This is a genomic window from Streptomyces sp. NPDC020884, from assembly GCF_044333935.1.
GTDB lineage: Bacteria > Actinomycetota > Actinomycetes > Streptomycetales > Streptomycetaceae > Streptomyces.
Map to the genome: position 1 here is coordinate 113658 of NZ_JBIRRY010000005.1, position 57671 is coordinate 171328.

The 57671-nt window shown below is 70.5% G+C and carries 51 protein-coding genes, 1 tRNA gene and 3 pseudogenes (2 of these 55 cut by a window edge); 38 read left to right on the forward strand and 17 right to left on the reverse strand.

Translation table 11 applies throughout. The annotated features are described in order from the left end of the window. Window positions 1–25, reverse strand: partial view of a precorrin-4 C(11)-methyltransferase gene (cobM, locus tag ACH4UK_RS17350; RefSeq protein WP_398357168.1) — the start only. The gene continues 725 nt to the left of window position 1, outside the view; only the first 25 of its 750 coding nucleotides appear in the window; the start codon lies at window positions 23–25; the stop codon falls past the left edge of the window. After that, window positions 22–1293, reverse strand: coding sequence for a precorrin-6y C5,15-methyltransferase (decarboxylating) subunit CbiE (gene cbiE, locus ACH4UK_RS17355; RefSeq protein WP_398357170.1), 1272 nt, complete (start codon window positions 1291–1293; stop codon window positions 22–24). Before cbiE ends, cobM begins: the two co-directional genes overlap by 4 nt. Before the next feature lie 230 nt (window positions 1294–1523). Between cbiE and ACH4UK_RS17360 the strand changes: the two genes are divergently transcribed. The 9 genes from ACH4UK_RS17360 to ACH4UK_RS17400 all read left to right on the forward strand — a co-directional run bounded on the left by ACH4UK_RS17360 (window position 1524) and on the right by ACH4UK_RS17400 (window position 10098). Then, window positions 1524–1934 carry a YciI family protein gene (locus ACH4UK_RS17360; RefSeq protein WP_398357171.1) on the forward strand — a complete coding sequence of 137 codons (411 nt, stop codon included), beginning with the start codon at window positions 1524–1526 and terminating at the stop codon, window positions 1932–1934. Between the two features lie 19 nt (window positions 1935–1953). Next, on the forward strand, window positions 1954–3207 hold the full coding sequence (locus tag ACH4UK_RS17365; protein ID WP_398357173.1) for an RNA polymerase sigma factor: 1254 nt from the start codon (window positions 1954–1956) through the stop codon (window positions 3205–3207). 28 nt (window positions 3208–3235) lie between these two features. Further along, window positions 3236–4246: an AraC family transcriptional regulator gene (locus ACH4UK_RS17370; protein WP_398357749.1), complete on the forward strand. Its 1011-nt coding sequence runs from the start codon at window positions 3236–3238 to the stop codon at window positions 4244–4246. 75 nt (window positions 4247–4321) lie between these two features. Then, entirely contained in the window at window positions 4322–5449 is a 1128-nt protein-coding gene (locus ACH4UK_RS17375) for a hypothetical protein (RefSeq protein ID WP_398357175.1), read from the forward strand. After that, the gene (locus tag ACH4UK_RS17380; RefSeq protein ID WP_398357177.1) at window positions 5446–6291 is read left to right on the forward strand and encodes an SDR family oxidoreductase; all 846 of its coding nucleotides are present in this window, start codon (window positions 5446–5448) and stop codon (window positions 6289–6291) included. Before ACH4UK_RS17375 ends, ACH4UK_RS17380 begins: the two co-directional genes overlap by 4 nt. 144 nt (window positions 6292–6435) lie before the next feature. Continuing rightward, the gene (locus ACH4UK_RS17385) at window positions 6436–7071 is read left to right on the forward strand and encodes an HhH-GPD-type base excision DNA repair protein (RefSeq protein ID WP_398357178.1); all 636 of its coding nucleotides are present in this window, start codon (window positions 6436–6438) and stop codon (window positions 7069–7071) included. Between the two features lie 172 nt (window positions 7072–7243). After that, entirely contained in the window at window positions 7244–8773 is a 1530-nt protein-coding gene (locus tag ACH4UK_RS17390) for a M28 family metallopeptidase (RefSeq protein WP_398357180.1), read from the forward strand. A gap of 233 nt (window positions 8774–9006) precedes the next feature. Further along, a complete protein-coding gene (locus tag ACH4UK_RS17395) occupies window positions 9007–9303 on the forward strand; it encodes a type II toxin-antitoxin system VapB family antitoxin (protein ID WP_007446323.1) in 297 nt (98 codons plus the stop codon). 195 nt (window positions 9304–9498) lie between these two features. Beyond that, window positions 9499–10098 (forward strand): LytR C-terminal domain-containing protein, encoded by a 600-nt coding sequence (locus ACH4UK_RS17400; protein WP_398357751.1) that lies wholly within the window; start codon window positions 9499–9501, stop codon window positions 10096–10098. 208 nt (window positions 10099–10306) lie between these two features. On the opposite strand, the gene upp is transcribed toward ACH4UK_RS17400, so the two are convergent. Next, a complete protein-coding gene (upp, locus tag ACH4UK_RS17405) occupies window positions 10307–10942 on the reverse strand; it encodes a uracil phosphoribosyltransferase (RefSeq protein WP_398357182.1) in 636 nt (211 codons plus the stop codon). A 102-nt stretch (window positions 10943–11044) separates the two neighbouring features. On the opposite strand from upp, the gene ACH4UK_RS17410 reads away from it, so the two are divergent. The 4 genes from ACH4UK_RS17410 (at window position 11045) to ACH4UK_RS17425 (ending at window position 12777) form a co-directional block, all read left to right on the forward strand. Beyond that, a complete protein-coding gene (locus tag ACH4UK_RS17410; RefSeq protein WP_398357184.1) occupies window positions 11045–11287 on the forward strand; it encodes a hypothetical protein in 243 nt (80 codons plus the stop codon). A gap of 218 nt (window positions 11288–11505) precedes the next feature. Next, window positions 11506–12057 carry a hypothetical protein gene (locus tag ACH4UK_RS17415; RefSeq protein ID WP_398357753.1) on the forward strand — a complete coding sequence of 184 codons (552 nt, stop codon included), beginning with the start codon at window positions 11506–11508 and terminating at the stop codon, window positions 12055–12057. A 136-nt stretch (window positions 12058–12193) separates the two neighbouring features. Further along, entirely contained in the window at window positions 12194–12622 is a 429-nt protein-coding gene (gene tadA, locus ACH4UK_RS17420; RefSeq protein WP_398357755.1) for a tRNA adenosine(34) deaminase TadA, read from the forward strand. A gap of 67 nt (window positions 12623–12689) precedes the next feature. After that, window positions 12690–12777: transfer RNA gene (locus ACH4UK_RS17425), tRNA-Ser, on the forward strand. Between the two features lie 68 nt (window positions 12778–12845). Here the strand turns inward: ACH4UK_RS17425 and xerC are convergent. After that, a pseudogene (gene xerC, locus ACH4UK_RS17430) lies at window positions 12846–13929 on the reverse strand (tyrosine recombinase XerC); the annotation flags it as partial. Window positions 13930–14128: 199 nt separating this feature from the next. On the opposite strand from xerC, the gene ACH4UK_RS17435 reads away from it, so the two are divergent. Further along, window positions 14129–16510 carry a P-loop ATPase, Sll1717 family gene (locus ACH4UK_RS17435; RefSeq protein ID WP_398357186.1) on the forward strand — a complete coding sequence of 794 codons (2382 nt, stop codon included), beginning with the start codon at window positions 14129–14131 and terminating at the stop codon, window positions 16508–16510. A gap of 907 nt (window positions 16511–17417) precedes the next feature. After that, a complete protein-coding gene (locus tag ACH4UK_RS17440) occupies window positions 17418–18329 on the forward strand; it encodes a transposase family protein (RefSeq protein ID WP_398357187.1) in 912 nt (303 codons plus the stop codon). Between the two features lie 99 nt (window positions 18330–18428). Here ACH4UK_RS17440 and ACH4UK_RS17445 read toward each other — a convergent pair whose 3' ends face one another. Continuing rightward, window positions 18429–18698 (reverse strand): hypothetical protein, encoded by a 270-nt coding sequence (locus ACH4UK_RS17445; protein ID WP_398357189.1) that lies wholly within the window; start codon window positions 18696–18698, stop codon window positions 18429–18431. Window positions 18699–18759: 61 nt separating this feature from the next. On the opposite strand from ACH4UK_RS17445, the pseudogene ACH4UK_RS17450 reads away from it, so the two are divergent. Then, window positions 18760–19504: pseudogene (locus ACH4UK_RS17450) on the forward strand (transposase). Between the two features lie 620 nt (window positions 19505–20124). Here ACH4UK_RS17450 and ACH4UK_RS17455 read toward each other — a convergent pair. Beyond that, window positions 20125–21228, reverse strand: a complete 1104-nt coding sequence (locus ACH4UK_RS17455; RefSeq protein WP_398357191.1) for a methyltransferase domain-containing protein — start codon at window positions 21226–21228, stop codon at window positions 20125–20127. Then, window positions 21225–21356: a hypothetical protein gene (locus tag ACH4UK_RS17460; RefSeq protein WP_398357192.1), complete on the reverse strand. Its 132-nt coding sequence runs from the start codon at window positions 21354–21356 to the stop codon at window positions 21225–21227. Before ACH4UK_RS17460 ends, ACH4UK_RS17455 begins: the two co-directional genes overlap by 4 nt. Window positions 21357–22328: 972 nt before the next feature. On the opposite strand from ACH4UK_RS17460, the gene ACH4UK_RS17465 reads away from it, so the two are divergent. From ACH4UK_RS17465 to ACH4UK_RS17505, 9 genes and pseudogenes are all read left to right on the forward strand, one after another. Continuing rightward, window positions 22329–23573, forward strand: coding sequence for a Twin-arginine translocation pathway signal (locus ACH4UK_RS17465; RefSeq protein WP_398357194.1), 1245 nt, complete (start codon window positions 22329–22331; stop codon window positions 23571–23573). A 2-nt stretch (window positions 23574–23575) separates the two neighbouring features. Continuing rightward, window positions 23576–23890: a 4a-hydroxytetrahydrobiopterin dehydratase gene (locus ACH4UK_RS17470; RefSeq protein WP_398357196.1), complete on the forward strand. Its 315-nt coding sequence runs from the start codon at window positions 23576–23578 to the stop codon at window positions 23888–23890. 45 nt (window positions 23891–23935) lie between these two features. Further along, a pseudogene (locus tag ACH4UK_RS17475) lies at window positions 23936–24100 on the forward strand (HD domain-containing protein); the annotation flags it as partial. A gap of 392 nt (window positions 24101–24492) precedes the next feature. Continuing rightward, window positions 24493–25560 (forward strand): MarR family transcriptional regulator, encoded by a 1068-nt coding sequence (locus ACH4UK_RS17480; protein WP_398357198.1) that lies wholly within the window; start codon window positions 24493–24495, stop codon window positions 25558–25560. A 404-nt stretch (window positions 25561–25964) separates the two neighbouring features. Then, a complete protein-coding gene (locus ACH4UK_RS17485; RefSeq protein WP_398357784.1) occupies window positions 25965–26213 on the forward strand; it encodes a hypothetical protein in 249 nt (82 codons plus the stop codon). A gap of 10 nt (window positions 26214–26223) precedes the next feature. Then, the gene (locus tag ACH4UK_RS17490; RefSeq protein ID WP_398357200.1) at window positions 26224–26517 is read left to right on the forward strand and encodes a Dabb family protein; all 294 of its coding nucleotides are present in this window, start codon (window positions 26224–26226) and stop codon (window positions 26515–26517) included. Between the two features lie 199 nt (window positions 26518–26716). Beyond that, complete coding sequence (locus ACH4UK_RS17495) at window positions 26717–27595, forward strand: RNA polymerase sigma factor SigF (RefSeq protein ID WP_398357202.1); 879 nt, start codon at window positions 26717–26719, stop codon at window positions 27593–27595. Between the two features lie 234 nt (window positions 27596–27829). Next, window positions 27830–28696: an RNA polymerase sigma factor SigF gene (locus ACH4UK_RS17500; protein WP_018958648.1), complete on the forward strand. Its 867-nt coding sequence runs from the start codon at window positions 27830–27832 to the stop codon at window positions 28694–28696. A gap of 83 nt (window positions 28697–28779) precedes the next feature. After that, on the forward strand, window positions 28780–29628 hold the full coding sequence (locus ACH4UK_RS17505) for a hypothetical protein (RefSeq protein ID WP_398357204.1): 849 nt from the start codon (window positions 28780–28782) through the stop codon (window positions 29626–29628). A gap of 200 nt (window positions 29629–29828) precedes the next feature. Here the strand turns inward: ACH4UK_RS17505 and ACH4UK_RS17510 are convergent, their stop codons facing one another. Further along, window positions 29829–30044, reverse strand: coding sequence for a hypothetical protein (locus ACH4UK_RS17510; protein WP_398357205.1), 216 nt, complete (start codon window positions 30042–30044; stop codon window positions 29829–29831). Window positions 30045–30269: 225 nt separating this feature from the next. On the opposite strand from ACH4UK_RS17510, the gene ACH4UK_RS17515 reads away from it, so the two are divergent. From ACH4UK_RS17515 to ACH4UK_RS17535, 5 genes are all read left to right on the forward strand, one after another. Beyond that, a complete protein-coding gene (locus ACH4UK_RS17515) occupies window positions 30270–30782 on the forward strand; it encodes a MarR family winged helix-turn-helix transcriptional regulator (RefSeq protein WP_398357207.1) in 513 nt (170 codons plus the stop codon). Window positions 30783–30813: 31 nt separating this feature from the next. After that, window positions 30814–33351: an MFS transporter gene (locus ACH4UK_RS17520; protein ID WP_398357209.1), complete on the forward strand. Its 2538-nt coding sequence runs from the start codon at window positions 30814–30816 to the stop codon at window positions 33349–33351. A 218-nt stretch (window positions 33352–33569) separates the two neighbouring features. Then, entirely contained in the window at window positions 33570–34385 is an 816-nt protein-coding gene (locus ACH4UK_RS17525) for a YceI family protein (RefSeq protein WP_398357211.1), read from the forward strand. Between the two features lie 193 nt (window positions 34386–34578). Further along, window positions 34579–35049 (forward strand): PPOX class F420-dependent oxidoreductase, encoded by a 471-nt coding sequence (locus tag ACH4UK_RS17530; RefSeq protein WP_398357213.1) that lies wholly within the window; start codon window positions 34579–34581, stop codon window positions 35047–35049. Window positions 35050–35254: 205 nt separating this feature from the next. Then, window positions 35255–36238 carry an NAD(P)-dependent oxidoreductase gene (locus tag ACH4UK_RS17535; RefSeq protein WP_398357757.1) on the forward strand — a complete coding sequence of 328 codons (984 nt, stop codon included), beginning with the start codon at window positions 35255–35257 and terminating at the stop codon, window positions 36236–36238. Window positions 36239–36287: 49 nt separating this feature from the next. Here the strand turns inward: ACH4UK_RS17535 and ACH4UK_RS17540 are convergent, their stop codons facing one another. Together ACH4UK_RS17540 and ACH4UK_RS17545 are read right to left on the reverse strand one after the other, a co-directional pair. Continuing rightward, window positions 36288–37019: a TetR/AcrR family transcriptional regulator gene (locus tag ACH4UK_RS17540; RefSeq protein WP_398357759.1), complete on the reverse strand. Its 732-nt coding sequence runs from the start codon at window positions 37017–37019 to the stop codon at window positions 36288–36290. 391 nt (window positions 37020–37410) lie between these two features. After that, window positions 37411–39045: an MFS transporter gene (locus ACH4UK_RS17545; protein ID WP_398357214.1), complete on the reverse strand. Its 1635-nt coding sequence runs from the start codon at window positions 39043–39045 to the stop codon at window positions 37411–37413. A 284-nt stretch (window positions 39046–39329) separates the two neighbouring features. Between ACH4UK_RS17545 and ACH4UK_RS17550 the strand changes: the two genes are divergently transcribed. Both ACH4UK_RS17550 and ACH4UK_RS17555 read left to right on the forward strand, forming a co-directional pair. Beyond that, window positions 39330–40214, forward strand: a complete 885-nt coding sequence (locus ACH4UK_RS17550; protein WP_398357216.1) for an endonuclease/exonuclease/phosphatase family protein — start codon at window positions 39330–39332, stop codon at window positions 40212–40214. 236 nt (window positions 40215–40450) lie between these two features. Next, the gene (locus ACH4UK_RS17555; protein WP_398357218.1) at window positions 40451–41644 is read left to right on the forward strand and encodes a serine hydrolase domain-containing protein; all 1194 of its coding nucleotides are present in this window, start codon (window positions 40451–40453) and stop codon (window positions 41642–41644) included. A gap of 23 nt (window positions 41645–41667) precedes the next feature. Here ACH4UK_RS17555 and ACH4UK_RS17560 read toward each other — a convergent pair whose 3' ends face one another. The 7 genes from ACH4UK_RS17560 to ACH4UK_RS17590 form a co-directional block, all read right to left on the reverse strand. After that, on the reverse strand, window positions 41668–43833 hold the full coding sequence (locus ACH4UK_RS17560) for a glycosyltransferase family 39 protein (RefSeq protein ID WP_398357220.1): 2166 nt from the start codon (window positions 43831–43833) through the stop codon (window positions 41668–41670). Continuing rightward, complete coding sequence (locus tag ACH4UK_RS17565; protein ID WP_398357221.1) at window positions 43830–45317, reverse strand: glycosyltransferase; 1488 nt, start codon at window positions 45315–45317, stop codon at window positions 43830–43832. The genes ACH4UK_RS17560 and ACH4UK_RS17565 overlap by 4 nt, the downstream gene beginning before the upstream one ends. Window positions 45318–45342: 25 nt before the next feature. Beyond that, window positions 45343–47004 (reverse strand): ATP-binding protein, encoded by a 1662-nt coding sequence (locus tag ACH4UK_RS17570; RefSeq protein WP_398357223.1) that lies wholly within the window; start codon window positions 47002–47004, stop codon window positions 45343–45345. Window positions 47005–47020: 16 nt separating this feature from the next. Beyond that, the gene (locus tag ACH4UK_RS17575) at window positions 47021–47767 is read right to left on the reverse strand and encodes a response regulator transcription factor (protein ID WP_398357225.1); all 747 of its coding nucleotides are present in this window, start codon (window positions 47765–47767) and stop codon (window positions 47021–47023) included. A 153-nt stretch (window positions 47768–47920) separates the two neighbouring features. Then, window positions 47921–48802: an amidohydrolase family protein gene (locus ACH4UK_RS17580; protein ID WP_398357227.1), complete on the reverse strand. Its 882-nt coding sequence runs from the start codon at window positions 48800–48802 to the stop codon at window positions 47921–47923. A gap of 23 nt (window positions 48803–48825) precedes the next feature. Next, complete coding sequence (locus ACH4UK_RS17585) at window positions 48826–49773, reverse strand: DUF2797 domain-containing protein (RefSeq protein WP_398357229.1); 948 nt, start codon at window positions 49771–49773, stop codon at window positions 48826–48828. Between the two features lie 54 nt (window positions 49774–49827). After that, on the reverse strand, window positions 49828–52275 hold the full coding sequence (locus tag ACH4UK_RS17590) for a helix-turn-helix domain-containing protein (protein WP_398357231.1): 2448 nt from the start codon (window positions 52273–52275) through the stop codon (window positions 49828–49830). A gap of 151 nt (window positions 52276–52426) precedes the next feature. Here ACH4UK_RS17590 and ACH4UK_RS17595 point away from each other — a divergent pair, with 151 nt between their 5' ends. The 6 genes from ACH4UK_RS17595 to ACH4UK_RS17620 form a co-directional block, all read left to right on the forward strand. Continuing rightward, on the forward strand, window positions 52427–52654 hold the full coding sequence (locus ACH4UK_RS17595; RefSeq protein WP_398357232.1) for a hypothetical protein: 228 nt from the start codon (window positions 52427–52429) through the stop codon (window positions 52652–52654). Window positions 52655–52709: 55 nt separating this feature from the next. Next, window positions 52710–53603, forward strand: a complete 894-nt coding sequence (locus ACH4UK_RS17600) for a hypothetical protein (protein ID WP_398357234.1) — start codon at window positions 52710–52712, stop codon at window positions 53601–53603. A 71-nt stretch (window positions 53604–53674) separates the two neighbouring features. After that, window positions 53675–54796 (forward strand): alpha/beta hydrolase, encoded by a 1122-nt coding sequence (locus ACH4UK_RS17605; protein WP_398357236.1) that lies wholly within the window; start codon window positions 53675–53677, stop codon window positions 54794–54796. A gap of 268 nt (window positions 54797–55064) precedes the next feature. Continuing rightward, on the forward strand, window positions 55065–56009 hold the full coding sequence (gene sigJ, locus ACH4UK_RS17610; protein ID WP_398357238.1) for an RNA polymerase sigma factor SigJ: 945 nt from the start codon (window positions 55065–55067) through the stop codon (window positions 56007–56009). A 93-nt stretch (window positions 56010–56102) separates the two neighbouring features. Next, the gene (locus ACH4UK_RS17615; RefSeq protein WP_398357240.1) at window positions 56103–57320 is read left to right on the forward strand and encodes an NAD(P)/FAD-dependent oxidoreductase; all 1218 of its coding nucleotides are present in this window, start codon (window positions 56103–56105) and stop codon (window positions 57318–57320) included. A gap of 122 nt (window positions 57321–57442) precedes the next feature. After that, window positions 57443–57671: the 5' portion of a hypothetical protein gene (locus ACH4UK_RS17620; RefSeq protein WP_398357242.1), read on the forward strand. It continues 17 nt past the right edge of the window; the window shows 229 of its 246 coding nt (coding positions 1–229); the start codon lies at window positions 57443–57445; the stop codon falls past the right edge of the window.

The window sequence follows — 57671 nt, forward strand, 5'->3', positions numbered from 1 at the left end:
CCGCGCCGATGAAGTACACCGTCATGATCCATCTCCCTTGTACGAACGTGCCCCGGAACTCGAGGGCTTGGTCACCGACCACTGCGTCACCGGCATCGCCTGACGCCATCCGGTGAAACCGCCGACCGGGACGGCGTGCGCCACCGCCAGGCGCACCAGCTCGCCGCCGTGCGCCTTGTGCCGTTCGGCCAGCAGCGCCTCCGACTCCAGCGTCACCGTGTTCGCGACCAGCCGGCCCCCCGGCCGCAGCGCCTCCCAGCACGCGTCCAGCAGGCCCGGCGCGGTCAGGCCGCCGCCGATGAACACCGCGTCCGGGACCGGGAGTCCGGCCAGGGCCGACGGGGCCGGGCCGGTGACGACCCGCAGGCCGGGGACGCCGAGGCGCTCCGCGTTACGGGTGATCCGCTCGGCCCGCACCGGGTCCCGCTCCACGCTCAGTGCCCGGCAGGACGGGTGCGCCCGCAGCCACTCGATCGCGATCGAGCCCGAGCCGCCGCCCACGTCCCACAGCAGTTCCCCGGGCCCGGGGGCCAGGGCCCCGAGCGTGGCGGCCCGGATGTGCCGCTTGGTGAGCTGGCCGTCGTGCTCGTACGCCTCGTCCGGCAGCCCCGGGACCGTGCCGAGCCGCAGCGCGTCCGCCGACGCCCGGCACTCGATCGCGATGACGTTCAGCCGGTCCCCCGGCGCGTGCGCCCACTGCCGCGCGAGGCCCTCGGCGCAGCTCTCGTCCGGGCCGCCCAGCTGTTCCAGCACCCGCAGCCGGCTCGGGCCGAAGCCGTGGGACGTCAGGAGCGCGGCGACCGTGGCGGGCGTGCTCGCGTCCGCGCTCAGGACCAGCAGCCGACGGCCCTCGTACAGCGAAGCGGCCAGCCGTGCCGCCGGACGGCCCACCAGCGTCACGACCTCCGTGTCCTCCTGTGGCCAGCCGAGGCGGGCGCAGGCGTACGCGACGGACGACGGGTGCGGCAGCACGTGCAGCCCGGCCGGCCCCAGCTCCTCCGCGAGCGCCCGCCCGATCCCGTAGAACATCGGGTCCCCGCTCGCCAGCACCGCGATCCGGCGCCCCCGGTGCTCGGCGAGCAGCCGCGGGACGGCCGGCCTCAGCGGGGACGGCCAGCCCACCCGGGCACCGGCGCACTCCGGCGGGAGCAGCTCCAGCTGACGCGCCCCGCCGATCAGCACCTCCGCCGCGCACAGCGCCTCCCGTGCCGTACCGGACAGGCCGGAGAAGCCGTCGGCGCCGATCCCCACGACGGAGACCGGGTGGGGAAGCGGGTCTGGAGAGGGAGACACGGGCCGGGACCTCGTCGTTCGGAGCGGGTGGGAAACGGGCGCGACGAGCGGAGACGAGGCGCAGCCGAACTTTACTGAACGCCCCGTTCCGCCCACTCCGGCGGGTGAACGCCCCTCCAGCGGGTGAATCCGAAAGAACTTCGCGCGTGGTGTCGAGAACCCCGCACCGGCGCCGACGTCCCCTGTGTAAGCGGAAAGAACAACCGGGAACGACCACGGAGGCGACGGTCATGAAGTATCTGGTGATGGTCCAGGGCAGCCAGGCGGACTACGAGGCGCAGACCGGCAAGGGGAACCCCGACAGCCCGGCCTGGGACGAGAAGGCCATGCAGGAGATGTTCGCCTACATGGGCAGCATCAACGACGACCTCGCCGAGTCGGGCGAGCTGGTCACCGGCTACGGGCTGCGGGAGCCCGCCTCGGGCCGGGCCGTCAGCCTCGACGGCGAGGGCCGTCCGGTGGTCTCGGACGGGCCGTACAGCGAGACGAAGGAGCTGCTCGCCGGGTTCTGGGTGCTCGACTGCGAGAGCCTGGAAAGGGTGACCGAGATCGCCGCCCGCGTGGCACGCTGTCCGCAGCCGGCCGGGGCGCCGGACTACCCGGTGCTCATCCGGCCCGTCGACGGCGGGATCGACGACTGACAGAAGCCGAAAGGTCCAGGTGGACCGCACGACCGACGACATCGAGGACCTGCTGCGCCGCCACGCGCCGCAGGTCCTCGGCGCGCTCGTGCGCCGGTACGGTCACTTCGACCCGGCCGAGGACTCCGTGCAGGAGGCCCTGATCGCGGCCGCCGGACAGTGGCCCGCGGACGGGGTCCCCGACAACCCGCGCGGCTGGCTGATCCGGGTCGCCTCCCGCCGCCTCACCGACCGGCTGCGCAGCGACGAGGCCCGTCGCCGACGCGAGGAGTCGGCGGCGGCCCTCACCCCCGCCGACGCGTTCGTCGCGCCGCCGCCCGGCGAGGGCCGGGCCCCCTCCGAGGACGACACGCTCACCCTGCTCTTCCTCTGCTGCCATCCCGCGCTCTCCCCGGCCGCCCAGATCGCGCTGACCCTCCGCGCGGTCGGCGGCCTGACCACGGCGGAGATCGCCCGCGCCCATCTGGTGCCGGAGGCGACGATGGCGCAGCGGATCAGCCGGGCCAAGCGGACGGTGCGCGGTGCGCAGTTCCGGCAGCCGGACGCCCGGGACCGCGACCAGCGGCTCGCCGCCGCGCTCCAGGTCCTCTACCTGATCTTCAACGAGGGCTACACCGCCACCGCGGGCCCCGACCTCCACCGCACCGACCTGGCGCGCGAGGCGATCCGGCTGACCCGCGCCGTCCGCCGGCTGCTGCCCCGCGAAGGACGGGTGACCGGGCTGCTGGCCCTGATGGTCCTCACCGAGGCGCGCACCGAGGCGCGCACCGGGCCCGACGGTGAGCTGATCCCGCTCGACGAACAGGACCGCGCCCGCTGGGACCGTACGGCGATCGCGGAGGGCACCGCGCTGGCCGAGGAGGCGCTCGCCCAGGGGCCGGCCGGGGACTACCAGCTCCAGGCCGCCGTCGCCGCCCTGCACGACGAGGCGGAGCGCGCCGAGGACACCGACTGGCCGCAGATCCTCGCCCTGTACGACCTCCTCGTCCGGCGCACCCCCGACCCCGCCGCCGCGCTGGGCCGGGCGGTCGCCGTGGCCATGGTGCACGGGCCCCGGGCGGGACTGGCGGCGGTCGACGCCCTGGCGGGGACGGTGGAGCCTCCCTACCGCCTCGATGCCGTACGCGCTCATCTCCTGGAGCGGGCCGGGGAACCGGAAGCCGCCCGCACCGCCTACCGCGCGGCCGCCGACGCCACGCTCAGCGAGCCCGAGACCCGCTATCTGCGCATGCGCGCGGACCGGCTGGGGGCGGACACCGGGCCGACTCCGTAACCGCGGTTAGCATCGCCCCGTGGGGGCGATGATCCGAGGGACCAGCCTGCGCGGGTTCGCCCGCCTCGTCGAAGAGCTCGGCGGCGACCCCGGAGACTTCATGGGACGGTTCGCGATCCCTCCGGAAGCGCTCACCTCCGATGAGGGGCTCGTCCCGATCACCCGCCACGACCTGATGCTCGACGCGGTCGCCCGTGACCTTCGGTGCCCCGATTTCGGCCTCCGCCTGGCCTCCGGCCAGGATCTCGGCATCCTCGGCCGGCTGGCGCTGGCCATCCAGGCGTCATCGACGGTGGCGGAGGCGCTGGAGTGCGCGTCACGGTTCATGTTCGTCCACAGCCCGGCGCTGAGCATCGGCGTGGAACCCGATCCTCGGGGACGGCGTGAGGTGGTCGCGCTGACGTACCGCAAGGACCTGCGCGAGTCGCCGTACTCCCCGCAGGCCATCGAGCTCGGGCTCGGCCTCTTCCATCAGGTGGCGCTGGCGCTGGTCGGCAGCCTGGCCGGGCTCCGGTCGGTGGAGCTGCCGCACCAGCCCCTCTCCCCGGTGTCGCGGTACACCGGGTTCTTCGGCGCGGACGTGAAGTTCGGGTGCCGGTTCGCCGCGCTGCGGGTGGAACGAAGACTGCTCGACCAGGAGTTCCGCAGCGCGGACGCGGAGATCCGGCGGCTCGCCGTCGCGTACCTGGCCGGCCATCACACCGACCCGGAGCGCCTGGTCTCCACGCAGGTCCGGCGGGCGCTGGCCGGAAGCATCGGCACCACCCCCGCGGCGATGGCCCGCACCGCGCGGCTCCTGGCGATGCATCCCCGCACGCTGCAACGGCGGCTCGCGGCGGAATCGACCGGCTTCGAGGAGATCCTCGACGACGTACGACGGGATCTCGCGCTGCGCTACATCACCACCACCGACCTGCCCCTCGGGCAGGTGGCCGCGATGGCGGGGTTCGCCGACCAGTCCGCTCTCAGTCACGCCGTACGGCGGTGGGAGGACGCCACGCCGAGCGAGGTGCGCCGCCGGGTGCTGGGCACCTTCTGAGATTGTCGCGCTGAAACAAATCCCGCCTCGACCGGGAGGGCATTCTGCTGCCCCGACGAGAGCGAGGAGTGGCCCATGGCACCCCCCGGAACCGACCACCTGAGCGGGATCGGTGCGCGGCCGATACCCGAGTTCGCCGGCGTCCACGACGTCTGGCCGCGCGGCGAACGGCTGCGGGCGGTCCGCGAGGCCGCCGCGGCGTACAAGGAGCGCTTCAAGGCCCAGGGCCGGGTGCGCGCCGTGAAGTCGGTCGATATCGCCGCGGCCCCGTATCCGGTGAAGTACGCCTTCCACGACGCCGTCTCGGTCCCCACACTCCCGCTGATCTCGATGATCAACCGCATGATCGTGGTGCAGTACGACGACTTCGACGGCCGGGCGCGCACGCTGGTCTTCGAGCCGACGGTGCCGGACGGCTCCGCGGAGGCGCCGTTCTACCGCAATCTGCGGAAGCTGACGGACAGGGTGCCCGGCGGCAAGCTGCTGGAGCGCATGGTCCTGAGGTACTACGCGGAGCCCGGCGAGGTCCTGCGCCGGCTGGGACTCACCCCGGACGACATCGACTTCTGCACCTTCGACCACCTCCACGTCCAGGACCCACGGATGATCCTGGGCTCCACCGAGGTCATCGAGGGCGAGGGGACGCCGCGGAAGCCGCTCTTCGGCGGGGCGCGGATGCTCGTGCACAGCCGTGAGCTGGCGACTCTGCGGTCCCTGCACCCGATGCAGTGGGCGTGGTACGTCGACGGCGGACTGGGCGGCGTCGACCCTTCGATGTTCGTCACCTTCGACGAGGACATCGAGCTCGGTCCCGGTGTCGCGCTGCTGTGGACCCCCGGGCACACCGACGGCAACCACTCGCTGGCGCTCAACACCCCCGACGGCGTGTGGGTGTCCTCGGAGAACGGCATCTCGCTGGACAACTGGCAGCCCGAACTGTCCAGGATCCCCGGCGTGCGCCGCTACCACGAGGACTTCGGCCGCGAGATCTGCCCCAACGCCAACACGCTGGAGGACTCCCTCGACCAGTACGACTCGATGGTCAAGGAGAAGACCCTCGCCGACCGCTGCAAGGCGGACCCGCGCTGGCTGCAGATACTGCCCTCGACCGAACTCGCCCCCTGGAAGCGGTTCTGGCCCGTGGTGCCCACCTACGTCCACGGCGGGATCGCCTACGGCGAGATCGAGGGGGGCCGGCGATGAACAGCCCGCCGGCGGGCGCGGTGGTCACGGGGGCGGGCCGCGGCCTCGGCAGGCTGATCGCCGCGGCTCTGGTCGAGCGTGGCCACCGGGTGCTGGTCACCGACGTCGACGGGGACGCGGCACGCGCCACGGCGGCCGAGCTCGGGCCCGACGTCCTGTGGGCCTGCGTCGACGTGCGCGACGAGGCCCAGACCGCCACGGCCCGGGACCTCGTGGTGGCAGAGGCCGGCCGCCTGGACGTCTGGGTCAACAACGCCGGTGTGCTCGTGACCGGGCCGGCCTGGGAGCAGCCGCCCGCCGTACGCCGACTGATGCTGGAGGTCAACGCGCTGGGCACGGTCAACGGCACCGTCGCCGCGATCGAGGCCATGCGCGGCACGGGCGGACACATCGTCAACATCGTGTCGCTGGCCGGGCTCACCGCGGTGGCGGGCGAGGCGGTGTACGCCGCGTCCAAGCACGCCGCGATCGGCTTCAGCCTGAGCACACTCGCCGACCTGCGCCTCGCCGGGATCCAGGAGATCGACATCTCCTGCATCTGCCCCGACGGCATCTGGACCCCGATGCTCCACGACAAACTCGACGACCCCGCATCGGCACTGTCCTTCTCCGGCCGACTGCTCGAACCCGAGGAGGTGGTCGACGCGGTGCGCAAGGTCCTGGACCGCCCGCGCCCGGTCACCGCGATACCGGGCCTGCGAGGGCTGCAGGCGCGTCTGGCGGACGTCTTCCCCTCGCTCGGACTGCGTGCCGGCCCTCTGGCGGTCGCGCGAGGCAGGCGGGTGCAGCGGAAGATGCTGGCCGGGCGACGATCGGGGCAGCCGAAGCCTCCTCCCCACTGAGGCCCCCTGAGGCCCCCACTCCCCCCGACTCCGCTACTCCCCTGCCCCCCTTGGCTCCCTCCTTACTCCCTTCGGCCGACAGAGAAGAGGCCATCGGCGCAGTCCCGGTCGCCGTCCCCCGCCGTGCTCGCGATGATCGGCGGCATGACCACGAGCGACAGCGGCAAGAACATCACCCTGCGGATCGCCCAGAATCCGGAGGCCGACGAGCTCCTCGGCCGCAGCCCGCTGGCCGCCCTGGTCGGCATGCTGCTGGACCAACAGGTGCCGATGGAGTGGGCGTTCACGGGCCCGTACACCCTCGCGGAACGGATGGGCTCGGACGACCTGGACGCGGGGCGGATCGCCGCCTACGACCCGGACGCCTTCACCGAGCTGTTCACCGCCAAACCGGCCCTGCACCGCTACCCCGGCTCCATGGCCCAGCGGGTGCAGCAGCTGTGCCAGTTCCTGGTGGCGGAGTACGGCGGCGACGCGAGCGCGGTATGGCGGGACGCCGCGAGCGGCGACGACCTGCTGGCCCGGCTCAACGCACTGCCCGGCTTCGGCGCCCAGAAGGCCCGGATCTTCCTGGCGCTGCTCGGCAAGCAGTTCGGCGTACGGCCGACGGGGTGGCGGGAGGCGGCGGGTCCGTACGGGGAGGCCGGATCGCACCGGTCGGTCGCCGACATCACGGGCCCGGAGTCGCTCGTCGAGGTCCGCGCGTACAAACAGGAGGCCAAGGCGGCGGCGAAAGCGGCAAAAGCGGCGAAGAAGCCCGGTACCTCACGGAAGAAGTGACGCGCCCCTGCGCCGGAACAGGACGATGCACCGGTCCCACCGATCAAAATCGGCCACACAGGTTCCCAGGCGGCACCCCACTCGCTAGCTTCGCAGCACATTCGTTCAGCCGTTCAGAGATCCAGTCGTTCAGACCGGAAGGACCCCTGTGCACGCAACACGTCGCAGAGCCATGGCTGTCGTGGCCGCCACCGCCCTGGCCACCCCGCTCCTCCTGGCCGCGTCCCCGCACCCCGGACGCCCCGGGCCGCACGACCCCGCGAAGGAAGCGGCGAAACTGTCCCGGGAGTTGGTGAGGAAGGCGTCCGCACGCGACGCCCACCGTCACCTCGAGCAGTTCCAGGCGATAGCCGACTCCACCGACGGTCACCGCGCCGCGGGATCGCTGGGCCACGACGCCTCGGCTGCCTACGTCTACCGCCAGCTCCAGCGGGCGGGGTACAAAGTCTCGTACGAGAGCTTCCGCTTCACCTACACGGAGACGCTGGCCGAAAAGCTCTCCGTGGTGACGCCGACGCCCCGCGACATCACGATCAAGGCCATGACGTACACGCCGTCGACGAAGACCGGCGGGCTGACGGCAGGACTCCTCGGCGTCCCCGACGACGAGACGCCGGGCTGCGAGGCGGCGGACTACGCCTCCGCGAACTTCACCGGCAAGATCGCCCTGATCAAGCGCGGCGGCTGCTCCTTCGCCGAGAAGCAGGCGGCCGCGGCCGACGCCGGGGCGGCCGGAGCGGTCATCTACAACAACGTCGAGGGCGCCCTGTCCGGCACGCTCGGCGAGGTCGCCGCCGGGAAGATCCCGACCGGCGGCCTCACCCAGGAGGAGGGCGAGAAGCTCGTCGCCGACCTCGCGGGCGGCGAGGTCACGGTCTCCTTCGAGATCCGCGAGCTCCAGGAGGACCGCCCCACCCGCAACGTCATCGCCGAGACGCCCGGCGGCAGCGCGGCGCGGACCGTGATGCTCGGCGCGCACCTCGACTCGGTGACCGAGGGCCCCGGCATCAACGACAACGGCTCCGGATCCGCCGGGCTGCTCGAAGTGGCCCTGGAACTGGCGAAGTCGAAGAGCAACCCCGCCAACAAGGTGCGGTTCGCCTGGTGGTCGGCGGAGGAGAACGGCCTGATCGGCTCGGAGAAGTACGTCGCGGCGCTCTCCGAGAAGCAGCGTGAGCAGATCGCGCTCTATCTGAACTTCGACATGATCGCCTCGCCGAACGGCGTCCAGTTCGTCTTCGACGGCGACGACTCCGACCAGGTCGGCGAGGGCCCCGGCCCGGAGGGCTCGGCCCAACTGGAGCGCGACATCAACGCGTTCCTCGACGGCAAGGGCAAGCCGCACGAGGGCACGGACTTCACCGGCCGCTCGGACTACGGGCCGTTCATCGAGGTCGGCATCCCCTCCGGCGGTACGGACACCGGGGCGGAGGGCATCAAGACGGCGGCCCAGGCCGAGGTGTTCGGCGGCGAGGCGGGAATCGCCTACGACCCCTGCTACCACGCGGCCTGCGACGATCTGGACAACATCGACATGGGCCACTTCGACACCAACATCGACGTGATCGCCAACGCCGTCGGAACGTACGCCCACGACCTGCGCTCCCTGACCCGCCCGGTCACCCCCGAAACCGGCACCGGCACCGGCGTGCCCGGAAGCGGCGGCGGCCTGCGTGAGGGCCACGGCCGGGTCTCGGAGTAGCACCCGGCCCCGGAGCCCGCAGAGACCGGCCCAGGAGCCGGCAGGAGACCGGCCCAGACACCCGTAGGAGAACCGCGAGTGGGCCCGGTTCGGACCCCGTACCGGACCCACTCGCCTCCACGCTCACCCTGTCCGGGTATCACGCTCTATTCGGCGCTATACGACCTTTGCACCGGCATCGTGGTGAGCTTCCCTGGCTGCGCCCGGTGGCCCTTGCCCGGTAGGCTTTCCGTGTGATCTTCAAGCGCATCGGAAATGGGAAGCCATACCCCGACCACGGCCGGGAAAGCACCCGCCAGTGGGCGGATGTCGCGCCGCGTCCGGTTCGCCTGGACCAGCTCGTGACCACCAAGGGCCAGCTCGACCTGGAAACCCTCCTCGCCGAGGACTCCACGTTCTACGGCGACCTGTTCGCGCACGTCGTGAAGTGGCAGGGCGACCTCTATCTGGAGGACGGGCTGCACCGGGCGGTCCGGGCCGCGCTCCAGCAGCGCCAGGTGCTGCACGCCCGCGTCCTCGACATGGGCTGACACCCGCCCCGGCGTCCGCGCACCCCACCGCGAGGCACCCCGCACACCCCACCGGGGTTCCGCACCCCACCGAGACCCGATTCGGGCCTTTCGGGTGCTTTCACGCTCATCCGGGTGCCATACGTTGATCATTTAGTACGCATCATCCCCAGGTCGCACTACGCTGCCTCCATGAGCATGCTCACTCCCCCCGGCATGGGCGGAAAGTACCGCATCACGGGCGACGCCTACCCCCGCATGCGCCGACCCCGGCACCGCCGCAGGCTGGTCCTCGCGGGCATCGGAGCCGTCGTGGCCCTCGGCCTGGCCGGCTGGGGCACGCTGCAGCTCATCGACGTCTTCACCGGCGGCGACAAGAGCGCCACCGCGGCCGACCACAAGCGGGACTGCCCCACCGCGAAGCCGTCGGCGGCCCCCGCCGGGGCACTGCCGAAACCGGCCGCCATCAAGGTCAACGTCTACAACGCGACGCCGCGCAGCGGGCTGGCCAAGTCCGCCGCCGAGGAACTCAAGAAACGCGGATTCGCCATCGGCGAGGTGGGCAACGCGTCGAAGGAGTACGACAAGAAGGTGCCCGGCACGGGCGTCCTGCTCGGCGCACCGGCCGCGACGAAGGGCAGCTTCACCGTGCTCGGCACCCAGCTGGCGGGCGCGGTGCAGAAGACCGACACCCGCAGGACGGGCGAGGTCGACCTGATCCTCGGGACGAAGTTCAAGGCGTTCAGCACTCCGAAGGAGGCCACCGCCGCGATGGCGGCCCTGACGAAGCCGGCCCCGGCCCCGTCCTCCTGCTGACCCCCGTCCTCCTGCGGACCCCGGGCGCCTGCGGGTCCTCGGGGCACCCGCAGGCACAGCAGGGCAAGGCAAGCACGGCAGGCACGGCAGGGCAGGCAGCCACCCGCAGGCCGAACAGAAGCGCCCCGTTCCGGCGGCGTACGGTCTCGTACGCTGCTGGAACGGGGCGCGAAGTCGTGCCTGCCGTCGTGCCTGCCGTGGCTCGGGGCTAGTCCGCCGTGCCGTACATCCGGTCGCCCGCGTCACCGAGGCCCGGCACGATGTAGCCGTGCTCGTTGAGCCGCTCGTCGACCGAGGCGGTGACGACGGTGACCGGGGTCCCGGCCAGCTCGCGCTCCATCACCTCGACGCCCTCGGGCGCCGCGAGGAGGACGACGGCGGTGACATCGTCGGCGCCGCGCCTGATCAGCTCGCGGATGGCCGCCACGAGGGTGCCGCCGGTGGCCAGCATCGGGTCCAGGACGTAGACCTGGCGGCCGGAGAGGTCCTCGGGCATCCGGGTCGCGTACGTCTCCGCCTGGAGCGTCTCCTCGTTGCGGATCATGCCGAGGAAGCCCACTTCGGCGGTGGGCAGCAGCCGCACCATGCCGTCGAGCATGCCGAGGCCGGCCCGCAGGATCGGGACGACCAGGGGCCGGGGATACGAGAGCTTCACCCCGGTCGTGGGCGTCACCGGGGTCTCGATGTCGACCTGCTCGGTGCGCACATCCCTGGTGGCCTCGTAGGCGAGGAGGGTGACCAGCTCGTCGGCGAGCCGCCGGAAGGTCGGGGAGTCGGTGCGCTTGTCGCGCAGCGTGGTGAGTTTGTGCGCCACCAGCGGGTGGTCGACGACGTGGATCCGCATGCGCCAACAGTAACCGCGCTGCCCGGCACTCTGCGCTGGCATCAACCACCTGTTCGGGGGGAAGGTGGGGACATACGGACCCAGCACTGGGGTGGTGTGTCGATGGCTGACGGGGAACTGCGGCGCAACCCGGCCTCGCGCGGGACGCGCGACGCGCGCGACGCTCAGGACGCGGCGGGTGACGTCGAGGACGCGCAGGAGAGTGACGCGGCCCGCCGCCGCCGACGCTCCCAGTTCCTCCGTGAGCTCCACGAGGCCAAACAGCTGCGGGACCGGGTGCAGCCGCGCCGGGCCCGCGCCGCCCGTATGCGGCAACAGATGCGGATGCGCACGTTCCGCTGGTGAACCGTCCCGTACCACCGGCGCGCACCCCCCTCCGATCGGGTTCGTCAGGAAGACGGCCGACCAGGCACTCCTGGAACTGATGGCCGACGCAACGGTCGAAGAGGTCTCGCACGGCGCTTGTTTCTGCCACGATGCCGATTGGGCGGGGCTCAGGGTGGACGGATCACCGTGCACCCTCCCGCCGGACCGATTCGCCTATGACCAGTGGGAGAGTCACGGTGTACTTCGCCGCACTGCTCGCGCGCACCGAAGACGGGTGGGAAGCGAGCGATACAGAGCTCGACGATGTGGAGACCCTGTCCGATCTGACGGATCTGGCCCGGGAGGCCTCGGTGGACGAGGACACGGTCCTGGTCTACATCGAGCAGGAGGACGCCTGGTTCGGCGTCGTCCGGGTGGACGGTGAGGAGGACCCCCGTATCTACGTCTCGGACGCGTCCGCCGCCGCCCGCTCCTCGTACGGGGAGATCCTGCTCACCGACGAAATGCTCGGCCGCGAACCAGGGGCCGAGGACGAGATCGCCGCACTGGAGGAGCTCGTCGACCTCGACGGCACCGAGGACGGCGAGCCGGAACGGCCCACCCCCGCGGCCGTCGACCCGGACGACGACACCGACCCGGACGCCGTGCCGGCGGGCCCGATCGGTGAGCTCGGGGTCCTCGCCGACCTCGGGATGTCCGAGAAGGAGCTGCTCACCCTGCAGACCGACGCGCTCGCGGAGATCGCGGAGGCCGTGGGAGCGGCCGAGGTCCTGGAGTCGGTCCGCTGACCGGGCCGGAACTCGCCGCTCCACCACCTGTCCCGTCCGTTAGGGTCCGCGGGTGATCGCACCACCGCCGAACCCCTCAACCGAGTCCGCCCCGGATCCCGTACCCGATCCCGTACGCGACCCCTGGCAGACACCGATGCGCCGCGCCCTGGCCCAGGCCGCGCAGGCGGCGTCGGCCGGCGATGTGCCGGTCGGCGCCGTCGTCCTCGGCCCCGACGGAACCGAGCTCGCCGCCGCCCACAACGAGCGCGAGGCCACCGGCGACCCGACCGCCCACGCCGAGATCCTGGCCCTGCGCCGGGCGGCCGAGACCCACGGCGAGTGGCGCCTGACCGGCTGCACGCTGGTGGTCACGCTGGAGCCCTGCACGATGTGCGCGGGCGCCCTGGTCCAGTCCCGGGTGGACCGGGTCGTATATGGGGCCCGCGACGAGAAGGCCGGCGCGGCTGGCTCCCTCTGGGACGTCATCCGCGACCGCCGCCTGAACCACCGCCCGGAGGCGATCGGCGGCGTCCTGGAGGACGAGTGCGCCGAACAGCTGACGGCCTTCTTCCGCACCCTCTGACCAGGTACGGCCCCACCGCCGAGAACCGATTTCTGTCCACGCCCCGGGATGGTCTAAGCTCTCTCTCGGTAGCGTGTCCGAGCGGCCGAAGGAGCTCGCCTCGAAAGCGAGTGTGGCGTAACCCGTCACCGTGGGTTCAAATCCCACCGCTACCGCAGGTAGACGAAGGGCCCGACTCAATGAGTCGGGCCCTTCGCTTTGGCCTCCGTCTCAGTTTCGCGTCTCAGTTGGCCGGTACGAGCACCGCGGCGGCTCCGTCGTCATCGCCGTCCGGCCGCTCTCCCGGCGGTTTCCAGCGTCGACCTGTCGCGCCATGCCCGTACGCCCGGTGTCGACCATGTGCTGATACCGGGCCGCCATGTCGGTGGTGGACCACCCCATGAAACCCACACCGCCCGCTCGGAGCCGCCGAGGATCAGCAGGACGGGCGCGGCGGTGTGCCGGGCGTCATGCAGACGACCGTCCCTCACCTCGGCGGCACTCAGCAGCTCCTTCCAGTCGTCGTAGTCGGTGCGGGGCGAGGCGCCGCGCGTCCGGAGTGGCGAACAGCCGTCCCTCGTTCGTCCACTTATCGCCCGCCTTCACTCGTTCGGCTTCCTGCTTCACCTGGTGGACCGTCAGCAGGTTCGCGAGCTGTGCTGGCAGACCGACCACCCGGCGTCCGGCACGCGACTTGGTGTCGGCGGTCTCCGGGTTGGTCCGTTTGCGCTGCGGGCAGTAGCCGGCCTTCCGCCAGCACGAGTCGCCGTACCCGTGGGCATAGCGGGGGCGGCGACTGCGACGGACCATCAGGACGCCCCGCGCCGTGTCCACGTCCGCCCGCTTCAGTCCCAGCGCCTACCCTTGCCTGAGCGCCAGCGCCACGGCCCACCGGGCCGAGTTCCGCCGCTTGTCGGCGGCGACATGGAGGCGCTTGACCTCGTCGACGGTGTACGGCTCGATCTCCTCGTCACTCGGACGCGAGGCCTGGGCGAGCTGTACCGGGTTCCGGGTGAGGTCACCGTGGCGGACCGCCTCGTTCAGGGCCGTCCGGAAGGTGCGGTGAATCTGATGGATCGTCCCGGCGCGGCGGCCGTCAGCCTGCATCCGGCCTAGAACCGCTCGATGCGCTCCGGCCTGAGCTTGTCCAGACGGTGCGCTCCCAGCGCGGGAACGAGGTGCTTCCGGATAGCGACGCCGTGCCCGACCATGGTGTTCTCGTTGACCGCGAGCGGTGCGATGGTCTCGACCCAATGGGTCAGCCATGCCTCTATGGTCCAGGCGCGGCCGGCATTGCGTACGGCGCCGCTGTCTCGCTGCTTCTCCAGCTACTTGACGGCGGTTCAACGCCGAGGCCCAACCCTCCTGACCTCGGCCAGCACGTTGCCCTCAGGCTTGCCCGCCTACGGAAACATCGCAAAACTACCCACTACCACGTTCACAGTGCGTAACCTATGCTCACTGAGCTACACAGCGGACAGGGGCTGAGTTTCCGCGTCCGGGCGATCGCTGCGACCAGGGGGACATGTGGAGCACAAGGCATTTCTCGGTTACTCAAAGAACCCTGCGGACGTATCCCAGGAAATTCTACATGCCGCCAATGTAGTCAATAAGAGCGGATTTGCAGAAGCTCAAACTTGGGAAGCAACTCCCGCGACCGGCCGCCTAATCATTGAGACGGTCCTTCGAGCGATCGACGATAGCACAATCTGTCTCTTCGATGTCTCCACACTCAGCGAAAATGTGCTCTTCGAAGTCGGTTACGCCTTCAGTCGACAGAAGCATCTTTTGCTTTCCGTGCACAAAACACCAAAATACGAGCGGGATTGGCGCTCATTCGATATCTTCTCAACCATCGGACGCATCCCCTATGAAACAGGGAGCGAGCTCGCCTACAAATTTATGACGGGGATGGCAGCCGCGAGCGAAAAGACGCTGTGGGATGATGTCTCACCATCGCTTGACGGACAAATCAGTAACTCAATCTTTTACGTTCCCACCTACCACACATCGGAAGCCGAGCGGAACCTTCGGAGGATTGTAAGTAAAGAAAGAGATCTAGGGACCAAGGTAACCATTGCCGACCCAGCCGAACAAGGGTCAGCGCCATTGTCTTGGTACGTAAACGCCGTTTATTCATCTACCGCAACATTGCTGCAGATGTCCGCCGAGAAGCACGACCGAAACCGACTGCATAATGCTCGCACTGCGTTCATTGCCGGACTCGCCCGAGGCTTGAATCGCCCTCTCCTGATTGTCGTAGACGAGGAATATCAAGCCCCTGTTGATTACAAGGACACACTCTTCACTTACCACAACAAGAAAAGACTTACGGAGAAGATGAAGGAGTGGCTCAGTAAGGCATTTGATGACTGGAGCCGCGAGAAGACCCAGGAAACTCACCCCAACGTTCCCAGGATGGAGATTGCCACCGAACTGAAGGAACTAAAATTTGGTGACTACGTCGCGGAGAATGAGAGCGATACGCTTGACGAATACTTCGTCGAGACAGCAGAATATGAAGCGGTTTTACGTGAAAGCAGTGTCGTATTCGTCGGTCGCAAAGGAATGGGTAAGTCAGCGAATATGATTCGCGCTTCTCAGGTACTGAGGGATGACAGGCGTAACCTTGTTTGTTTGATTCGTCCCACCAACTACGACCTGGACGGTCTAGTGGATGTCCTGCAGTCGATAAGCGGTGACGGAAATCAATCATTCCTCGTTGAGAGCTTTTGGCGATTCCTGCTCTATTCAGAGGTCGCCATCACTACTGTGGCTGCCGCCGAAAGACTCCCCGCTGGCATTAACCCTGGAACTCCCATTTCGACTCTGCGCGACTACCTAGCGCAGAATGATATCTCTGACGACTTCTCTGTCCGCCTAGAAAAGGTGATCGAGGGTGCACTCTTGGAACTTAAGGAGGAGCCCCAGGGAAGTACAATCCAGAAGCAAAGAGAGCGCATCGCTCACGTTCTCCACGGCAATATTGTCGGCACCCTCAGGCGACTTCTCGGAGAAGCCCTCAGGGATCGTCACCGTGTAGCACTGCTCGTAGACAATCTCGACAGCGCTTGGACAAAGACAGGGCAGCTGCAATCTCAAGCCGTTCTACTGGTTGGATTGCTTGGCGCTGTAAGCCGCATCGCGGAAGACTTCCAGAAGGAGAACAACCGCCTCCAGTCTGTCAACGTCACAATCAGCGTTTTCCTCCGCGCCGACATTTATGACGAGGTTATTAAGGAAGCGCGGGAGCCAGATAAGATCAACACGAAGCGAATCGATTGGAACCAGCCGGAGCTCCTGAAGCGAGTGATGGACGAGAGGTACCTTTCAGCGAGGCCAGCAGCCGCTTCTCCTGACGAGCTCTGGAGAAAATTCTTTTGCACTGAAGTCGATGGCACACCAACCCTAGAACACATTCTTGCAACCATCCTGCCCCGGCCCAGAGACCTGGTCTACTTCTGTAAAGCAGCGGTTCAGAATGCCGCTAACGCGCGTCATTCAATGGTCGAAGAAACCGATATCTATGAGGCGGAGAAAGCATATAGTAACTTCGCCGTAGACGCTCTTCTAGTCGAATATGGTTCGACCATGGAACGTCTCGAAGATGTGATTTACGAATTCACCGGCAGCGACCACATCCTGTCGCGCTCCACTGCACTTGAGCTGATTTCTGCAGGACTAGAAAGAGGTGACAAAGAGGCCAAGGAGTGCTTGGACGGTCTCCTGAAAATCTCATTCTTGGGCATTGAGGTTCGCGAAGGGGAAATTTGGTATCCGGAAAGAGCTGATCAGCTGCGAAAAGCGAAAATACTGGCACGCAACACCTCGCGTCGCGAGGGAAGGGAAGAGCGTTACCAGATCCATCCCGCTTATCGGAATTTCCTGGTTGTAGAATCCTCGGCATGAAATATTAGAACGGCTCACTCTATACAAACCCAAACTCGGAGAGAATATGCCAGATTCCCTAGATGAGCTCCGTAGTGCCGTGTGGAACCCTGACTTTTCTGTCATACCGCCAACGACGGGCAGTTCAGATTTCGGGGTTCAAGTCCTGCTGGAGCAGTACAGGCTCTACGTAGAAATGGCGGACAGGACGAGCGCCCGCCGCGCGCTCACAAATTCCTTCTTCTTGACGGTAAATTTGGCCGCGCTAGGAACCGTAGGGTCACTAGCTGCCAAAACTTCAGGGAATTGGAACAACTTCGCTTCCTTTATAGGGGCACTTGCCCTGATAGCCGAGTGTTTTGTGTGGTTCTACACACTTCGCTCTTATAGGCAGCTAAGCAAGGCTAAGTACGCGGTGATTGAAATCCTTGAGGAAAAGCTTCCCTCTCGCCCCTACTCCAAGGGGGAATGGGGTGCATATATTAGATCAGGAAGACAAGGAAAATATTTCCGACTGACGTCCGCAGAACAGATTATGCCCTTGCTTTTTGGCATCAGCTATCTTGCCGCCTTTTTCTACTTGTCACATTGCTGGTGAATCATCTGTGTTCACCCTCTCTCCTGTCTTTCCGTGCTCCGCTCACTCCCGATCCGAAACAGCAACGGACGAGAAATAACAGCGCGACTGCAACGGCTCTGCCATGAAGTTTCAACCTGCTGATGCAGACACTGAGCAACATTGGCTCGCCCCCGACGCGCGAAAGACTCCGGCTGCTGTTGTCTTGGTCTCTGTTCAGTTCGCCTGCGCACAGCACAGTTCACCGCCATGCCCGCGCCCCGGGCTAACGAGCTCGTGCACGGTAGGCGGTGAGACATCGAGCTCCTGATCCTCGATCATGGTCTTGTGGTGGGGAACTCAACGCGTGCGGTGATCATCAGCAATCGGCGGATCACGGGCCTGGCTGTGGGAGTGATTGCTGAACTCGTCGAGGAGATCGGCCCGTTGTGGCAAGAGCGTCACCAGGCCCGGCTCACCTCCCGGCCACGGAAGCGGGCCGTGGGCGCCGGCGCAAAGCACCGGCTGGTGTTTGTCGATCGGCTGCTGGCCACGCTCGTCCATCTTCGTCACGGGGTCACCCACGACGTGCTGGCCTGCTGGTTCGGCGTGGACCGCTCCACCATCACCCGGGCCGTCGGCGAGGTGCGGCCCCTGCTCGCCGAGCGAGGCTGCACGGTCAGCCCCGACGTGCGGCTGCGAACTCAGGCCGACGTCGTCGACCACCTCGGCGCGAGCGGGACGACCGGCATCATCGACGGCACCGAGATCCGGGTCCGTCGGCCCGCCGCCGGACGGAAGGACCGCGACAAGTTCATCTCCGGCAAGAACAAGCAGAACGCCGTCAAGTCCATGGTGGTCACGGACGCCGAAGGCCGCGTGCTGTGGTGCAGCCCAGCACGACCCGCAAGCTGCGCGGACATCACTCACGCCCGCCAATTAGGGCTGGTCAAGCTCTTGGCCGACGGGCCCGCGGTCGAGATTCTCGCCGATGCCGGCTACCAGGGCCTTGGCGCGCAGACCGGCGGCCGGGTGGTGACACCACCGCACCGCAAGTTCAAGAAGAACGCCCCGGACTGGTACGAGGAGATGTACGAACGCCAGCGCAAGGCACACTCCTCAAGGCGGATCCGGGTCGAGCACGGCATCGCCCATCTGAAGAATTGGCGTGCCCTGGCCCGCCACCTCGGCCGCCGCGAGCACATGAGCCACACCGTCCAAGCCGTCGCCGGCCTGCTGTCCCATCAGCAGACCGCGGACCTGACGTCGACACGGCAGAGGTGAACACCGAGCCCCGCCGACAGCCTCGACGTCTCACCGCCTACCGTGCACGAGCTCGTAAGGGCTGTCCCGTAACTGCTGTGGCGAACAGCCGCAGGCTCGTCAGATGCTCGGACTCCTCCACAGATGTCGCTCGTCCAGGGTCCCGAATCGCACGTCTCCACGTGCGAGGTCGACGAGGATAGGCCAGCAGCCCAACAGCTGCTCTCTCGGATCACGCGAGGCGAGGTACTGCACAGAGTTGCAGGGCACGATCAGCAGCCCGTTGCTCTCACGGACCCGCTCTGCGTCGATGGCGAGAGGCGGTTCGTCATCGCGCTCACTGTGCGCGATGAACCCCGCCGCGAGTTGTAGGGCCTCGTCCTGCTCCATAATCAGTCTCCAGTCCATCGGCTAGAAGAAGGCACCCTAACCGGCCTGGGATGATCTTGGTGTGGCTGGTGTGATCACGGCGTCGGAGCCGTCCTGGATAGCCCCGTTCACCGGGCTGAGCCCGCGCCAGTTCGGGAAACTGGTCACGGTTCTGCGGTGCGAGGGTGTGGACGCGGTTCGCAGGGGCCTGCCGTTGGAGGACCGGGCCCTGCTGGTCGCGGCGTACTCGCGCACGAACCTCACCATGCGCCAACTTGCCCCGCTGTTCGGGGTTTCCAAGTCGGCGGCGGCCCGGATCATCGATCACCTCGGGCCGATGCTCGCCCTCCAGCCCCGCAAGTGGTTCGCGAAGGACACGGTGCTGATCGTGGACGGCACCCTGGTACCCACCCGCGACCACACCATCGCCGAGCAGTCGAAAAAACTACCGGTACTCCACCAACCACCAGGTGGTCATCGACGCCAGCATCCGGCTTATCGTGGTCGTCGGCCGGCCCCTGCCCGGCAGCCGCAACGACTGCAAGGCGTGGGAGGAGTCCGGTGCGACGGCCGCTGTCGGCACAACCATGACCATCGCCGATGGTGACTATCCGGGCACCGGGCTCGTGATGCCCCACCGCCGCCGAAAGGGCGAGGAACTGCCCGACTGGAAACGGACCCACAAGCAGGTCCGCGCCTGCGTCGAGCACGTCTTCGCCCGCATGAAGACCTGGAAAATTCTCCGCGACTGCCGCCTCAAAAGCGACGGCGCCCACCACGCCATGCTCGGAATCGCGCGGATGCACAATCTCGCCCTCGCCGGATAGATCACCAAGCCGTACAGCGGCCCACCCTGCCCGAGACCACTCAGAGATCATTTACGGGACAGCCCTTAGCTGGAACTTGCACGTCTCTGAACCTCCAGAACGCTCATGCGCACAGTTGGAAAGCGGGTTGGTGGATTAGTTGCCAGGAGCCGCGAGCTTCGTCGCGGGCCCATCTGTGGGCCAGGGCGGGCCTTCCAGAGGCTGCGGAGGCCGTAGGGCTAGGTCAGGAAATTGTGGCAACCCAAGGAGGCGCGGCCTTGAAACCGTCGCGCCGAGAAGAGCCACGATTCTGAGCACTTACAAGGATTGGGCACCGGACCCGGCTCAGTTTCCGTCTCATCCAGCCCCGTTCAGGGCCGTCCGGGGGCGATCGTTTGCAGAGCAGACGAACGGCTGTGAACGGGCTCGGGTCATGCTCTGAGCAGCACGAACTGACCTCGAAAGCGAGTGTGGCGTAACCCGTCACCGTGGGTTCAAATCCCACCGCTGCCGCTGATCAGCGAAAGGGCAGCCATTCCGGTTCTGCCCCTTCGCTGCGTTCCGCCTCATGTACCCGGCCACCGGCGACCCGGCAGAATCAGGAACCCGCAGTCCGCACGGCGGCCCCCGGCGTATCCGGGTCACTTCCTGGAGGGCCGGATTACCTCGCAAGGCTCCCGCAGCCACACCTGCTGCCCCCGGTCGGTGACGGTCAGCCCGAACTGATCTGCGTCGGGGCGCCCCACCGACTCGTACTCCCACCAGGCCTGCTCGATCTCCTCCCACAGGAACCCGGGCCCGTACTGCCACACCCCCTCCCCCGTGGCAGCCGTAGCAGCGCCGCCGTCCTCGCGGGTCACCCACACCTGAACACCCTCGGCGGTGCTCTGGTGGATGAGCCGTACGCCGGGCAGCCGCGCCCCCGCATACAGAGCGAACCCGAGACCGAGGATCAGGGCGGGGTCCAGGCCCGCCGCACGGGCCCGCCCCTCCCCGCACACCTCGTGGAGGTCAGGCACGCGATGGGACCGCATCGGCATGTACGTGGCCCCGCCGCAGAACGGACCCATCGCAGTGCCGTCGCCCTGAACCCGAAGCTGAACCAGCGCCCCGGACCAGAACTCCCGGGCGAGCGGGGCCACAACGACCCCGCCGGGCCGGACCTGCCGGAGCAGCGCGTACGGGACGTACCGCAACGCACACGTCGCGATCAGCCGATCCACGAGCCCCAGGCCGGGCCACGGTTCCTCACCGTCCCCGACGCGCAGATGCGGCCGGTACCCGGCCTCCGCCAGAGCCTGCGCCGCCTGCCGGGCCACGACCGGGTCCAGCTCAACGCTGTGGACCAGATCGTCACCGAGCCGCTCGCACAGCAACGCCGCCACGTACCCAGTACCGGTCCCGATCTCCAACACAAACTGACCGTCCTCGACTTCGAGCAACCCGAGCATCCGGGCCACCATCGAGGGCATCGAGTTCGACGACGTCGCCACACCGGGCCCGCCCAAGGCCCCGTCGTCGAGCTGCGTGACCACCAGCTCATCGCTGTTCACCAATGCCAGCCACGCATCCGCCCCCACCACCGGCTCACACTGGTCGGGCAGTTGCCGCCAGACCTCAGCCGGAACGAACCGGCTACGCGGCACCGCCTCGAACACCTGCCGCCACCGGCCGGTGAGCAACCCACGATCGGCCAACTCCTGTACCAGCCCCGGATACGTAGGGACCTCCTGCGCGGTGCTCACGACTGCGGGACGTAACTGGGACGGCTGCCGTCCGGAGACGGCTTCGGCTCCGACGGCGGGGTCCACGGCTTGTCCGACGGCGGCCCACCATGCTTGCCGGCCTCGGCCGGGACGGGGTCGGTGGTCATCATCCATCTCCTCTGATCGGTGAAGCTGACTGGTTGGCAGGGTCGTGAAGCCGGTAGATCCCGTACGGCGGAAACAGATCGACCCGACGCGGACAGCCACCCTCGGCACACACCCGACACAACAGATCCCGGCCGCCCCCGGTGCGCCGTACGGCGGTGACCGGTGCGCACCAACACGCCTCGCACGTACGGACATCTGTTGCCGAGAAGTTGATGCTCATCCGGCTTTCCGGAGAGCGGTGGCCGCCGCATGACACGGGCAGGCACAGTCCGGACGTCGGCAGAGGGCGTGCACGCCAGCCAGGTCCGTCACCAACGCACTGCGGCAGACAACGCCGTACGGGCCGTCCGCCCCCGCCGACAATCCGTCCAGGCCGGCGCCCGCACCTCCGGTCGCATCGGCGGCGGTGATCGGATCGCCCCGCCAGAGCAACGTCACCTCATGCTCCGGGCAGTAAGCCCCCACGTCGTCCTCGATCGGGAAATCGTGCGCGTCGCCCTCCGCGTAACACCTCATCCACGCACCTCCCGCCAGGCACGGCCAAGGTGGACAGCGGTCGGACAGGAGACTCCAGCACGGCAGCTGGGGCAGCACTGGGTGTGCCCGAGCCACGTCTTGTAGGCGGTGTCGCCCAGGGCGATGGTCTTCACGACGTGCCCTCGGCGCAAGTGGGGCACTCGCATGCGGGGAAGTCGTGCGACGTCTCCGGCCTTTCGAACGGGATCACCTCGGTCTCTTCCCGCAGGACACGGACAGTGCCTGTGCGGTTCACCTCGTACACCTTTAGCGTCATCGGCACGGCCGTCTCCCTGACCAATCGTCGGGCTCTCAGCCATTCCGCTGCATGGCCCGCTGTCACACCCTGATGATGTGCGAGTACGTCGAGTAAGGAATAGGTCGTCCCATGGCCACGTGTGGCCATCCGGCGGCCACGGCCAGGAGCACGGACGATGACACCTCACACTGAACGCATGGGCCGCAACGATGCGCTACGAGCTGCCCGCCTGCGCCGTGGATGGCGGAGCATCGAGGCCGCTGCCGGGGCACTTACCAGGCACGGGCAGCAGCTGCTGGACGACCGCCAGTTCACCGTGTCCGCGCGGACGTGGCGTCGCTGGGAAGGTGAGCGTCCCGGCTGGCCGGCGGAAGAGACCGCGATCGTTCTCCACGACGCCCTCGGCCGGTGGCCGGAGGACCTGGGCTTCACGACCCCGCCGGGCTGGATCCGGCCCGAGCACCACGAGGAGGAGCAGGTGAACCGCCGAGCCTTCACCTCCGTCACGGCGGCTGCGCTCGTCACGGGCCCGATGGCCCCGCAGCACGTCGACCCTGCTCTGGTCGACTACTTCCAGCAGCAGCTGGAGGGGCACTACCGGGCCGACATGTTCCTGGGCCCCCATGACCTGATCGGCACGGTGTCCGCGCAGTACCAGCTCATCGACAAGCTGGTGCGGTCCGCGAAGGGCGAGACGCGGCGTGGGCTCCTACGTGCGGGCGCGGCCTACGCGGCACTCGTCGGCTGGCTGTACCAGGATGCCGGTGACATGGACGGAGCCGCGTTCTGGCGAGGAGTGACGCAGGAGATCGCGGTGCGGTCCCGCGACCCGCACCTGATCGGGTACTCACTGGTGAATCAGGCGCAAGTACGTACAGATCTGGGTGACGGGCACGCGGTCGTCGAATTGTGCGCGGCCGTCCTTGATGACGCCGACCGGCTTGTACCGAAAGTACGGGTCATGGCGATGCAGCAACAGGCCCACGGTGCCAGCCTCACCGGCGAGCGCCGGGTCGTCGATCAGCTCCTGGACCGGGCCGACCGCCTTCTGCCGAGCGTCGACGACGACTTGCCGTGGGGCAACGCGTGTCGCCGAACGCCCGGGTACCTGGAGGTGCAGCGAGCGACCTGCTACGGGCGGCTCGGCCTAGGTACCGAAGCAGGTTCCCTCTGGGCACAGGTACTGGCGGGGGTGCCGGAGACGGCCCGCCGAGACCGCGGGGTATACATGGCCCGGCAGGCAACCGCCGCCGCAACGGCACGGGAGCCGGACCAGGCGGTGGAGATCGCCCGCACCGTGGCCACGATCGCCGTCGAGACCCGTTCCGCCCGCATGTGCCGCGAACTTGCCACGCTAGAACGGGCGATGCACCCGTGGCACGATGCCCCGGTCGGTCAGGACCTTGCGGAGATCCTGGCACCAGTGACCGAGGGGAGCTGAAGATGGGCAAGGATCCGTTGCCGGACGAAGAAATTGCGGCGTGCTTGGTCGAGTTGCCAGGCTGGATACGGGAAGGGGACACGATCACGCGGACGTTCGGGATCCGGTACCACGGTGGCGTTGCCCTGATCGTGAACGTCGCAGATGTCGAGCGTCTCATCGGACACCACGCGGACATCGACCTGCGATGGGATCACGTGCGGTTCGCGATCACGACGCACGACGCCGGGCACCGGCTCACCGCAGCCGACTTCGACCTGGCCGCACGGATCGACCGGATCGCGGCAGCGCACCAGGCGCAGCCTCACAACGCCTGATCAGGCAAGCAGATCCGCCTTGCTGAGGCGTGAGAGGCGGAGGTCGTGGCTGACGACCTGTCCGCGGTGAGCCGCTTCCTGTAAGAGGCGGGCACGCTCAAGCAGACGCGGCGCACCGGCTGGTGGATGGCCGGGGTCCGTGATCCGGAAAGCGTGGCGGCCGAGCACTCGTGGCGTACGGCGCTGATCGCCACGATCGTCGCGAAGCTGCTCGACTGGCTACGCACCACTCTGAGCCAAGGCAAGCCGCAGGCATCCACCGAAGCTCGGGGCCCGAGCCGCAAGACTCGGGCTTCGGGGTGGTCGGGTCACTCTTCCAGGGGTACGTGGGCGGCGCTCCGGCCCGAAGCTCGGGACCCGGGATTCGGGTGTCGGGATGCGAGATTCGAGGTTCGAGCGCCTTCTTTAACTGGTGGGTGGATATAGCGGGTTGGGAAAACCTCCCCTACCTACCCACCCCGTCACGACCAGGAAGTATGACTAATCGTGACAGCTTGCGGCGCAGCGTCACGACTGCTTACGGTGCGAGAACCAAGCGACCCCGACGCGGTGTTGTAGCACCGGGCCGGGGTCTCACCGCAAGATCGAGACAAGGCGATCCCGTGGCTATCCAGCACCATAGCTCTGCCCTGCATGTCGCAGCCTCCTCAGCCGCGTACCCGATGGCGAAGCCCGGTTACGGCAAGCGCTCCGCACCGGACCAACAGACCCGTACTCGGCACGACTTCGCCCTCCTCCCGACCCGCGAACGGTACGTCGCCGGGTTCGTCGACCACCTCCCCGAAGGTGCGGCGATGAGCGTCAAGCACCTGGCCAAACAACTGCCGCTCTACGGGCAACAGGCCATCTCCACCGCCCTGACCGCCCTCTCCGTCGCCGGGCACCTGCGACGCGTACGGTGCTCCGTCGGCGCGGGCGACGAAACGCGCTGGGTCTTCCGCACCTTCTGGTCCCGCACCGCCCACGACAACGAGTGGTGGAACACCTACCTCGCCACCGAGAACGCCACCCAGGCGGTCAGCTCCGCGCCGGATGCCTCGGCCCCCGACACCGCTCCCCCGCCGCCCTGGGCCCCGACCGAGGAACCGCTGCCCGCGCCGCCGGAGGACACCGGTAGGGAACAGGCCCCCGAATCCAAGGCCGTACCGCACCAACGCGTCCCGCCCCAGGCACCGGACGCCGCCCCCGCAGCGCCCGGCGGCTCCGCAGCCGGCCCTTCCCCCGCCTACCTCGCCTTGGCCCGCCTCGGCCGGGACGACCACCGCCTCGCCCTCTCCGCCGACGACTGCGCCGCCCTGGAAGCGCAGGCGACGGAATGGCTCGCCCGAGGCGTGAGCGTCGACTACCTGACCAGTGCCCTCACCGCAGGGCTCCCCGCCCACGTCGACTCCCCCGTGGGATTCCTACGCCGCCGCCTCACCGACAAGATCCCGCCCCGACTGCCCACCGGGAGCACCTCACCCGGCACCCGCGCCCCCGCTCGCCGCATCCTCATGGAATGCACCGACTGCGGCCGCCCCGGCCACCCGGAAGCCCTCCCCGACGGCCTCTGTCGCCCCTGCCGCGAAGCCCACTGCCCTGAGGCCGGCGAGAACTCGACCGACCCCGCCGAGGTCCCCGATGTCAAGGCACACATGACCAACCTCCGCGATCTCCTCAAAACTGTCTGAGATCGACGGCCACGGACTGACTCATGCCTCCCGGCCGACCAGCCGACCCGGCCGGACCGGAGCTACGGAATCTAGTTGCCGCCGTCCCCGCGCAGGCAAGGCGCACAGCAAAGCGCCCGGTCGCCGTACAGAGGATGTACGGCGACCGGGCGCTCCGGCTCAGGTCGGGGGAAGCGGCGTCGGGGGGACAAGCCGCTTCCCCCGGTGAGAACAGGACCTGCTGGTCGTCCGCCGCGGTCAGGGGGGTATCGCGCGGCGGTGACCCCACAGAGAGGTCCTGTTCCGGCCCTTCGGGTCCTGCCTGGTCCCGTTGGGCTCGGTATCCATCCTGCCGGGCCGCAGAAGCCGTACGGGCGGGCAAAAGACCTTGATGACGGGGTCGTAGGTCCTTAAAGGACGCATCAGTGATCAGAAACAGCCGCCGGATACGGCCATACGTGCGGATAGAATCGCCCGATCGCACGCACGGTCGACTGGAAGGCAGGATTGTGGCCAAGGCAAAGACGATCATCATCTACATGTTGGTGGTCTTCGTGCTGTACACGATCATCATGTCTCCCCAGCGGGCGGCCGAGCTCGTCCAGGTAGGGTTCGAGGGCATTTCCACCGCCGCGCAGAGCGTCGGTGACTTCATGTCAGAACTGGTGAAGTAGGAGAAGTACGATGATCCGCCACCTGGTCCTCTTCAAGCTGAACGAAGGCGTCGAGCGGGACGATCCACGGGTCGTCGCCGGGGACCGGGCCTTCCGGGAGCTGGCGGGGCAGGTTCCGGAGCTGGAGTTCTGGGAGTGCGCCTGGAACATCTCCGACCGGCCGATCGCGTACGACTACGCCATCAACTCCGCGGTCGCCGACGAGGACGCGCTCAAGCGGTACATCGAGCACCCGGCGCACCAGGCCGCCACGGGACAGTGGCGGGAGTTCGCCACTTGGGTGATCGCCGACTACCCCTTCTGACGCTCCCCCGTCACCGGATTCGTCCCGGTCACGCCGACCCCTCGCCGTTCAGGCGGGGGGTTTCTTTGTTCTGTTTAAACCCTTATGACCTCAACACGGCACTATGCGGTGCTTGCACACAGTGGACATGTCTTGTGATGCTATGACCGCTTTTGACGGATGAGTTGATCGTAGTTGACCGCGAAGGGGTGGCGTCACCGTGCCGGCCAGTACAGCGCCTCAAGTGCCTCCCCAGACCGTCCAGACCGTCCAGGCAGTCCAGACCGAGGACATCCAGACGGAGACCCCGGACCCCTCGGCCAGGCCCGCCAGGGCTCGCGGCGCCGACACCAGGGCGCTCACCCAGGTCCTCTTCGGCCAGCTCAAGAACCTGGAGCCGGGCACTCCGGAGCACCGCCGGGTCCGGGCCGCCCTCATCGAGGCGAACCTCCCCCTCGTGCGGTACGCCGCGGCGCGGTTCCGCAGCCGCAACGAGCCGATGGAGGACGTCGTCCAGGTCGGCACGATCGGCCTGATCAACGCCATCGACCGGTTCGATCCGGAGCGCGGGGTCCAGTTCCCCACGTTCGCGATGCCCACCGTCGTCGGCGAGATCAAACGCTACTTTCGCGACAACGTGCGCACCGTCCACGTCCCCCGCCGGCTGCACGAGCTCTGGGTCCAGGTCACCGGGGCCACCGAGGACCTGACGACCGCTCACGGACGGTCCCCGACGACCGCCGAGATCGCCGAGCGGCTGAAGATCTCCGAGGACGAAGTGCTCGCCTGCATCGAAGCCGGGCGCTCGTACCACGCGACCTCATTGGAAGCCGCCCAGGAGGGCGACGGACTGCCCGGTCTCCTCGACCGGCTCGGCTACGAGGACCCCGCGCTCGCGGGCGTCGAGCACCGCGACCTCGTACGCCACCTCCTCGTCCAGCTTCCCGAGCGCGAACAGCGCATCCTCCTCCTGCGCTACTACAGCAACTTGACCCAGTCTCAGATCAGCGCGGAACTGGGTGTCTCCCAGATGCATGTGTCAAGGCTTCTCGCCAGAAGTTTCGCCCGACTGAGATCCGCAAACAGGATCGAGGCGTAACCGGAACGGGTAGACCGTCCGGAGAGCAGTTCTGGCGGCACAAAAGGTCTACACCCCCTGTTTCCAGGGCGGATTCGGCGCTGACTTGTCGACATGTCACTACAGCGTGTTGCCGACATGTGACATTCTGCTCGAAGCGCGTTTGCCGCAGCCCCGCCTCCGGTATTCAGGTGGAGGCTGCGTTCCTCCGATGGTCGCGGCCACCGCGACCGTCCGCGACCTCAAGGGGGTGGCATGTCCGAAGAACAGGGCAGCTCGAAGGTGCTCACGCTCACGAAGAGCGTGCCGGCACCCGCCGTGCTCACCAGCTCACCGGAAGCCATCGACACCCGCACGCTGTCCCGCTCCCTGTTCCTGCGGCTCGCCGCACTCGGACCCGCCTCGGGCCCCGAGGGAACGGACAGTCCGGAGCGGACCTACGTGCGGGACACACTGATCGAACTGAACCTCCCGCTGGTGCGGTACGCCGCGGCGCGGTTCCGCAGCCGCAACGAACCGATGGAGGACATCGTCCAGGTCGGCACGATCGGCCTGATCAAGGCGATCGACCGGTTCGACTGCGAACGGGGCGTGGAGTTCCCCACGTTCGCGATGCCGACCGTCGTCGGCGAGATCAAACGCTTCTTCCGCGACACCTCCTGGTCCGTGCGGGTCCCCCGCCGGCTCCAGGAGCTGCGTCTCGCGCTGACCAAGACCAGCGACGAGCTCGCACAGAAGCTCGACCGTTCGCCGACCGTCCCGGAGCTGGCCCGCGCGCTCGGGGTCTCCGAGGAGGACGTGGTCGACGGCCTCGCCGTCGGCAACGCCTACACCGCCTCCTCCCTGGACTCCCCCTCGCCCGAGGACGACGGCGGCGAGGGCTCGCTCGCCGACCGCCTCGGGTACGAGGACTCGGCGCTGGAGGGCGTCGAGTACCGCGAGTCGCTGAAGCCGCTGCTGGCCAAGCTCGCCCCGCGCGAGCGCCAGATCATCATGCTGCGGTTCTTCGCGAACATGACGCAGTCGCAGATCGGCGAGGAGGTCGGCATCTCCCAGATGCACGTCTCCCGGCTGCTGACCCGCACCCTCGCGCAGCTCAGGGAAGGGCTCATCGCGGACTGAGCCGGAGCAGCGAGAGAGACGTGCGGGGACGCGGGCCCTGCACGAGGGTTCAGATTTGACGGAGCGTCAGTGACACTGGCGCGATGCGACGTCAGACATGCGGACCGATCGGCCGCCGGGGCACCGTGATCGCCGCCTCGGCGGCCGCGCTGTGTCTGGGCGGCGGCTTCCTGGTCGCCTGCGGGGGCGGGCCGGGCGACGACGGATACGTGGCGGTGGGCGCCGCCGCCGATGGCGGGGAGCGGCCCGCCGACGGGGGCGGAAAGCCCTCGGGCAAGGTGAAGCTGGTCCCGCTGGACGGGAGCGGCGACAGCGGAAGCGGAAGCGGCGGGAGCCGTGAGCGCGGCCCTGACAGCCGCGGTTCCGGTCATCCCTCGCCCGCGCCCTCCTCCCCGGGTGCGAGCGGGCCTGGGCGCGCCCAGGAAGGTCCCGGCGGGGCGCGTACACAGACGCCGGGCGGTCAGGGGGCCGGCTCACCCGCCGGGCCGGGCGGGAAGCCCTCGACGCCGGGCAGCGGTTCGGGGTCCTCTCCCGGCGGCGGGCGCGGCACCCCCTCGCCCCCGGACGGCCCCGCTCCGGGGGGCGGCGCCCCCGGCACCCCGAGCCCTCCCGCACCGCCCGCGACCCCTGCCGCGCTGACGTGGAGCGCGCCGCAGCGTGCGGCGGCGGACCAGCGGTGGTGCGAGAAGGTGACCGTGGAATTCCGCAACACCGGCGGCTCCCCGGCGCGTTCGGGAACCGTCACCTTCGCCACGCACATCATCGGCGCCCTCGGTGTGGACTGGGCGACCATCACCTCGTCCCAGCCCCTCCCCGCCCCGATCGGCGCGGGCGCGGCGCGCTCGGAGACGTACACCGTCTGCGTGGAGTCCTGGCGGGTCCCATTGGGGATGCGCGTCGAGACACAGGACGTCTCCGCCGTGTGGAAGTGACCCGGGCCCGCACGGGGAGGGCGAGAGAGGGAAAGGGAGAGCGGGAGCGGACTGCTCCGGACCTTCCCCAACGCACGAAGGCCGCTCGGGGGCGGAGCGGCGGCCGGCTGTCGCGGCTCCGCTGTCCGTCACCCGTGCGGCCGGATCGTGCTGTCGTGCAGCCGTACGGTCGTGCTGCCGTACGGTCGTGCCGTCGCGGGTCAGCCCAGTGCGAGCCAGGCCACCGCGATGAGAACGACGACGACCGCGACCACCGCCGCGATCACCCCGACTCTCGGCTTGGACGAGGTCGCCGCGGGCTGCTGCCGGCGCTGCGGCTCACCCTCGTCGACGAAGGCGCGGAACATCTGCGTGCTGCCCGCCGGGTCGGGGTTGCCCTCGGGGCCCGGCTGAGGGGCGTGGGGGTTGTGTGCCATGGGGCAGGACCCTAGCGAACTCGGGCCCCCGGCCCAACCCCCGGGGCCGCCCGGGACCCCGTCCGACCTGCGGCGGCGCGCACGGAGAACGGGCTTGACCTGGACCCTACAGAGGCTTTTGCGTTCCTTTACTTCTGCAAGCCCGTTTTCGTTTGCCTGCAGCAACCAACGGCTTCTATCGTTGCCCTAAGCAACAACATAGTCGTGATTGTGGTGGGGGTTCCCGTGGCCGCACGGAGTAGTTACGAGGAACTGGCCCGGCAGCTCAGCGCCGTCGGGGCCGTCAAAAGGGGGCTCGCCCGCGCGCTGCCCCACGAGTGCCCCGCGGGATCCGCCGCCGTACTGACCCTCCTGGACCGGCACGGCGAGATGCGGATCAGCCGGCTCGCCGAGCTGCTGTCCGTGGACATGTCGGTGACCAGTCGCCATGTGGCCCATGTGGCGGATCGCGGCTGGATCGAACGGTCCCCGGACCCGGCGGACAAGCGGTCCCGCATCCTGCGGCTGACCCCCGGCGGTCTCGCGCAGCTCGACGAGCTGACCCGGCGGACCACCGAGATGTTCGCCCACAACCTTCAGGACTGGTCCGACGAGGACGTCGGCCGGCTCAATGCGCTGCTGTCCCGGCTGCGCGACAGCTTCGCCTGTCGCGGATCCGGCGGCTGCGCGCCCGGACGTCACACCGGCGAGTGCAGGACCCGCCTCGGCGACGAGGCTCACACCCGTACACCTGTGTAACAGAAGCAAATACGCACGGATAAGGAACTCAATGGCTACGACCACACCCACCGGTGTGCGGGGCGGCCACGCCAAGCACGGAGGGCACGGGGGCAACACCGCCTCCGGCGCCCCCGACGGCACGCCGATGACACACCGGCAGATCATGGAGGCGCTGACCGGGCTGCTGCTCGGCATGTTCGTCGCGATCCTCTCGTCGACGGTCGTCTCCAACGCCCTGCCCGAGATCATCTCCGACCTCGGCGGCGGTCAGAGCGCCTACACCTGGGTCGTGACGGCCTCGCTGCTGGCCATGACCGCCACCACCCCGCTCTGGGGCAAGCTCTCGGACCTCTTCAGCAAGAAGCTGCTGGTCCAGATAGCCCTGCTCATCTACGTCCTGGGCTCGGTCGTCGCCGGTCTGTCGACCAGCAGCGGCATGCTCATCGCCTGCCGCGTCGTCCAGGGCATCGGCGTCGGCGGGCTCTCCGCCCTCGCGCAGATCGTCATGGCCGCGATGATCGCCCCGCGCGAGCGCGGCCGCTACAGCGGCTACCTGGGCGCGGTCTTCGCCGTCGCCACCGTCGGCGGCCCGCTGCTCGGCGGCGTCATCACCGACACCAGCTGGATGGGCTGGCGCTGGTGCTTCTACGTGGGTGTGCCGTTCGCGATGATCGCCCTGGTCGTGCTCCAGAAGACCCTGAAGCTCCCGGTCGTCAAGCGCGAGGGCGTCAAGATCGACTGGACCGGCGCGTTCTTCATCAGCGCCGCCGTCTCGCTCCTGCTCGTCTGGGTGACCTTCGCGGGCGACAAGTACGACTGGGTGTCCTGGCAGACCTACGTGATGGTCGCGGGCTCGGTCCTGCTGGGCCTGCTCTTCGTCTTCACCGAGTCGCGGGCCAGCGAGCCGATCATCCCGCTGCGCCTCTTCCGTAACCGCACCATCACGCTGGCCTCGATCGCCTCGCTGTTCGTCGGCATCGCGATGTTCGCGGGCACCGTCTTCTTCAGCCAGTACTTCCAGCTGGCGCGCGGCAAGTCGCCGACGATGTCCGGCGTGATGACCATCCCGATGATCGCGGGGCTCTTCCTCTCCTCGACCATCTCCGGCCAGGTCATCACCAAGACCGGACGCTGGAAGGCGTGGCTGGTCAGCGGCGGCTTCCTGGTCACGGCCGGGCTCGGCATGCTCGGCACGATCCGGTACGACACGGAGTACTGGCACGTCGCGATCTTCATGTTCGTCATGGGCCTCGGCATCGGCATGATGATGCAGAACCTGGTCCTCGCCACCCAGAACCAGGTCGCCCCCGAGGACCTCGGTTCCGCGAGCTCCGTCGTCACCTTCTTCCGGTCCCTCGGCGGTGCGATCGGCGTCTCGGCACTCGGCGCGGTCCTCGGCAACCGGGTCACCCACTACGTCAAGGACGGCATCGCCGCCCTCGGCCCGGAGGGTGCGGCGTTCGGCCACGGCGGCACCGGCGGCGGGGGCATCCCCGACCTGGACAAGCTGCCCGAGCCGCTGCGCCTGGTCATGGAGGCCGCGTACGGGCACGGCGTCGGAGACGTCTTCCTGTACGCCGCTCCGGCCGCGCTCGTCGCCTTCATCGTGACGATCTTCATCAAGGAGGTCGCGCTGAAGAGCAGCGCCGCGAACGACACTCCCGTCGAGGCTCCGGCCGCCGCCGAGACGGCCGAGGTCCCCGTACCCGCCGCCGTCGGCGCGGCCGGGCTCGTCTCCGAGGGCGCGGCCGGGGTCACCTCGGTCGACACCTCCGACGCCCCTGTCCCGCATGCCGCCTTCGACACCGTCGGCACCGTCCGGGGCACACCGGTGCACGGTGTGGTGCGCGGCGCGGAGGGCGCTCCGGTCGCCCGTGCGGCCGTCACCCTGATCTCGCTGGGCGGCCGGCAGCTCGGACGCTCCGTGGCCCGGCCCGACGGCGGCTACACCCTGGACGCCCCCGGCTCCGGCAGCTACGTGCTGATCGCCTCCGCCGACGGCTTCCAGCCGCAGGCGTCCACGGTGGTCGTCGGCGCGGAGCCGCTGGCCTTCGACATCCTGCTGTCCGGTACGAGCGGACTGGCCGGAACCGTGAAGGCCGCCGAGTCCAGCGCTCCCGTCGGCGGCGCGATGGTCATCGTGACCGACGTCCGGGGCGACGTGCTGGCCACCGGCGCGTCCGGCCCGGCCGGTGAGTTCGCCTTCGGCGAGCTGATCCCGGGCTCCGTGACCGTCGCGGTCAACGCGGACGGCTTTCGCCCGCTGGCGCTGCCGGTGGAGATCGGCGGCCAGGGCGTCACCCGTGTCGAGGCCGCACTGCGCTCCGGCGCGCTGGTCCAGGGCCTCGTGCGGGCCGGGTCCGCCCGCAGCCCGCTGGCCGACGCCCGGGTCACGCTGATCGACGCGGCGGGCAACGTCGTCGCCACCGCGACGACCGGCGAGGACGGCGCGTACGCCTTCACCGACCTGGACGCGGGCGAGTACTCGGTCGTCGCGACCGGCTACCCGCCGGTGGCCGGCTCCCTCACCGTGAGCGGCCGGGGAGTCGACGGGCACGACATCGAGCTCGCCCACCCCGGCGAGTGACGGGTTCCTTTCACGTGAGCACGTGAAGGGATCGCGAAGACCCCTGGCCGGACAGCACTCCCAGCGGAGAGGCTGTCGCGGCCGGGTGGAAATGGGCCCCGGTGGCGGGTACGGCAGGCAGGGGACGGCCTGCCGTGACCGCCCCGGGGCCCGACTCATGTGACCCCCGCGTTCCTTCGGGCCGCGTCCGGGTCATCGAGCTAGGAGAGAGATACGGGATGGGACTTCGCGCACAGGTACGGACGCGGGACGGCTGGGCGGTCCAGCACGCCATCGTGACCGTCACCGACATGACCGGCGCCCAGGTGCTGCGCGCCGCGGCCGACGAGGACGGGGCCGTCCGCACGGACGGTTCGCTGACGGCCGGCGCGTACACGGTGATCGTCACGGCGGTCGGGTACGCCCCCGCCGCCTCCACCGCCCTCGTCACCGCGAGCGGCCGGATCGAGGCCGGCCAGATCGTGCTGGCCCGCCAGGGCGGGGTGGAACTGCCGCCGCCGGGCGCCTGGTCGCTGGACCCCGCGCACTCCTCGGTCGCCGCGGTCGCCCAGCACCTGGGCATCTCCAGCGTGCACGGCCGGTTCACCGACTTCGGCGGCCGGATCGAGATCTCCGACGACCTCGCCCGCTGCCGGGTCGACGCGGTGATCAGGGCGGCCAGCATCGACACCGGCAACGGCATGCGGGACAAGCACCTGCGTTCGCCCGACTTCCTGGACGTGGACCGGTACCCGGAGATCGCCTACGGCTCCACCTCACTGGTCCCGGCCGGCCCCGACCGCTGGACCGTGCACGGCGAGCTGACCATGCACGGCGTCTCCCGCCCCGTCGACCTGGACCTCAGCTACCTCGGCACCGGGCCCGACCCGTGGGGCGGGGTGCGCGCGGCCTTCCACGCCACCGCCGAACTGCGCCGCGAGGACTTCGCGATGAACTACAACCAGGTCCTCCAGGCCGGCATCTCCGCGATCGGCACGACCCTGCGCGTGGAGCTGGACATCCAGGCCGTCCAGGGCGAGGCGCTGCCCGGCTAAGGGCTGGCCCGTAATCCCTGGCGGGCGCGCGACGACAGCTACGGCACCTCGCCGCGTTGTCGGAACGCCCGAATACATCCAGTATGCGGACGCCCCTCCGCCTTGCGATGCACCGCATCTGACGCCGCGCGCTGATCCACCAGGGATTACGGGCCAGCCCTTAGCTCCTGGAGCCGGTCGTAGGGTGGTGGGCATGGCACCGAACATCGCGACCAACACCGCTGTGGAGCTCGACGACTTGCTGGCGTTCGTACGCCCCCGGCACCGGGCGGTCCTGCTCACCACCCGGGCCGACGGCCGCCCCCAGGGGTCCCCGCTGACCTGCGGGGTGGACGACGCGGGGCGGATCGTCATGTCGACGTACCCCGAGCGCGCCAAGACCCGCAACGCGCGGCGCGACGAGCGGGTCAGCGTGATCGTGCTGTCGGACGCGTGGGACGGGCCGTGGGTGCAGGTCGACGGTTCGGCGGAGGTGCTCGACGCCCCGGACTCGGTCGAGCCGCTCGTCGAGTACTTCCGGAACATCTCGGGCGAGCACCCGGACTGGGACGAGTACCGGGCGGCGATGGTGAAGCAGGGCAAGTCGATCATCCGGGTCACCCCGGAGCGCTGGGGTCCCGTCGCCACCGGCGGCTTCCCGGCGCACCTGGCTCCGGGGAGCTGATCCCGCGATGACCGGGAGCACCGAGCGGGACGTGAGCGCCGGGGGTGTTGGGCGGGACGTGACTGCCGGAACGGTCGGGGGTGCCGAGCGGGACGTGAGCGTCAGGGGCGCCGGGGCCGCCGGGCGGGACGCGACTGCCGGGGGCGCTGGGCGGGTGCCGCCCTCGTCCGTCCCGGGGCGGTTGCCCTCCGCGCTCGCGTGCGGGCTGCCCGCGCCCACGCCGTTGCCCGCGCCCGACGCCCTCGTGCGGGCCCGGCTGCTGGTCGCTCCCTCGCTGGACGGCGGCCTGGTGCGGGAGCTCGAGCGGATCGCCGGACGGGGCGCGGAGCCCCTCCAGGACATCCCGCCGCCGTCCGACGTGCCCCTCCTCTGCGTGGGCGAGACGTTGCCCGCCGCGCTGCGGACGAACCGTCTGCTCTGGTTCCACAGCGTCAACGCGGGGACCGACCCGCTGCTCGCCGGGGGCCCCTGGCCCGCCGCGGCGCTCCTGACCCGGACCGTGGGCCGGATGGGCGAGCGGATGGCCCAGTACGTCCTGGCCTGGCTGCTCGCCGAGTGCCAGTCGGTCACGGAGTTCACCGCCCAGCACGCCCGCGCGCACTGGGAGCGCCTCCCCTCCGAGCTCATCGCCGGGCAGACCGCCCTGATCTACGGGACCGGCCGCATCGGGGCCGCTGTCGGACGGCTGTTGCAGGGCTGCGGGGTGCGCACCGTGGGCGTCGCCCGAGCGGCGCGGTCCGGTCCCGCACCGGGCTCCGAGCGGGTGGTGCCCGGCTTCGACCGCGTGATCGGGGCCGGCGAGGACACCGGAGCGCTGGGCTCCGCCCGCTGGGTGATCTCGACCCTGCCGTTGACGGCGGCCACGGAGGGCTTCTTCGGGGCCGCCCGGTTCGCGGCGGTGCGCGGGGCGACGTTCGTCAACGTGGGGCGGGGCGCGACCGTGGACCTGGCGGCGCTGGAGGCCGCGCTGCGCGGCGGAGCGGTGCGGCGGGCGGTGCTGGACGTGCTGCCGGAGGAACCGGCCGCGCCCGGGGACCCGGTGTGGAAGCTGCCCCGTACGGTCATCACCTCGCACTCCTCGGGGATCACCGCCGACGAGGACGTCGCCGTGGACTTCGCCGCCTGCTGGGAGGCCGTGGCGGCGGGCCGCCGGCCCGAGCTGACCGTGGACGTGGGGCGCGGCTACTGACGGGCAGCCGGTCCGGTCGCGGCGGCCGCCGAACGCGGGTCCGGTCCGGCTACCGAGTGGGCGAACCCGTCCGGTCACGCATCGCCTCGATGCCCGCGATCACCAGGTCCAGCGCGAAGACGAAGTCCCGCTCCCGCATCTCCTCGACCGTCTCCCCGCCCCGGGCCGCCATCAGGGCGGCGGAGGAATCGACGATCTTCCGCAGGTGCGGCTGCGCCCGGATCGTCCCCATCGCCCGCTGGTGGTACTCGTCCTGGGTCAGCCCGGTCGCGTCGCACCGCGCCTTGAAGTGGCCCTCGACGGTGCCGAATCCGTACACGAACTGAAAGACCGCCGAGAGCGCGCCGGTCTGCCGTTCCAGGGGCAGGCCGGTGGCGCGGATGACGTCCTGGACGGCGTACGAGAACAGCATGGAGTTCGGGCCGATGTTGAGGAAGGTCCCGGCCAGGGGGGAGATCCAGATGTGACGGACGAGCAGTTCGCGGTAGGTGCGGGCGAGCTCGCGCAGCCGGTCCCGCCAGTCGGCTTCCTCGCGGGGCGGGGCGATCTCGGCGTAGACCGAGTCGAGTGCCAGCTCCAGGAGGTCGTCCTTGGTGTCGACGTACCAGTAGAGGGACATCGCGGTGACGTCCAGCTCGGCGGCGAGCCGGCGCATCGAGAACTTGGCGAGGCCGTCGGCGTCCAGCAGCCGCACCGACGCCTCGGTGATCCGGCCGCGGTCCAGGCCCGCCGGGGACTCGGACCTGCGGGAGCGCGAGGGGGTCCGCCGGTCCAGCCACACGCTGGTCCGCGCCGCGTCGCTCGCGCGGTCGGGCTCGGACGCGGTCTCGGACCCGGGCTCGGACGCCGTCCCGGTCTCGGGCTCGGGCTCGGGCTCGGGCTCGGTCTCGGACACCGCCTCGGGCTCGGACACCGTCTCGGTGCGGGCCTCGGCCTCGGTCTCGGACGCGGACGTCAACGCGGACTCGGAATCGGAACCTGACCCTGACGCGGACGCGGACGCGGATGCCGACCCGGATCCGGACTCGGACGCGGACACCATGGAGCACTCTCCTCGTCTTGCTCGGACCGCCCCACCTAGCCGTCCTGCCGGAACGGCGGGACCGGGCGGGTCCTGCCGGAAGGGCGGCGTACCGGACGCTGACGGTCCGGTACGCGCGTCCGTCCGCATGCTATGCCGCCGGGCCCGTCGAGTCTGCCCGGTCCCCGGCCTTCTCCACCTGGCCGGCGGCCCGCTCGGCGTGGGCGGCACTTCCCGCCCCGGCCGACGCGGCGGGCGCCGTCCCCTCAGCAGGACCGGCCGACGCGGCGGCCGACGCCTCCGCCCGTTCGGCCCGGCGCAGCAGGAACGCGGCGAGCAGACCGCCCGCCAGCACCGCGACCGCGCCGACCAGTTGGCTGACCTCCAGGCCCGACGCGAAGGCGTCCTTGATCTGCTCACGGGCGGCGGGCCCGTCGGCGGCGGCCAGGGCCGCGGGCAGCGAGGCTGCGCCGACGGCGGCCGGGACGAGGGCGGCGAACCGGGCGTTCATCACCGCGCCGAGCACCGCGACCCCGAGCCCGTTGCCGAACTCCGCGAGCGTGCCGTTGACCCCCGCGCCCACCCCGGCCTTCTCCGGCGGGATGGCGCTCATGATGGCGTTGGCCATCGCGGGCATCGCCAGCGCGATCCCCGCCCCCATCACGACCAGGCCGAACAGCATGCCGCCGTATCCGGCCCGCCCGAGCAGCGCGATGGCGGCGAGTCCGGCGGCCAGGCAGCTCATCCCCGCCGCGATGACGACGGGCGTCCCGATCTTCTGCACCAGCCGGGCGCCCAGGCCGGTCAGATTGAGGGCGACCACGGTGAGCGCCATCGGAGCCGTCCGCAGCCCCGCCTCCAACGGCCCGTACCCGAGCACGAACTGAAGATGCTGGGTGAGCAGGAAGAGCGAACCGCCCATGCCGAAGGCGACCAGGATCGCGCCCGCCACCGCGCCGATGAACTTCTGGTTCCGGAAGAAGTGCATGTCGAGCATCGGGTTCGGGATGTGCAGCTCCCACAGGACGAACCCGGCCATCACCGCGACCCCGACGAACGCCGTCAGCAGCACCCGGCCGGACGCCCAGCCGTGTTCGGGCCCGGAGATGATCGCGAAGACGACGGCGGTCATGCCGATCGTGGAGAGCAGCGCGCCCAGCAGGTCGGGCCGCTCCCCCTGGCCGTTCTTCGACTCCGGTACGAGCCGGACGACGGCCGCCAGGGCGATCAGCGCGACCGGGATGTTGATGAGGAAGATCGCGCCCCACCAGAAGTGGTCGAGGACGAAACCGCCGAACAGCGGGCCCGCCGCGAATCCGAGGGAGCTCACGGTCGACCAGATCCCGATCGCCTTGACGCGCTCGGTGTCGTCGAAGATCTGGACCACGACGGCGAGCGTGGTGGTGAGCAGCAGCGCGCCGCCGACGCCCATCCCGGCACGGGCCGCGATGAGCTGGCCCGAGGACTGGGAGAGCCCGGCCACGAGCGATCCGACGCCGAACAGGGCGAGGCCCACGAGCAGCATCTTCTTGCGCCCGTAGCGGTCGGCGGAGCTGCCCGCGGTGAGCAGCAGCCCGGACTGGACGAGCGAGTAGGCGTTGATCATCCACTGCACGTCGGCGGTGGAGGCGTTCAACTCCGTGGTGAGGGAGGGGATCGCGACGTTGAGGACGGTGTTGTCGAGCAGCACCGTGAGCTGGGCCAGGCAGATGACGCCGAGGATCAGCCAGCGCTGCGGATGCCCCTGGGGGGCGCGTTCTTGTCGCTGTGCGGCGGGCGCCGTCATGCGGGCTCCTTGAGGATCCGGTGCGGCGGCGACAGCTCGCTCCGGGGTGGTTGTACGGCGTATGGGGCGTGGGCGATGTACACCGTAAGGCAGTCCCTGTACAACGTACAAGTCCATATATCCGGGCCGGCCCCCGTGCCTCACCCCTGTCCGCCCCCTCCCGATTCCCCTGCGATTCCCTGCCGACGAACCGGTCGCGCCGGTGGGACCCGCGCGGTGACCAGGCGGTACGGTTCTCGACGCTGACCTGACAAAGTGCACGATTCCCGGCCTGTTGGAGAGCCATGTCGCTGCGTCGCTCCACCCCTCGCATCCCTCAACTCCTGCTCGCCGCCACCCTTCTGGGGGCCTTCCTCGCGCCGCCCGCCGCGGCCGCCACGACGCCCCGGCCCCCTTCCGGCGGGGACCTGCCGCTGCGGGTCGCCACCTACAACATCCATGCAGGGGCGGGCCCGGACGGCGTCTTCGACCTGGACCGCCAGACCGCCGAACTCCGTTCGCTGGACGCCGATGTGATCGGGCTTCAGGAGGTCGACCGGCACTGGGGCGACCGCAGCGGGTGGCGGGACCTCGCGGGCGAGCTGGCGCGGCGGCTGCGCATGCACGTCTCCTTCGCTCCGATCTACAGCCTGGACCCGCCCCGACCGGGCGATCCCCGGGCGGAGTACGGGGTGGCCGTGCTGTCGCGGCACCGGATCGTGAGCGCCGAGAACCACGAGATCACCCGCCTCTCGACCCAGGACCCGAACCCCGTCCCCGCCCCCGCCCCGGGGTTCGGCGAGGTCGTCGTACGCGTACGGGGGCTGCCCGTACACGTGTATGTGACGCACCTCGACTACCGCCCGGACCCCGCCGTCCGGGTCGCCCAGGTCGCCGACACCCGGCGGATCATGGCCGAGGACCGGGGGCCGCGGATCCTGCTCGGCGACTTCAACGCGGAGCCCGCCGCCCCCGAACTGGCCCCGCTGTGGCAGGAGCTGGCGGATGCCGACCCGGGTGCGCCCACCTTCCCGGCGCAGGCCCCGGTCAAGCGGATCGACTTCGTGGCGGTGTCGAAGGACGGCCCGCGCGGCGGGATCGCGGTGCGGAAGGCGTGGGTGCCGGAGAGCACCGCATCGGACCACCGGCCCGTGGTGGCGGACCTGCTGCTACGGCGGCGGCCCCGCTGAGTCCGCGGCTGCGGGGCCCGCGCCCGAGAGTCCGGAGCCGATGAGCACGGAGCCGATGAGTCCAGGTCCGATGAGTCCGGCGTGGGCCGGGAGTCCCCACTTTCGGCCTGAATGCCTCCTTTTACCGCCGGTGAGCGTCCTCCTACCCGAGGGCGCTCACCGTCCACCGCCCGCGGGCGGTATCTGCGAGAGGGCAGGCCTCTGACAGCACATGCGGCACCGGACGAAGGACGACCATGACCACCACCCCCCTGCACGGACTGCTGGACACCCACATCGCCGGGGGATCGATGCCGGGCGCGGTGGCCCTGGTCGCCCGGGGCGAGCGGGTCGAGGTGGTGTCGGCCGGTACGGCCGGCCTCGCCGGGTCCGCGCCGATGCGCCGGGACACGCTCTTCCGCATCGCCTCGATCACCAAGCCCATCGTGGCGGCGGCGGCCATGACGCTCATCGAGGACGGCCTGATCGCCCCCGCCGACCCCGTGACGGCCTGGCTGCCCGAGCTGGCCTCGCCGCTGGTCGTACGGACCCCGCAGAGCCCGGTCGGCGACGTGGTGTCGGCGGTCCGCCCGATCACCCTGCTGGACCTGTTGACCTTCCGGGCCGGCTACGGCTTCCCGTCCGACTTCTCGCTCCCGGGCGTCGCCCCGCTGTTCACGGAGCTGAAGCAGGGCTCGCCCGAGCCACAGGGCGTCCCCGCGCCGGACGCCTGGATGGCCGCGCTGTCCCGGATCCCGTTGCTGCACCAGCCGGGCGACGGCTGGCTCTACAACACGTGCTCCGACATCCTCGGCGTCCTCATCGCCCGGGTCGCCGACCGCCCGTTGCCCGCGTATCTGGCGGAGCGGCTGTTCGAACCCCTCGGCATGACGGACACCGGGTTCTCCGTGGAGCCCGCCGCGCTGGACCGGTTCACCAGCTACTACCGGGCCGGGGCGGAGGGGGCAGAGGGGGCAGAGGGGCCGCAGGGGGCTACGGGCGGGCCCGTACTGGTCGACGCTCCGGACGGGCAGTGGAGCAGCCCGCCCGCCTTCCCGTCCGGTGCCGGCGGCCTGGTCTCGACCGTCGACGACTGGTACGCCTTCGGCCGGATGCTGCTCGCCGGGGGCCTGAACGACGCCGGCCACCGGGTGCTGGCCGCCGCATCGGTCCGCCAGATGATCACCGACCACCTGACCCCGGAACAGCGCGCCGCGAGCGGGCTGTTCACCGAGGGCCAGGGCTGGGGATTCGGCGGCTCGGTGGACGTCGAGATCGCGGCCCCCTGGAACGTCCTCGGCCGCTACGGCTGGATCGGCGGCACCGGCACCACGGCCCACATCGTCCCGTCCACGGGCACGGTCGCCGTCCTGCTCACCCAGATGGAGCTGGCCGGGCCCGTCGCGCCCCCGGTGATGCGGGACTTCTGGACGTACGCGGCCGGGTTCTGAGCCCGGCCGCGTACGCCCCGCGGTCAACCGGCCGGCTGCGTCAGGTCGTAGAACGTGGCGCTGCCCACGGTGACCTCGGTGAAGTTCTCCGTCACCCAGGAGGAGATCTGCGACGAGGTGCCGGAGTCGCCACCCCTACCGCCGCCCCCGCCCATGCCGCCGCCCGAGACGAAGTAGTGGACCTTCCCCTCCGCGACGTACTCCTTGAACTGGGTCAACGTCGGTGACGGGTCACTCCCGTTGAAGCCGCCGATCGCCATCACCGGGTCACCGGTGGCGAGCTGGTAGCTGGCCGCGTTCTGCGCGCCGACGGCCGCGGCCACCCAGGTGTAGTCGTCCGCGCCCTTCTCCAGCAGCGCCTTCGCGTCGGCGTCGACGGACGCGCCGTTGAGCAGCCCGCCCATGCCGCCGCCTCCACCCCTCATGCCCTCGCCGAAGCCCGCGCCCGCGCCCATGCCTGTGCCGGTGCCGGTTCCCGTGCCGCCGGGCGCGTTGCCCTGCTGATTGCCCCGCTGACCGCCCTGCTGGTTGCCCTGCCCCTGACCGGGAGGCATCCCCTGAGTCTGGCCCTGGCCCTGGCCCTGGCCGGGGGGCTGCTGCATGCCGCCGCGCTGCCCGTCGTCACCGCCGCCGGGACCGCCCCGGCCGCCGCCGCCCCCGGGTCCGCCCATGCCGAACCCGGCCGAAGGACCGGCGGTCACGATCGAGCCCTGGTGCCCGCTGTTCAGGGTGTTGACGGTGTACGCCGTCGGCCCCGCCAGCGAGGCCGCGAAGCTCAGCCCCACCGCGGCGAGGACCGGCCCCCGTCCGCCGAACCGCCCCGCGGCCAGCAGCCCGAGCGCGCCGACGATCCCGCCCGCCACCACCGCCCACCGCAGCCACGGCAGGTAATCCGGCGTGCGGCCCAGCAGGACGTACGCCCAGACCACGGTCACGAGGACCGTGCTCGCGAGCACCGCACGCGGCCACCACGCGCCCCGCTCCTCCCACAGCACCGTGACGCCCATGGCGACGAGCGCGGCGACGTAGGGGGCGAGGGCCACCGTGTAGTACTGGTGGAAGATCCCGGCCATGAAGCTGAACACGGCCGCCGTCATGAGCAGCGCACCGCCCCAGGCGACGAACGCGGCCCGCGCGGAGTCGGTGCGCGCCGCCTTCCGGGTCAGCCAGAGGCCGGCCACCAGCAGGATCAGCGCGGCGGGAATCAGCCACGCGATCTGGCCGCCCACCTCGGAGTTGAACATCCGGCCGAGCCCGGTCTCACCCCAGCCACCGCCACCGCCCCCACGGCCGCCGCCACCGCCGCCGACGCTCCCGGTCTCCTCGCCGTTGATCCGGCCGAGCCCGTTGTAGCCGAAGGTGAGCTCCAGGAACGAGTTGTTCTGCGAGCCTCCGACGTACGGGCGTGAGGAAGCCGGCATCAGCTCGACGATCGCGACCCACCAGCCACCGGCGACGACCATCGTCAGTGCGGACAGGGCGAGTTGGCCGAGCCGCTTCCGTACGGGAACGGGGGCGCACACCGCGTACAGCACGGCCAGCGGCGGCAGGATCAAAAACGCCTGGAGGGTCTTCGTCAGGAACGCGAAGCCGACCGCCGCGCCCGCCCAGAGCAGCCACGTCGTCCGCCCCCGCTCCAGGGCCCGCAGCACGCACCACACGGTGACGGTCATCAGCAGGGCGAGCAGCGCGTCCGGGTTGTTGAAGCGGAACATCAGCGCGGCGACGGGCGTCAGCGCGAACACGCCCACCGCGATCAGCCCGGCGACCGGCCCGAATCGACGGCGCACGGCGGTGTTCAGCACGGCCGCCGTGGCGAGCGCCATCAGGATCTGAGGGGCCAGGATCGCCCAGGAGTTGAGCCCGAACAGCCGCACCGACAGGGCCATCGGCCACAGGGCCGCGGGCGGCTTGTCGACGGTGATGGCGTTCGCGGAGTCGAGCGAGCCGAAGAAGAGGGCCTTCCAGCTCTGGCTGCCCGCCTGAACGGCGGCGGAGTAGAAGGAGTTGGCGTATCCCGAGGCGCTGAGGTTCCAGAAGTACGCGAGCCCGACGGCCAGCAGGAGCCCGAAGAGCGCGGGACGTGCCCAGCGCGGGCCGGGATCGGGCTCCGGCAGCCGTGGCGCGGGCGTCGGCACCGGGCTCGGGATCGGGATCGGGTTCGGGGAGAAGGCGGCGGGCGTGGTCATCGGACGTCCTCGGGTTCGTTGCGGGCCTGGACGACGACGGCGACGGCGGTGGAGGTGGAGGCGTGGGAGGCCGTGCCGGTGCCACTACCGGTGCTGCCGGTACCGGTGCTGCCGGTACCGGTGCCGGTCGACGCGCCGTCGTCGTAGGCCTGTTCGGTGATGCGTCGCTCGGGGAAGACCCAGGCGCGCAGGAGCAGGAAGCGCAGCACGGTGGCCGCGAGGTTGGCGGTGATCAGTACGGCCAGCTCCGTGCCGTGCGACGGCGATCCGGAGGCCGCGCCCAGCGCCGCGAGCGAGCCGCTGGTCAGCGCGAGGCCGATGGCGAAGACCACGAGCCCCTGCGCCTGATGCCGGACGGCCCCGCCCCGGCCGCGTACGCCGAAGGTGAGCCTCCGGTTGGCGGCGGTGTTGGCGACGGCGGAGACGAGCAGCGCGCCGCCGTTGGCGAACTGCGGGCCGACGCCGAGCCGGAAGAGGGAGTACAGCGCCAGGTAGAACAGCGTGGACAGGACGCCCACGACGCAGAACCCGACGAGCTGGCGGGCCAGTCCGCGCGGCACGCCGCTGAGCGCCCGGTCGCGCGGGTCATCGCCGAAGGGCCGGGCCAGCCGGTCCAGCGGCAGCGCGCCGACGGCCAGCGCGCGCCCCACCCGCCACACGCCTTTGAGGTCTTCGGTGGCGGTCCGCACGATGTGGACGGTCGAGTCGGGGTCGTCGACCCAGTCGACGGGCACCTCGTGGATGCGCAGCCCCGCCCGCTCGGCGAGGACCAGCAGCTCGGTGTCGAAGAACCAGCCGCTGTCCTCCACCATCGGCAGCAGCCGCTCGGCCACCTCGCGCCGGATCGCCTTGAACCCGCACTGGGCGTCGCTGAAGCCGGCGGCCAGCGACGAGCGCAGGATCAGGTTGTAGGCGCGCGAGATGAACTCCCGCTTCGGCCCGCGCACCACACGTGAACTCCGGGACAGTCGCGAGCCGATGGCCAGGTCGGAGTGGCCGGAGATCAGCGGCGCGACCAGCGGGAGGAGGGCGTTGAGGTCGGTGGAAAGGTCGACGTCCATATAGGCGAGGACCGGTGCGTCGGACGCCGACCACACCGTGCGCAGCGCCCGCCCGCGGCCCTTCTCCTCCAGCCGTACGCACCGGACTCCCGGCAGCTCCGCGGCGAGCGAGGCGGCCACGGCGGGCGTGGCGTCGGTGCTGGCGTTGTCGGCGACGGTGATGCGGAAGGGGTACGGGAAGGTGCGTGCGAGATGGCCGTGGAGGCGCAGGACGCAGGGGCGGAGGTCCTTCTCCTCGTTGTACACGGGGACGACGACGTCGAGCACGGGGACGCCGGACGCGGTGGCCGGGGCATGGGCCGGCAGGTGCGCCCTGACCGGCAGGAGGCCGCTGCCGCCACTTCTCGCACCGCTGCCGGCGCTGCTGTTCCCGCTGCTGCGGCCGGTCGCGCCGGGGCCGCTCCGGAGGCTGTCGGTGGTCATGCTCCGACGTTCGCCGCCCGCGCTGTCACAGCGGTGTGCTGAGCCTGTCCCTGCCCTGTGAGTCCGCGACCCGGGTGTCAGCGGCCGGCGGGCCGGCGACCCGCGCGTCCGTGACCCGCGCGTCCGTGCCCCGCGGGTCCGAGCGGGGCGCTTCCTCCGCCGGCAGCTCGATCACGAACACCGTCAGGCCCGGCGCGGAGTCCACCCGTACGCGCCCGCCGTGCGCGGACACGACGGCCTGCACGATGGCGAGGCCGAGCCCGGTGGACCCGGTCGCCCTTCCCGGATCCGCGCCGCGCGAACGCGACGCGTCGCCCCGGGCGAACCGTTCGAAGACGTGCGGCAGCAACTCCGCCGGGATACCGGGCCCGTCGTCCCGCACCTCCAGCGTGACCGGTCCCCCGGTGGACACGGCAGGCGTGACGGAAACGGTCACGGTGGTCCCCGGCGGCGTGTGCGTCCGGGCGTTGGCCAGCAGGTTGACCAGCACCTGCTGGAACCGGGCGGCGTCCGCGATGACGGTCACGGGTTCGGCGGGCAGCTCCAGCCGCCACCGGTGCCCGGCCTCCGCGCCCGGTCCTCCCGTGTCCGCCACCCGCGCATCGCTGACCGCGTCCACGACCAGCGGCAGCAGATCGGTCCTCCTGTATGAGAGCGGCCGGCCGGCGTCCAGCCTGGCCAGCAGCAGCAGATCCTCCACCAGGCCCGTCATCCGGTCCGCCTCGGACTCGATCCGCCCGAGCGCGTGCCGCGTGACCGGATCGGACTCCGGTGCCTCCCGCCCCCCGGTGGCGCGCCGGGTCAGCTCGGCGTACCCCCGGATCGAGGCCAGCGGGGTGCGCAGCTCGTGGCTGGCGTCGGCGACGAACTGCCGTACCCGCGTCTCGCTCTCCTGCCGGACCGTGAGCGCCGAACCCACGTGCCCCAGCATCCGGTTGAGCGCGGCCCCGACCTGCCCGACCTCGGTGCGCGGGTCGGCCTCGGCGTCCGGCACCCGTTCCAGCAGGGCCACCTCACCGCTGTGCAGGGGGAGTTCGGAGACCCGGGTGGCGGTCGCGGCAACCCGGCGCAACGGCCGCAGGGCGACCCCGACGAGCACCGTGCCCGCGATCGAGGCGGCGAGGAGCCCGGCGGCGGTGACGCAGACCTCGACGACGATCAGCGTGGTCAGCGCACCGCTCACCTCGGCACTGGGGATCCCGACGAGCACGGTGTACCCCTCGGTGGTGGTCGCGGCCTCGACCCGGTAGCCGCCGAGCCCCGGCAGATCCACGCTCCGGGCCCCATCGCCGGTCTCCGGAGCGGCGGCCTCCTCCAGAGCGCGCCGCTGCTCCCCGGTCAGCGGCTTCGCACTCTCCTGGGCGCGCAGCCCGCTGTCCTCGACGACCTTCGACGCGGTGACGTCCCCGTCGTCGCCGACGAGGGCCCCGAAGGTGCCGAGCGGCTGCCCGCCCCCGCCGACGAAGCCGAGCGGACCCGTCTCGCGCAGGACGTCGGGCACCGGCCGGGGGCCGGGCGGCCGCTCCGCGCGAACGGCGATGGAGTGCAGCTGGTCGTCGAGCTTGCCGTACATGTAGCTGTGGAAGGCGATCGCGGTGACGGACCCGATGACGGCCGCGACGACGGCGATCAGGGACACGGCGGACACGACGAGCCGGGTCCGCAGCGTCCACGGCCGCCTCAGCACTCCCCCGCCCCGACCCCTACTCACCGGGCTTGATCAGATACCCCGCACCGCGCCGGGTGTGGATCATCGGCGTGCGTCCGGCGTCGATCTTCTTGCGGAGGTAGGAGATGTAGAGCTCGACGACGTTGGCCTGGCCGCCGAAGTCGTAGTTCCAGACCCGGTCGAGGATCTGCGCCTTGCTGAGGACCCGGCGCGGATTGCGCATCAGGAAGCGCAGCAGCTCGAACTCGGTGGCCGTGACGTGGATCGCGTCCCCGCCCCGGCTCACCTCGTGGCTGTCCTCGTCCAGGACGAGGTCCCCGACGGCGAGCGTGGACTCGCTCCGGCCGGCGGCGACGGCCGAGCCCGAGCGGCGGATGAGCCCGCGCAGCCGGGCCACGACCTCCTCCAGGCTGAACGGCTTGGTCACGTAGTCGTCGCCGCCCGCGGTGAGCCCGGCGATCCGGTCCTCGACGGCGTCCCGGGCGGTCAGGAAGAGGACCGGCACATCGGCGTACTCGCGGCGCAGCCGGCCCAGCACGGACAGCCCGTCCATGTCGGGGAGCATCACGTCCAGGACCACCGCGTCCGGCCGGAAGTCACGCGCGGCCCGGACCGCTCCGGCTCCGTCCCCGGCGCTGCGCACCTCCCACCCCTCGTACCGCAGCGCCATCGAGAGCAGCTCGGTGAGCGGAGCCTCGTCGTCCACGACCAGCACCCGTACGGGGGTGCGGTCCGGCCTGAGCAGTTCGGTACGCCCCTGGGGCGAGGTCGTCGTCGTCATGGGCACCACTCTGTGAGGCACCCGTGAGAGAAGCCTGACCCGTTCCTGTGAATTCCCTGAGAAAGCGGTCCGTCCGAGGCCCGTCAGGGCCGAGCGGGGCCGGGCCCCGGGCCGGGCGGGGAACAACGCGCCCACGTTCCCGACTCGTCATCGTCAGGGCCGGGCGGGGAACAAGGCCTCCGCGTTGCCGTGGCAGACGGCCCGCAGCCACTCCTCCCCCAGCCCGAGCCGCTCCAGCGCCTCCAGCTGATGGACGTACGGGTAGGGGATGTTCGGGAAGTCGGTCCCCAGCAGGATCCGGTCCCCGAGATCGGCGAGCTGCCCGCGCTCCGCCGCCGGGAAGGGGCTGAACCCCTCGCTGAAGTCGGTGAACGCCATCGTCGTGTCGAGCCGGACCTCGGGATACGCCTCCGCCAGCGCCAGGAACTCCGCGTACTCCGGCATCCCCATGTGCGCCACGATCAGCCTCAACCGGGGATGGCGGGCCAGCAGCCGCCCGATCGGCTCGGGCCCGGTGTACGCGCCCGGCGCGGGCCCCGACCCGCAGTGCATCACCACCGGGATCCCGGCCTCCGCGAGCAGCCCCCACACGGGTTCCAGGAGCGGGTCGTTGGCATCGTACGCGCCGACCTGGAGGTGCGACTTGAAGACCCGCGCCCCGCTCTCGACGGCCTCCTTCACGTACAGCTCGGCGCCCTCCTCCGGGAAGAGGGTCGCGGTGTGCAGGCAGTCGGGCGTCCGGGCGGCGAAGTCGGCGGCCCAGTCGTTCAGCCAGCGGGCCATGCCGGGCTTGTGCGGGTAGAGCATGGCGGTGAAGCGCAGCACCCCGAACGACCGCAGCACGGCCAGCCGCGCGTCCTCCTCGTACCGGTAGGTGATCGGCCACTCCAGACCGGTGAGCGGCCCGGCGGAGTCGAAGTAGGCCCACACCTTGCGCAGGACCTGCTCGGGCATGAAGTGGGTGTGCACGTCGATGATCCCGGGCAGCCCGAGCCGCTCCCAGAACCGCACCACGTCATCGCTCTCCGGCCCCACGGACGCTCTCCTTCGGTCGACGGTCAGAACAACCCACCCTGCACACCGCCGCTGCCGATGTCGATGAGGGGGACACATACATCGCCGTCGGCCCCTGCGGACGCGGCCCCTCCGGTCACAGCTCTTCCGGTCATGCCGGCTGCGGACCCGGCCCCTGCGGGTACGGCCGCGAGATCCCACCCGGTGATCAGCCGCGTATCCAGCACGACCACCCCCACGCCGTCCACCGCCAGGTGCAGATCGGGCCCGGCCGCCGCGACGAGCCGCCCCGCGACGACGCCCCCGTCGACCAGTTCCCGCACCGACCGGACGGGAGCGGGCGAGCGGTCGATCCCGAAGATCCCCGCCTGATCGACGACTTCGAGGGGCAGCCGCTCCAACGACTCGGGCCAGCCGCGCCCTTCGAGCTCCGCGGCCCGCCCGTACAACTCCGCCACCTCGGCGGCCCGCTCCCCGGCCCCCGGCAGCCGACCGCGCTCGGCCCGCTTCCTGGCGTACGGGATCCGGTCGGGCACCCCGAGGGCCGCCCGCAGCACCTCCTCGGTCCGCCGGGCCGCCATGAGAGGCCCGCGCCCCAGCCAGCTGAAGACCACGGCCCCCTGCTCCCGCAGCCGGGCCGCCCCGCGTTCCTCCCCGGTGATCCCGACCTTGACCAGGCCGGGCCCGAACCACGCGAGGTACACGCGGTACGTCCGGGGGTCGTCCGCCAGCGTGTCGGCGGCCACCGAGTGCGCCCGGTCCAGCCGCGCACACTCGGCGCACCGCCCCCCGGTACCGCGCCCGGCCACCACGGCCCCCAGCGGGCACACGTTCCCCCGGGCCCCCGCACAGTGCCGCTCCCCGAGGGCCCGGAACCCGAGGCCGGCCCCGTACGCGAGCACGCTCACCCGCCGGTCACCGCCCCTGCTCCACCCGAGCTCGGGCGTCTCCCCGGGCCACCGCACCCCGGTGCACCACCATCCACCGGCCACCCCGGACCCCGCTCACCTCGGCACCAGATCACCGGTCGAACCGGCCCGGAGATGCTAACGGGACACCGGCTCCGGCCCGGCATACCTGGCCGGTGCGTAGTTGCCCCGCTGCTGGCGGTAGGTGTGCCCGAGGTGGTGCTGAAGCCGGACGTGGCGGAACTGATAGACCGCGCCGGAGCGGCGCAGGACGCCTCGCCGATAGGCGTCGTCGAGGAAGGCGTCCGTACGCCAGGGCAGCTTCCCGGTGAGCGGCAGCAGGAACCGGGAGAAGATCAGCCACTGGCCCCAGGCCGTGAAGCAGAAGGCGTACGAGAGTCCGCCGCCGAGCCCGCCCACCGCCCCGATCACCAGACCTTCCGGCAGATGCCAGGTCATCGGCCCGAGAAGACCCCGGAGCAGACGGACGATCAGCCCTCCGCCGAACGCGATGGCCAGGGTGAGCATCGGAACGATGACGAGGATCTGCCGGTACACGGTCGCCCGGTTCGCCGACAGCAGGCCGGCCGGAGTGGCCGCGGAGCCGACGTCCAAAGGCGTTTCGAGCGCGGCCAGGATCCCGAAGACGAGACCGGCGGCCGAGCTGAAGATCAGCCCGAAGGCCAGCATGTTGATGAGCACGGTCTCGATCAGCCCGGGATCCGTGAGCGAGCGCCCCTCGTACAGGGCCCGCTGGAGGGCGAAGGCGCACGCGCACCCGATCCCGGTGACGAACCCGCCCGGCAGAACGGCCGCGAACCGGCCGGTGAACGTACGCACCGGTCTGCGCCCTGCGCCGTCGGCCCTGCCGCGCAGCCGCAGGCGCACCTGGCTGGGAGCGAAGGAGCCGCCGTACGCGGCCATCACCGCGTAGAACGACCCGAAGGCGAGCCCGCCGACCGGCCCGACCACGGCTCCCTGCACCAGCGCCTCGCCGAGCGGCAGCCCGGCCACGAGCAGCACGACGGCCCAGTCGGACACGGTGATGAGGAGCGCGGAGACCAGGGCGACGGCCAGGACACGCGTCGAGCGGGGCAGCGATTCGCCGATCTGCCACCAGGCGAGGTCCTGCCGGTCCCGGTCGAGCCGGACCAGGTGATCCGCGAGGTGGCCGAGCCAGTGCCGGGCTCGGTCGGGATCCCAGTTCCGCCGCCGGTCCCGGGCCCGGACCCCGGCCTCGGCCCGCTCGGCGACGCGCGGCCGGTAGACCGTGGGCACGAAGCCCGCGAGCAGGTGGTCCTCCAAGGACCCCACGGTGGAGAACCGCGTGGCGTCCAGCAGCTCGGCCGGGTCCCGGCCCGGCGCTTCGCCGTACATCGTGCGCGCCAGAGCGGTCATCAACGGCGTGCTCAACACCTCGGCGAGCCGTCCGCCGGCCCGGTCCTGGCCGAGCCGCAGCGCCTTGAGTACGGGATCCCACGAGGCGGCCGCGACACCCTCGTCCCGCCGGCCGCTCCCGTCGCCTTCTCGGGTGCCCCGGCCGGCCGGGCGGGCGGCCCTCGACAGGTAGGCCATGAGGTCGTCGGGGGTGAGACCGGTGAGTTCGATCCCGGCAGCCCAGACCAGCGGCGCACGAGCGGCCCGTACCGCCTCGGCGTACTCCCCGCCCCGGCTGGTCAGAACGAGCGGCAGCGAGGTCGCGTTCAGCGCTTCGAGCGCCTCCTGCCGCAGCCCTTCGGCGATCTCGTCGAACCCGTCCAGGACGGGCAGGATGAGCCCGGCATCGACCAGTGCGGCGGCCAGGGTGGCACCGGCGGGGGTCCGGCGGGCGAGGTGCGGGTAGTCGCGCAGGAGGAGGTCGACGAGCCAGTCCCGTAAGGCGACGGCCGTCACGTCCCAGGCTCCGACACCGAAGATCACCGGAACCCGGCCGGTTCGGTCCGGACCGGCGAGCAGGTCCAGGACGAGCCGGATCGCCATGATGGACTTGCCCGAACCGGCCCGGCCGAGGATCACCAGCCGCCCGGACGGAATGCTCCGGTAGACCTCGGCCACGCTCCGCAGATCACCGGCCAGGTCCATGCGCTCCGGCCGGCCCCCCGGAGGAAGGCGCTGGATGTTCTCCGCATGGTCGGTCAGCTGCGCGGCCGCCCGGTTCCAGCGCACGGGCAGCGGAAAAGGGTCGTGAACCCGGCGCTGTTCCTCTTCCTTCTGCCAACGCCGCCCGACCTCCCGGGCCAATTCCCCGGCCGCGTCGGCGAGCACGCCACCGGACTTCCCACCGACATTCCCACCGGCTTCGGCTTCGGCATGTTCTGCCGGATCGGCTTCCGCCTTTTCCTGTACGGGAATCGGTGAGGTGCGCGCCGAGGCGACAACGGCGGCCAGGTGCCGCCGTTCCTCGGCCCCGAGATCGAGCGCATCGGCCAGCAGGTTCACCGTACCCAGACGGTGGTCGGCGGCCTTTCCGGTCTCCAGCCGACGGATGGTGCGCACGCTCACCCCGGAGCGTTCCGCCATCTGTTCCTGCGTCAGTCCCGCCTGAGTGCGCAACCGGCGCACCAATATGCCGAGCCGATCCGTCACTTCGGTCCCCCGCCTAGCCCGCCCGGACGGCGGCGAGTCTAGCGCGGCGACCGGACCGGCCACAGATGGCCGGTGTCCTGGCCTGTCCTCCGAGCTGCGGAAACGCGATCGTCGGAAGTGGCAGGCGAGGAACGACGGGTGAGGATTCGGCATGGCCTATCGGTACTGGTGCGGTGAATGCACCTCAAAGACGCCATGGCTCGGCAAGCCCCTGGCCGAGCAGCATCAGATCGATCACTACACCCGCAAGCATCCCGGAATTCCGCCCGGCGGCCATGTGGAATTCCACCGCGGCAATCCGCAGGGGGGCCTGGGCTGTCTGCCATTCCTGGGGATCACGATCGTGCTGCTGATCCTCGCGGCCTGGTGCCGCCGCTGAGAGCTGAACCCGCCACCACACGACCACCAACCGCACCGACCGAAAGGGAATACACATGCGCAAGCAACGGACACTCGGATTACTCGCCGGAGCCCTGGGATTCGCCCTGTCCCTGACCGGCGTCACGGCCTCCACCGCCGCTGCCGCCACCACGTCCACGGCGACCACCGCCTCCGACGCGGAAGCCGCGAAGCGCGTCTTCAACGGCATGCAGATCATCTTCCGGCCGGACACGCCGAACGCCTTCTGCACCATCGGAGCGGTCGGCACGGACAAGTACGAGCGCAGCATCGCCATTTCGGCAGGACACTGCCTGAACGACAAGAAGTACGCCGACCGCGAGATCCCGGAGAACATCCAGCCCGTCTACGACCGGAACGACAGCGACTTCGGTCCGATCGGACACCTGCGGTACTTCAAGGACCCCGAGGGCTCGTCGGTGGGGCACGCCACCAAGGACTACATGATCATCGAGTTGGAGCCGACCGTGGCCCTCTCCTCGCAGGGCCCGTACCTGAAGCAGACGGGCTCGCTGGAGGTCCCCGACGGGCAGCCCAGCCCCAACGCCGTCAGCCCGGCACCGCCCGAGGAACGCCTCCTCGGCGCTGCCCTGAACAACAACAACGAGCTGGTGGTCTCCGGCCAGCTCGGCGTCTACTACGGCCGCGTCACCAACGCCGCCCAGGGCATCTACCAGTCGTGGGCACCGCACAAGGCAGGCGATTCGGGAGGCCCGGCCATCTGGCACGTGCCCGGCAGCGCCTACCCCTCCGAGGAGAACGGCTTCCAGGCGTCCGGTCCCTGGGCTGGCATCACCAAGGCCATCGCGCTGGGAGTGCCCCCGTACATCTACACGAGCTCCGCGAACATCCTCGCCGACCTGCGCGCCCGGGACATCGCACAGCCCGGGGTCCACGGCGCGGGATTCCAGGTCACCGACAACCCGTGACCGCCCACCGAGGCCGACCGTCGCGACCGCTCCGACCGCCCCGTCGCTCCGCCCCGAAGGAGAACCACCCCATGAACCTCTTGCTGTCCGGCGCTCGGGCCCTCGCCGGGTTACGCGCCAGGGCGGCGGCCGCGGCCGCCGCGACCGCGGCGATGACGATGCTGACCGCGTTCGCCGCACCGGTGGCACAGGCCGACGCCGCCGGGATCCCGGACTTCACCGACAGCCACGGCCTGACCCGGGTCGCCGACGCCACGGAAGTGCGCTCGGGAACCGACTTCACGCTCACCGTGACGACCGCGCAGGTGTCCGGCCCGCACAAGATCCGCGTCTTCCTCCCCGAGGGCTACGCGGCCGACCCCGGCAGACGCTGGCCGGTGACGTACTTCCTGCACGGCGGTGGCGGCACCGTGGACGACGCCGCCGCGGCCCCCGCGCTGCGCTCGAACGCGATGATCACCGTCGTACCGGACGGCGGTCTGAAGGGCTGGTACGCGGACTGGGTCATGCAGAACACCGCGGAGGGCGCGGCCAACTGGGAGACGTTCCACCTCGAACAGGTCGTCCCGTTCATCGACGCCAACCTCCGCACCCTGCCCGACAAGGACCACCGGGCCGTCGTCGGCCTCTCGATGGGCGGTTACGGAGCGCTCCGCTACGCCGAGGCCCGCCCCGACCTGTTCGGCCATGTCGCCTCGCTGTCCGGCGGCATCGACTTCGGCATGCCGGCGATCCGCGCCGCCGTCGTCGCCACGGAGCTGAACCTCACCGGCGCGTGGTGCGCGGTGAGCACCTCCACACCGTCGGGCACCGGCACCTGCACCGGCTACGGGCCCTACGTCGACAGCGACGCCGTCTTCGGCTCCCCCTACCCGGTCCTCGACGCGGACCGCGTCTGGAACGCGGTCAACCCGGCCGCCTCGGCCAACCTCGCCCGGCTGGGCGGCGCGGAGGTCGCCCTCTACACCGGTGACCAGGGGCTGATCGACTCGTTCACCGCGATCGCCGCCAGGACGGTCAAGGCGCGCCTGGACCAGCTCGGCCTGCTGGCCCGTCACGTCGACTACGGCGACGGCTCCTCGCTGGCGTCCACCTGCGACGGCGGCCACAACTACGGCTGCTGGGCCCCGGCACTGGCCGACTACATCCCGCGGCTGGAGACCGCGTTCGCCACTGCGGACGGGACCACGTAGCCGGACCGGCCCACCACTGCGGACGGGACCACGCGGCCGCACCGGCCCACCACTCCGGACGGGACCGCGCAACCGGAACGGCCCGCCACTGCGAAGGGACCCACGCGGCCGCACCGCCCCACCGCGCGCCACCCCGTCCCGCCCCGCCTCTCCCCACACCGAGGAGACGGCGGGGCGCGGCGGGGCGCGGCGGGGCGGGACGCGGCGGGGCGCATCGTCCCGCGCCGCCGGTCCCGGGGTGCGCAACCGTTCCCGTTAGGATCCGGACATGGCGCTGACCGGGAACCAGACGGACCTGTTCGAGGCTTCCATGCCCCGGCTGAAAGCCATCGCCTACCGCCTCCTCGGCTCCTCGAGCGATGCCGAGGACGCCGTGCAGGACACGTTCCTGCGCTGGCAGGCCGCCGACATCGACCGCATCGAGGTCCCCGAGGCCTGGCTGACGAAGGTCCTCACCAACCTCTGCCTCAACCAGCTCACCTCGGCGCGCGCCCGGCGCGAGACCTATGTGGGCCAGTGGCTGCCCGAGCCGCTGCTGGCCGGAGACCCGATGCTCGGCCCCGCCGACACCGTCGAGCAGCGCGAATCGGTCTCGTACGCGGTCCTCGCCCTGATGGAGCGCCTGTCACCCAACGAGCGGGTGGTGTACGTGCTGCGCGAGGCCTTCGGCTACCCGCACCGCAGGATCGCGGAGATCCTCGACATCACCGAGGCCTCCGGCCAGCAGATCTTCCACCGCGCCAAGAAGCACATCGCGGAGGGCAGGACCCGTACCGAGATCGACGAGGCCGCCGCCCGGCGCATCGTCGAGGAGTTCCTCACGGCCGCCACCAGCGGCCGGACCGAACCGCTCGTCCGGCTGCTCACCGCGGACGCCGTGGCGATCGGCGACGGCGGCGGGAAGGTACCGGCCCGCGCCAGGGCGTTCGAGGGGGCCCTCGCCGTCGCGAAGTTCATGCGGGGCCTGTTCACCCCCGGCAAGGCCAAGCGGGCCCTCGTCGGCGGCTCCGCCGGGGTCCACATCACGTCGGCCAACGGCGGCCCGGCCGTCGTCGCGGTCGTCGACGGCCGGGTCATCGGCGTCATGTGCATGGAGATCACCGCCGACGGCATCGCGGCGTTCCGCAACCAGGTCAACCCCGACAAGCTCGAACGCGTGAACCGGCACTGGGCCGCCACGGACCACGGAGAACCCCTGTTCCACGCCTTCTGACCCCCCTGTGGCGCGCGTCACATCCCCCACCTGTCAGGAATCGGCGGGCTGCCCGGTTCAAGGGGCGAAACCGCGCGAGACAGGAGCCAGGACATGCAGCAGCACCGCATCATCGTCATCGGAGCCGGATACACCGGAGCGAGTGCCGCCGGACGCCTCGCCAGGCGGCTGCGCAGCGAGGACGTCTCCATCACCCTCGTCAACGCCGAACCGGACTTCGTCGAGCGCGTCCGGCTGCACCAGCTGGCGGTGGGCCAGGACCTGCGCGCCCGGCCCTTCAAGAAGATGTTCGCCGGCACGGGCGTCCGGCTGAGGCTCGCGAAGGTCACCGGGGTCGACGTCGACCGCCGGACGGTGTCCGTCACCGGCCCGGACAGCGCCGGGGAGCCGGAGGACCTGGAGTACGACACCCTCGTGTACGCCCTCGGCAGCGCCTGGAACACCCAGGGCGTCCCCGGCACCGCCGAACACGCCCACGAGATCGCCGGCCGCCCCGGGGCCCGACGTCTGCGCGACCGCCTGGCCGCGCTCGCCCCCGGCGGGCCCGTGGTCGTCGTCGGCGGCGGCCTCACCGGCGTGGAGGCCGCGACGGAGATCGCCGAGGTCCGCCCGGACCTCGACGTGGCCCTGGTCGCCCGGGGCGCACTGGGCGACTGGCTCTCCCCCAAGGGCGCCCGCCACCTGCGGAAGGTCTTCACCGGCCTCGGGATCACCGCACACGAACACACCGCCGTCACCGCGGTGGCGGCCGACCGCGTCACCACCGCCGAGGGCGACATCCCGGCCGCGGTCACCGTGTGGACGACCGGCTTCGCGGTCCACCCCATCGCCCGCGCCACGGCGCTGGAGACCGCCGACACCGGCCAGATCGTGGTCGACCCCACGATGCGCTCGGTCTCGCACCCGGACGTGTACGCCATCGGCGACGCGGCCCTGGTCGCGGGCCCCGGCGACAAGCCGCTGCGCATGTCCTGCGCCTCGGGCATCCCCACCGCCTGGCAGGCCGCCGACTCCATCGCGGCCCGCCTGACCGCCGGAAAGCTCCCGACCACCCCGCTGCGCTACTTCAACCAGTGCATCTCCCTGGGCCGCAAGGAGGGCCTGATCCAGTACGTCACCGCCGACGACCGGGCCGTCAGCGCAGCCCTGACCGGCCGCCTGGCCGCCTTCTACAAGGAAGTCGTCTGCAAGGGCGCGGCCTGGGGCGTCGCGAACCCGACGATGGGCCTGCCGACCCGCCGCCGCCGGATCGCGACGGAGCCGACGCGAACGGAAACCACCGCCGCCGCCACCGCCACCGAAGCGGCCTGAGTCTCCGACCCCGAACCCGACCCCAACGCGAGAGGCCCCCGGGATTCCTCCTGGTGGCCTCTGGCGGCTGTGCACCCGGCGGATGAGAAACTGCCGACGACGTCATAGCGCCGGGGGTGGCGATGTTGATCATCGGAGTGCTTTTCGTGGCGCTGATCGCCGCGGCGATCGGCTGGGCTGTCCTGGGGGTGCACGCGCTGCTCCTCGGCCGCATGCCCGGCCAGTGGCTAGACCGTCTGGTGCGGCAACCACGCCTGTGGGGAGCAGGGGCCCTGCTCATGCTGGTGAGCTGGAATCTGGACTCCCCGTCGCTTCTCGCGATCGGCGTGGGGCTGGTCGCTCTGGGACACG

Coding starts and splice junctions, on each gene's coding strand:
- ACH4UK_RS17460 (WP_398357192.1), bottom strand. CDS start 21,356: ATGACCACCGACCCCGTCCCGGCCGAGGCCGGCAAGCATGGTGGGCCG.
- ACH4UK_RS17390 (WP_398357180.1), top strand. CDS start 7,244: ATGGCTGTCGTGGCCGCCACCGCCCTGGCCACCCCGCTCCTCCTGGCC.
- ACH4UK_RS17615 (WP_398357240.1), top strand. CDS start 56,103: ATGCAGCAGCACCGCATCATCGTCATCGGAGCCGGATACACCGGAGCG.
- ACH4UK_RS17500 (WP_018958648.1), top strand. CDS start 27,830: ATGTCCGAAGAACAGGGCAGCTCGAAGGTGCTCACGCTCACGAAGAGC.
- ACH4UK_RS17510 (WP_398357205.1), bottom strand. CDS start 30,044: ATGGCACACAACCCCCACGCCCCTCAGCCGGGCCCCGAGGGCAACCCC.
- ACH4UK_RS17375 (WP_398357175.1), top strand. CDS start 4,322: ATGGCACCCCCCGGAACCGACCACCTGAGCGGGATCGGTGCGCGGCCG.
- ACH4UK_RS17605 (WP_398357236.1), top strand. CDS start 53,675: ATGAACCTCTTGCTGTCCGGCGCTCGGGCCCTCGCCGGGTTACGCGCC.
- ACH4UK_RS17370 (WP_398357749.1), top strand. CDS start 3,236: ATGATCCGAGGGACCAGCCTGCGCGGGTTCGCCCGCCTCGTCGAAGAG.
- ACH4UK_RS17555 (WP_398357218.1), top strand. CDS start 40,451: ATGACCACCACCCCCCTGCACGGACTGCTGGACACCCACATCGCCGGG.
- ACH4UK_RS17490 (WP_398357200.1), top strand. CDS start 26,224: ATGATCCGCCACCTGGTCCTCTTCAAGCTGAACGAAGGCGTCGAGCGG.
- ACH4UK_RS17550 (WP_398357216.1), top strand. CDS start 39,330: ATGTCGCTGCGTCGCTCCACCCCTCGCATCCCTCAACTCCTGCTCGCC.
- ACH4UK_RS17385 (WP_398357178.1), top strand. CDS start 6,436: ATGACCACGAGCGACAGCGGCAAGAACATCACCCTGCGGATCGCCCAG.
- ACH4UK_RS17360 (WP_398357171.1), top strand. CDS start 1,524: ATGAAGTATCTGGTGATGGTCCAGGGCAGCCAGGCGGACTACGAGGCG.
- ACH4UK_RS17505 (WP_398357204.1), top strand. CDS start 28,780: ATGCGACGTCAGACATGCGGACCGATCGGCCGCCGGGGCACCGTGATC.
- ACH4UK_RS17380 (WP_398357177.1), top strand. CDS start 5,446: ATGAACAGCCCGCCGGCGGGCGCGGTGGTCACGGGGGCGGGCCGCGGC.
- ACH4UK_RS17400 (WP_398357751.1), top strand. CDS start 9,499: ATGGGCGGAAAGTACCGCATCACGGGCGACGCCTACCCCCGCATGCGC.
- ACH4UK_RS17465 (WP_398357194.1), top strand. CDS start 22,329: ATGGGCCGCAACGATGCGCTACGAGCTGCCCGCCTGCGCCGTGGATGG.
- ACH4UK_RS17525 (WP_398357211.1), top strand. CDS start 33,570: ATGGGACTTCGCGCACAGGTACGGACGCGGGACGGCTGGGCGGTCCAG.
- ACH4UK_RS17520 (WP_398357209.1), top strand. CDS start 30,814: ATGGCTACGACCACACCCACCGGTGTGCGGGGCGGCCACGCCAAGCAC.
- ACH4UK_RS17410 (WP_398357184.1), top strand. CDS start 11,045: ATGGCTGACGGGGAACTGCGGCGCAACCCGGCCTCGCGCGGGACGCGC.
- upp (WP_398357182.1), bottom strand. CDS start 10,942: ATGCGGATCCACGTCGTCGACCACCCGCTGGTGGCGCACAAACTCACC.
- ACH4UK_RS17545 (WP_398357214.1), bottom strand. CDS start 39,045: ATGACGGCGCCCGCCGCACAGCGACAAGAACGCGCCCCCCAGGGGCAT.
- ACH4UK_RS17560 (WP_398357220.1), bottom strand. CDS start 43,833: ATGACCACGCCCGCCGCCTTCTCCCCGAACCCGATCCCGATCCCGAGC.
- ACH4UK_RS17575 (WP_398357225.1), bottom strand. CDS start 47,767: ATGACGACGACGACCTCGCCCCAGGGGCGTACCGAACTGCTCAGGCCG.
- ACH4UK_RS17565 (WP_398357221.1), bottom strand. CDS start 45,317: ATGACCACCGACAGCCTCCGGAGCGGCCCCGGCGCGACCGGCCGCAGC.
- sigJ (WP_398357238.1), top strand. CDS start 55,065: ATGGCGCTGACCGGGAACCAGACGGACCTGTTCGAGGCTTCCATGCCC.
- ACH4UK_RS17470 (WP_398357196.1), top strand. CDS start 23,576: ATGGGCAAGGATCCGTTGCCGGACGAAGAAATTGCGGCGTGCTTGGTC.
- ACH4UK_RS17595 (WP_398357232.1), top strand. CDS start 52,427: ATGGCCTATCGGTACTGGTGCGGTGAATGCACCTCAAAGACGCCATGG.
- ACH4UK_RS17445 (WP_398357189.1), bottom strand. CDS start 18,698: ATGGAGCAGGACGAGGCCCTACAACTCGCGGCGGGGTTCATCGCGCAC.
- ACH4UK_RS17600 (WP_398357234.1), top strand. CDS start 52,710: ATGCGCAAGCAACGGACACTCGGATTACTCGCCGGAGCCCTGGGATTC.
- ACH4UK_RS17530 (WP_398357213.1), top strand. CDS start 34,579: ATGGCACCGAACATCGCGACCAACACCGCTGTGGAGCTCGACGACTTG.
- tadA (WP_398357755.1), top strand. CDS start 12,194: ATGCGCCGCGCCCTGGCCCAGGCCGCGCAGGCGGCGTCGGCCGGCGAT.